The organism is Uliginosibacterium sp. H1 (assembly GCF_036017065.1).
Taxonomy (GTDB): Bacteria; Pseudomonadota; Gammaproteobacteria; order Burkholderiales; family Rhodocyclaceae; genus Uliginosibacterium.
In genome coordinates, this window is sequence record NZ_JAYXHR010000001.1 from 2,051,993 (window position 1) to 2,095,898 (window position 43,906).

General features: G+C 67.2%; 29 protein-coding genes (1 of these 29 only partly in view). 9 read left to right on the top strand and 20 right to left on the bottom strand.

Going from position 1 to position 43,906, the window contains the following annotated elements:
* The 10 genes from VVD47_RS09295 to VVD47_RS09340 all read right to left on the bottom strand — a co-directional run.
* On the bottom strand, positions 1-589 hold the 5' portion of the coding sequence (locus VVD47_RS09295) for a transporter (RefSeq protein WP_327603128.1). It extends 296 nt beyond the left edge of the window; only the first 589 of its 885 coding nucleotides appear in the window; its start codon is at positions 587-589; its stop codon lies off the left edge, out of view.
* Positions 586-3,168, bottom strand: a complete 2,583-nt coding sequence (locus tag VVD47_RS09300; RefSeq protein ID WP_327603129.1) for a fused MFS/spermidine synthase — start codon at positions 3,166-3,168, stop codon at positions 586-588. Before VVD47_RS09300 ends, VVD47_RS09295 begins: the two co-directional genes overlap by 4 nt.
* 209 nt (positions 3,169-3,377) lie before the next feature.
* Entirely contained in the window at positions 3,378-4,967 is a 1,590-nt protein-coding gene (locus tag VVD47_RS09305; protein WP_327603130.1) for an arylsulfatase, read from the bottom strand.
* A 148-nt stretch (positions 4,968-5,115) separates the two neighbouring features.
* Positions 5,116-6,102 (bottom strand): HAD family hydrolase, encoded by a 987-nt coding sequence (locus VVD47_RS09310; RefSeq protein WP_327603131.1) that lies wholly within the window; start codon positions 6,100-6,102, stop codon positions 5,116-5,118.
* Between the two features lie 277 nt (positions 6,103-6,379).
* On the bottom strand, positions 6,380-8,734 hold the full coding sequence (locus VVD47_RS09315) for an arylsulfatase (protein WP_327603132.1): 2,355 nt from the start codon (positions 8,732-8,734) through the stop codon (positions 6,380-6,382).
* A gap of 128 nt (positions 8,735-8,862) precedes the next feature.
* Positions 8,863-10,341 carry a DUF1254 domain-containing protein gene (locus tag VVD47_RS09320; RefSeq protein ID WP_327603133.1) on the bottom strand — a complete coding sequence of 493 codons (1,479 nt, stop codon included), beginning with the start codon at positions 10,339-10,341 and terminating at the stop codon, positions 8,863-8,865.
* A gap of 4 nt (positions 10,342-10,345) precedes the next feature.
* Positions 10,346-11,920, bottom strand: a complete 1,575-nt coding sequence (locus tag VVD47_RS09325; protein WP_327603134.1) for an arylsulfatase — start codon at positions 11,918-11,920, stop codon at positions 10,346-10,348.
* A 377-nt stretch (positions 11,921-12,297) separates the two neighbouring features.
* Positions 12,298-12,972 (bottom strand): response regulator transcription factor, encoded by a 675-nt coding sequence (locus VVD47_RS09330; protein ID WP_327603135.1) that lies wholly within the window; start codon positions 12,970-12,972, stop codon positions 12,298-12,300.
* On the bottom strand, positions 12,969-13,829 hold the full coding sequence (locus VVD47_RS09335) for a sensor histidine kinase (RefSeq protein WP_327603136.1): 861 nt from the start codon (positions 13,827-13,829) through the stop codon (positions 12,969-12,971). The genes VVD47_RS09330 and VVD47_RS09335 overlap by 4 nt, the downstream gene beginning before the upstream one ends.
* A gap of 383 nt (positions 13,830-14,212) precedes the next feature.
* A complete protein-coding gene (locus VVD47_RS09340) occupies positions 14,213-14,842 on the bottom strand; it encodes an ankyrin repeat domain-containing protein (protein WP_327603137.1) in 630 nt (209 codons plus the stop codon).
* Between the two features lie 193 nt (positions 14,843-15,035).
* Between VVD47_RS09340 and VVD47_RS09345 the strand changes: the two genes are divergently transcribed.
* Both VVD47_RS09345 and VVD47_RS09350 read left to right on the top strand, forming a co-directional pair.
* Complete coding sequence (locus tag VVD47_RS09345) at positions 15,036-17,414, top strand: tetratricopeptide repeat protein (protein ID WP_327603138.1); 2,379 nt, start codon at positions 15,036-15,038, stop codon at positions 17,412-17,414.
* 230 nt (positions 17,415-17,644) lie between these two features.
* Entirely contained in the window at positions 17,645-17,917 is a 273-nt protein-coding gene (locus VVD47_RS09350) for a hypothetical protein (RefSeq protein ID WP_327603139.1), read from the top strand.
* Between the two features lie 113 nt (positions 17,918-18,030).
* Here the strand turns inward: VVD47_RS09350 and VVD47_RS09355 are convergent, their stop codons facing one another.
* The 6 genes from VVD47_RS09355 to VVD47_RS09380 form a co-directional block, all read right to left on the bottom strand.
* Positions 18,031-18,558, bottom strand: a complete 528-nt coding sequence (locus tag VVD47_RS09355; RefSeq protein ID WP_327603140.1) for a hypothetical protein — start codon at positions 18,556-18,558, stop codon at positions 18,031-18,033.
* An 11-nt stretch (positions 18,559-18,569) separates the two neighbouring features.
* Positions 18,570-19,208 carry an OmpA family protein gene (locus VVD47_RS09360; RefSeq protein WP_327603141.1) on the bottom strand — a complete coding sequence of 213 codons (639 nt, stop codon included), beginning with the start codon at positions 19,206-19,208 and terminating at the stop codon, positions 18,570-18,572.
* An 8-nt stretch (positions 19,209-19,216) separates the two neighbouring features.
* The gene (locus VVD47_RS09365) at positions 19,217-20,578 is read right to left on the bottom strand and encodes a TolC family outer membrane protein (protein ID WP_327603142.1); all 1,362 of its coding nucleotides are present in this window, start codon (positions 20,576-20,578) and stop codon (positions 19,217-19,219) included.
* 73 nt (positions 20,579-20,651) lie between these two features.
* Positions 20,652-21,956 (bottom strand): HlyD family type I secretion periplasmic adaptor subunit, encoded by a 1,305-nt coding sequence (locus VVD47_RS09370; protein WP_327603143.1) that lies wholly within the window; start codon positions 21,954-21,956, stop codon positions 20,652-20,654.
* A complete protein-coding gene (locus VVD47_RS09375; protein ID WP_327603144.1) occupies positions 21,946-24,156 on the bottom strand; it encodes an ATP-binding cassette domain-containing protein in 2,211 nt (736 codons plus the stop codon). Before VVD47_RS09375 ends, VVD47_RS09370 begins: the two co-directional genes overlap by 11 nt.
* Before the next feature lie 4 nt (positions 24,157-24,160).
* On the bottom strand, positions 24,161-33,178 hold the full coding sequence (locus VVD47_RS09380) for a T1SS-143 repeat domain-containing protein (RefSeq protein WP_327603145.1): 9,018 nt from the start codon (positions 33,176-33,178) through the stop codon (positions 24,161-24,163).
* Between the two features lie 131 nt (positions 33,179-33,309).
* Between VVD47_RS09380 and VVD47_RS09385 the strand changes: the two genes are divergently transcribed.
* Entirely contained in the window at positions 33,310-33,642 is a 333-nt protein-coding gene (locus VVD47_RS09385) for a hypothetical protein (protein WP_327603146.1), read from the top strand.
* Positions 33,643-33,784: 142 nt separating this feature from the next.
* The gene (locus VVD47_RS09390) at positions 33,785-34,852 is read left to right on the top strand and encodes a calcium:proton antiporter (protein ID WP_327603147.1); all 1,068 of its coding nucleotides are present in this window, start codon (positions 33,785-33,787) and stop codon (positions 34,850-34,852) included.
* A gap of 24 nt (positions 34,853-34,876) precedes the next feature.
* On the opposite strand, the gene VVD47_RS09395 is transcribed toward VVD47_RS09390, so the two are convergent.
* The 3 genes from VVD47_RS09395 to VVD47_RS09405 form a co-directional block, all read right to left on the bottom strand.
* Positions 34,877-35,260, bottom strand: a complete 384-nt coding sequence (locus VVD47_RS09395) for a DUF1801 domain-containing protein (RefSeq protein ID WP_327603148.1) — start codon at positions 35,258-35,260, stop codon at positions 34,877-34,879.
* Between the two features lie 135 nt (positions 35,261-35,395).
* Positions 35,396-36,187 (bottom strand): DsbC family protein, encoded by a 792-nt coding sequence (locus tag VVD47_RS09400; protein ID WP_327603204.1) that lies wholly within the window; start codon positions 36,185-36,187, stop codon positions 35,396-35,398.
* 80 nt (positions 36,188-36,267) lie between these two features.
* A complete protein-coding gene (locus tag VVD47_RS09405; RefSeq protein ID WP_327603205.1) occupies positions 36,268-37,428 on the bottom strand; it encodes a UbiH/UbiF family hydroxylase in 1,161 nt (386 codons plus the stop codon).
* A 314-nt stretch (positions 37,429-37,742) separates the two neighbouring features.
* Here VVD47_RS09405 and VVD47_RS09410 point away from each other — a divergent pair, with 314 nt between their 5' ends.
* The gene (locus VVD47_RS09410; RefSeq protein ID WP_327603149.1) at positions 37,743-38,723 is read left to right on the top strand and encodes a choice-of-anchor A family protein; all 981 of its coding nucleotides are present in this window, start codon (positions 37,743-37,745) and stop codon (positions 38,721-38,723) included.
* A gap of 132 nt (positions 38,724-38,855) precedes the next feature.
* On the top strand, positions 38,856-39,746 hold the full coding sequence (locus VVD47_RS09415) for a phosphoribosylaminoimidazolesuccinocarboxamide synthase (RefSeq protein ID WP_327603150.1): 891 nt from the start codon (positions 38,856-38,858) through the stop codon (positions 39,744-39,746).
* 93 nt (positions 39,747-39,839) lie between these two features.
* On the opposite strand, the gene VVD47_RS09420 is transcribed toward VVD47_RS09415, so the two are convergent.
* Positions 39,840-40,697: an HDOD domain-containing protein gene (locus VVD47_RS09420; RefSeq protein WP_327603151.1), complete on the bottom strand. Its 858-nt coding sequence runs from the start codon at positions 40,695-40,697 to the stop codon at positions 39,840-39,842.
* A gap of 90 nt (positions 40,698-40,787) precedes the next feature.
* On the opposite strand from VVD47_RS09420, the gene VVD47_RS09425 reads away from it, so the two are divergent.
* The 3 genes from VVD47_RS09425 to pdxH all read left to right on the top strand — a co-directional run.
* On the top strand, positions 40,788-42,845 hold the full coding sequence (locus VVD47_RS09425; protein ID WP_327603152.1) for a M3 family metallopeptidase: 2,058 nt from the start codon (positions 40,788-40,790) through the stop codon (positions 42,843-42,845).
* Between the two features lie 17 nt (positions 42,846-42,862).
* A complete protein-coding gene (locus VVD47_RS09430; protein WP_327603153.1) occupies positions 42,863-43,324 on the top strand; it encodes a glutaredoxin family protein in 462 nt (153 codons plus the stop codon).
* A gap of 1 nt (position 43,325) precedes the next feature.
* On the top strand, positions 43,326-43,906 hold a 581-nt coding region (gene pdxH, locus VVD47_RS09435; RefSeq protein ID WP_327603154.1), incomplete at its 3' end, for a pyridoxamine 5'-phosphate oxidase.

Genomic DNA, 43,906 nt, shown 5'->3' on the forward strand with positions numbered 1-43,906 from the left:
TGTGGTTGGCGAGCGCGCCATAGGTCCACGGCCCGCTCTGCTTGAGCACCACGGCGGTGGGCCCGAGGCCCCACTTGCGGGCGCTCAGTTCGTCGTCGCTGCCGGTGGGCAACAGCAGTACCGGGCCAGCGCCCCAGATCAGGCCGCTCGCGGTCGGCTTGGCCGGCGAGAAGAAGAAGCTCTGCACGATGTCGCCGATGCCGCTCTGCGAGCCCGCGCCCGGCGCCACGTCCTTCTGGCTGATCACCGGCAGGATGGTGCGGGAGATGAGATTCCACTCGGCATCGAGGGTGATCGGCACTACCGGCTGGATGTTCAGCGTGGATCGGTCGCCGTCGCGCGCAGGGCCGATTTTCTGGTCGTAGTTGTACTGCAGGGGCACGCTGATCATCGCGGCCACCGGGTTGGACAGGCTCTTGGCCAGGTCCTCGTCGCTCTGCTGCGCGACGGCACCCGACGCGACGCCGGCCGCCGCGACCACCAGCGCGCAACGCGCGATGCCCGCGGCAAGCCCGCCCCGGAAGATGACCCGACCTGACACGTGTGTTCTCTCTCGAACGGACTTGCCGCCGGAACGCTGCTGGCTCATTGCTTTTCTCCTGTCTGTTTCTGTGGCGCACCCGCCACCCATTGGTAATAGGGGTTGTCGCCGTCGCGACGCATGACGTACTGCAGGGACTGCAGCCAGTTGGTGCGGTCGCCGGCGTAGGCATACAGGCCCGCCTCGTAGAAGATCAGCAGGTTGTCGCGCTCGCGTTCGATGGCCTTGGTCAGCGCCTCGTCCGCGCCGCGCAGCGGCACCGGCGTCTCCAGTTCGATCAGCCTCGGCAGCACTTCGGCAATCTCGTTGCGACGGACCCAGCCGGCGTATTCGATGCGCGGGCGGTCGTCGGTCACCGGCGCGGCATCCCCGGCATAGCGCTCCAGGCCCTTGCGATCCGTCACCCAGGTGGCCAGCAGCGCAGCGGGCGACGCGATGCCGACGGCCTGCAGGGCAGCGGCCACTTCCGGTCTTGCGAAGCGCGCGCTGATGCGTGCCGCGTCCAGCTCCAGCGGCTGCAGGGAACCCACCAGCAGCATCTCGTGCAGCTCGGTGGTCCACAGCGAGGCATGCGGAAAGACGTCGAGAAAGCTGCGCACCAGCGAGCGGGTGTCCTCGTCGTTCTGCGTGGGCAGCGGCAGCCATTGCGCCACGATGCCCTTGTCGTTGAGACGCGACGCGGCCAGGCGATAGAAGTCGCGCGAGTACAGGTTGACCACGCCGGCAGCCGAAGGCGGCGGCGGCTCCAGCGTGACGAGGTCGTAGCGCTCGTCGCTGGCCAGCAACTCTCGGCGGCCGTCGCGCAGGCGGATGTCCATGCGCGAGTCGCCCGCCACGCCGTTGTTGCCCTGGAACTGCGGCACGGCACGCAGCACCGCCGGCAGCAACTCGGCCACCACGCGCCGCTCCAGGTCCGGGTAGGACAGCAGGGCGCCGGCCGTGATGCCGGTGCCCAGGCCGATGACCAGCGCGGAGCGCGGCTCGCCGCCGTGCACGATGAGCGGCAGCAAGGCCTGCAGGCGCATGTAGCGCTGCGAGGTCATGGCGTCGCCGGAGTTCGACACGCCCTGGATGTACAGGCGGCGGAACTCGTTGCCACCGGCACTGCGTTGCGCCACCACCGCCACCGTGCCACCGCGGCTTTCCTCGTAGAACGCCAGCTCGCCCCCGCGCGAGGCGGCCAGCATGCTGGCCAGCCGGTCCGCCGGCGTCATGGCGACGCTGACCACGGCCAGCACCGCGACGGCCAGCGTGGCCACCCGCGGCAGGCTGCGCAGCTGCAAGCCGGGCAGTACCGCCGCGACACCGACGGCCGCCGCGCACAGGGCCAGCACGCCGAGCGCGTGGATGAGCCCCAGCTTCGGCAGCAACACGAAACCCACCAGCAGGCTGCCGACGATGCCGCCCAGCGTATTGAGCGCCAGCACGCTGCCGGTGTCACGCCCGGCGCGGTCGGCGTTCACCACCAGCCGCAGCGCCGCCGGGAAGGCGGCGCCCAGCAGCAGCGTGGGCAGCAGCACGATGCAGACCGCTGCGACCGCGAAGCGCGCGGACATCGCCGCCAGCGGGGAGTCCGACAGGCTGCGCACGGCGGCAGCCGCCTCGCCCTGCAGGAAAGGCAGCCATGAACCCAGTCCGGCGAACAGCAGCAGGGACAGCAGGCCCGCGCCGGCCACCAGCAGGCCGAAGACACCCCAGGGATCGCGCGCGCGGTCGGCGTAGCGCGCGTAGATCGCGCTGCCGATGACCAGCCCCGCCAGGTAGGTCGCGAGCATCACCGCGAAGGCGAAGCTGCGCGTGCTCATGAACTGCACGATGGCCTGCGACCAGATGATTTCGTAGCCCAGCGCGATGCCCCCGGCGATCGCGTAGAGACGCACCGCGCGACGGGCGGATGCCGCATCCGGCGAGGCCGCTGCCGCATCCGAGGACGTCGCCGATGACGCGGCGTCACGCACCGTCGTCTTGCCGCGCTTCGCGTTCACCGCGGTAGCAGCGGGCGCGGCAGCTACGGCCTCTGCCACGACACCAGGCTCGGCCGGCGACGGCAGCCTGCGCGCGAAGCCCCATGCCAGGCCGGCCATCAGCAGGTTGATGGCGGCGGCGACCAGGGCGCTGCCCTGCACGCCGAACGCGGGAATGAGCAGGAAGGGCACCAGCAGGGCGCCGACGATGGCCCCGGCGGTGTTGGCTGCATACAGGCCACCCCCCACCGCGCCCACGCGCTGCTGCTGCGGACGCCAGGCGCGCATCAGCGCCGGCAGGGTGCCGCCCATGAGGACGGCCGGCAGTGCGATGACCAGGAATGGCAACAGCATGGCGACGACGCCGGCCTGCGCCTCCAGTCGCGCGTAGGCCGGCGCGGCGTGCGCCAGGCCCAGCGTCAGCAGGACGCCCAGCACTGCGACACCGGCTTCCAGCACGGAGAACACGCGCATGGGCGTGGCACTGTTTTCCACGCGCCGGCCGATCCAGGCCGCGCCCAGCGCCAGCCCGGCAAAGAATCCACTGATGACGGTCGCAACCGCGTGCACATCCACGCCGACGACCAGGGACAGCTGCTTGATCCACAGCACCTGGTAGATCAGTGCCGCGGTACCGGACGAGAAAAGAAGGAATGCGATCACGGCCGGTCTGTGTGTCGGGGAGAAGTGCGCATGGGCGGTGATACGCGATGCGGCTTCCGCTGGCGCATGCGGGGGCTCGACGGCGGCGGACCGTTCATCGATGACGCGTGAAGAGTTGCTCAATCGTCAGACTCCCTGCCCCGATACCGCTTGATCCGCCAGGCACGACGGTCTCCGGAGCCGGAGACCGTCGCATGCCGTCGCTACCGCTACTTCTTCTGCGACTCCATCCTCTCGCGTACCTGCCGCTTCACGTTCTCCTCGATCTGGTCGATCGTGAAGCTCGCCGGAATCTGGCTGGGCGGATAGTCGATGAAGGTCTGCAGGAAAGCGCCTGCGCGTCGCTGTGCATCGATCAGGACGTAGGGATTCTCGGTCTCCATCTGGTGCCAGGAATTGGTCGGTCCCATGCTGGCGCGCTCATACGGGTCCATTCGCAGGTTGTAGAGGTTGGGTGCCCGCAGGCAGGTGAAGGGCTCCTTCCATATCTCCATGCCACCCGGCGCCCGCTGCTCGCAGAAGACGATCTTCCAGGACGTCGGCGTCGTGGCCCCCGGCAACAGTACGTCGTATCGCATCGCTACCAGATCGGCATCGTCGTCGAAGTAGTAGAACTCATTGCGCGCGCTCTTGTCGGTCTGCCCGGTCAGCAGCGGAAGCTGGTTGTAACCGTCGAGATGGACCTTGGCGCTCTTGCCACCGACGCTCGCGCCCTTCAGCAGGCGATCCTTGATCGTCGTATCCCCCGCCGCGGCAAGCAGGGTCGGGAACCAGTCCAGGCCGGAGAACAGCGCATTGCTGGTTTCGCCCGGCTTGACCTTGCCCGGCCAGCGGATCATCGCCGGCACGCGGAACGCGCCCTCCCAGTTGGAATCCTTCTCGCTGCGGAATGGCGTGTTGGCCGAATCCGGCCAGGTGAAGAAGTTGGGGCCGTTGTCGGTCGTGAAGATGACGATGGTGTCCTTGGTGAGGCCCGTGTCGTCCAGCGTCTTCAACAGTTTCCCGACGTTCTGGTCCATCTCCCACATGCCGTCCGCGTATTCATGGCCATTGCCGAGGCCGGCCTTGCCGCGGTACTCCTGGCGCACGTGCGTGAAGACGTGCATGCGCGTGAAGTTCATCCACAGGAAGAAGGGCTGCTTGCCGCTGGCCTGCTTCTTCAGGTACTCCACCGCGGCGCCGGTGGTCTCATCGTCGATGGTCTCCATGCGCTTGCGGTTGAGCGGACCGGTGTCCTCTACCTTGCCATCGGCGGTGGCACGAATCACCCCGCGCGGGTTGTAGAACTTCAGGAAGCCGGGGTCATTCTTGGGCCAGTAGGCCCGCTCGGGTTCCTCTTCCGCGTTGAGGTGGTAGAGGTTGCCGAAGAATTCGTCGAAGCCGTGCTTGGTCGGCAGGAAGCGATCCTGGTCACCGAGGTGGTTCTTGCCGAACTGCGCCGTCGCATAGCCTTGCGCCTTGAGTGCCTGGGCAATGGTGATGTCGCGGTCCTGAAGACCCACCGGTGCGCCCGGCAGGCCCACCTTGGACAAGCCGGTGCGGAAGGTCGACTGACCGGTGATGAAGGTGGAACGACCCGCCGTGCAGCTGTTCTCCGCGTAGTAGTCGGTGAACATCATGCCTTCCTTGGCGATGCGGTCGATGTTGGGCGTCTTGTACCCGACCAGTCCATGCGTGTAGGCGCTGATGTTGGATTGGCCTACGTCGTCACCGAAAATCACCAGGATGTTGGGTTTTCCGCCCGACTGCGCGGCAGCCTGCGGACTGAATGCGGCACAGGCGAATAGCGGAACCGCCATCGCGAGCAAACCGCGTTTGAGTCTGGATACAGATGGCATTTCGCCCTCCTGTCAGTTGCCGCAGTGCGGCGGGGTTGCAGAAACCTGCGGTACGCCGTTGCGGCGTCGTGGATGGTCGGGGTGTTGGTGGGTGTGCCGGTCGCGGCGCTCACTTGCCGCCGGGATAGATGCGCTTCCAGTCCCGCTTCATGCTGACGACGGTCCAGCCGTCGGCATTCGCCTGGTCGAGCGCCTTGTCCAGCTTGCCGATGTGGGAGGTACGGTCGTAGGCGAATTCGCGCTCGGCGTCGTCGTGGTGGACGATCAGCGCCAGGCCGCCACCGGGCCGGCCGGCCACGGTCTGCAGCATCTGCTGGTCGCCGTCGGAGTTGCCGAAGGCCAGCATCGGCCAGCGGCCGATGTTGCGATATATGCCGATGGGCTTTCCGGGGCCGTCATCGACGAAATCGATCTTCGGCTCGCGCACCAGCGTGGGCTTGCCGTCGCGCAGCTCGAACTTGATGAGCTGGCTGGAGCCGACCACCTGCTCGGGCGGAATGCCGTACACCTTCTCCGACCAGGGGCGCATGAAGTCGATGGTGCCGCCGGACACGATGTAGGTCTTGAAGCCGTGGGCGCGCAGGTACTTCAGCAACTCCAGCTGCGGCTGGTAGACCAGTTCGGTATAGGGCTTGTTGAACTTCGGGTGGCGCGCACTGGCCAGCCAGTCGCGGATGGTCTTGTCGTACTCGCCCACCGTCATGCCGCTGTTGGCGGCCGCGAGCAGCTCCAGCGCTTCCTTTTTGTGCTGGGCGAGCGCGGCGAAGTCGTTGGCCTGCAGCGCCTTGAAGGCCGGGTTGTCCTTCCACTCCGGGTGCTGGGGCGCCGCCGCCTTCACCTGGTCCAGCATGAAGACGAACTGGAAGTACAGCGGCTGCTCCGACCACAGGGTGCCGTCGTTGTCGAAGACGGCGATGCGTTCCGCCGGCGGCACGTACTTCGGCGAGCCCTTGCGGGTCACGTCGGCGACGAACTTCGTGATGGCCTGCTTGCTCGCCCCCGCATTCCAGGACGGCAGGGGATCGGCCGCCTGCGCCATGCCGGGCAGCATGCACAGGGAGAGCAGCAGCATCCCGAACCGGCACAGACGCTTCATGCCTCCCACTCCTCCCACTCCTCCCGCTGCTCCCGTTCCTCCCATTGCTCGCCTCATGCCCCGACCCTCCAGTTTTGCCGTGCCGCGAGGGTGCGCTGAAGCGAAAGAAGCCGCATCGTCCTTTGGTGCCGAGCCCTTTGCACTTTGGTGCAAGCGCCACGGACGAGCGGAATGACGAAGCCCGTCGCGACAGTGGTTCGCGACGGGCTTCGTTCAGCCTGCCGGGCGTCGCTGCGGAACCGGTCCGGTGAGCCAGGACTGGTTTCGCAGCAGCCTCTTACTTGTTCAGTTCGACGACCACTTCGCTGAGGGTGCCCTTGAACGTGAAGGGAGGGATGTAGTCGTAGGTCACGGGCGTGCCGGTGTCCGAGCCGATGTCCTGGTTCTCGGACAGCGAGTACTTGAACGGTGACGTCCTGTCGATCTTCCGCGAGGCGACGGTCTTGCCGTCGAGCAAGAGCTTGAGCGTGCCACCTTTGCCGAAGTCCTTTCCGCCCTCGTACGCAAACTCCATCCTGAGCACGCGCTCGCCGGCGGGCACGGACTCCTGGCTGGTCACCCCGTAGTTCTCGACATCGAGGAAGTTGTGCGCGGCCGCCAGCTTGCCGTCCTTGAGGTAGAAGGCCCAGCCCCCGGTATTGCCGCCCTGCGTGAAGATCACGCCGTTGGCATTGGCGTCCACCTTCACCCTGGCGGTCACCGAGAAAGACTTGTTCTTCAGGTCAGGCGCAGACGCCTCCGGCAGACCGGCCAGCGGGCCCGGGTACACATAGCGGGTGCGCCCCGCCGCCAGGTTGGGCTTGCCCGTGAACTCCGAGCTGAAGCGTTCGGCACCCCGCCAGTCCAGCGGCAAGGCCTTGTTGGCAGAGGCCTGCGCCCACCACAGGGACGTCAGCTCGGCCAGCTTTTCCGGGTTCTGTTTGGCGAGGTCCTTCGACTGGCTGAAGTCCTCGTTGAGGTTGTACAACTCCCACTTGGCGGTCAGCGGATCGAACTTGCCGCGCTCGGCCTGCCAGGGTTCGAAGGCCAGCGACGCTGCCCACCAGCCGTCCTTGTACATGCCACGGTTCACGAAGAGCTCGAAGTACTGGCTGGTACGCAGTTCGGGAGCCTTGGCGTCGTCGAATGCAGCCAGCATGCTGCGCCCCTGGATGGGGGTCTGCTCCGTGCCGTTCACGCTGCGCGGCTCCTCCACGCCTGCCGCGGCGAGGATGGTCGGTGCCACGTCGATGAGATGCGTGAATTGCGTCCTCAACTGTTCGCCCTTCTTGATGCGTGCGGGCCACTTCACGACCATCGGATTGCGCGTGCCGCCGAGGTGGCTGGCCACCTGCTTGGTCCACTGGAACGGGGTGTTCATGGCGTGCGCCCAGCCTGCAGGGAAATGGTTGAAGTGCCTTTCGGTGCCGATCTCGTCGATGCGACCCAGCATCTCCTTGTAGGTCATCTGGTAGGTATTGAAGAAGGCATTCTCGTTCAGCGTGCCGTCCATGCCACCTTCGGCCGAGGCACCGTTGTCACCCGCGATGTAGATGACCAGGGTGTTGTCGGCATCCGGCGTGGAGGCCACGTAGTCCAGCACGCGTCCCACCTCCTGGTCCACGTGGTAACCGTAGGCAGCGAACACTTCCATCATTCGCGAATAGAGCCGCTTCTGGCTGGCGTTCAGGGAGTTCCATGCAGGCAGACTGGCTGGACGCGGCGTCAGCACGGCGTTTTTGGGAATCACGCCCTTGGCTTTCTGGCGATCGAAGGTCTGCTGGCGGTAGACATCCCAGCCCTGGTCGAACTGACCCTTGAACTTGTCGATCAGCTCCTTGGGGGCCTGGTGCGGGGCATGCGTCGCAGCCGGCGCGTAGTACATGAACCAGGGCTTGTCGGGCTGGATTGCTGCGGTGGTCTTGAGCCAGTCGAGCGCACGGTCGGCGAGATCGACGCTCAGGTAATAGTCCTTGGCGGTCGGCGTTCCGAGCGGCGTCTGGTTCTGGTAGAGGTAGGGACGCAACTGATTGGTGTCACCCGCCATGAACCCGTAGAAGAAGTCGAATCCCAGTCCGTTCGGCCAGTGGTCGAAGGGGCCCATGGGGCTCGTCTCGTAGATGGGGGTGTTGTGGTTCTTGCCGACCCAGGCGGTGATGTAGCCGTTCTGCCTGAGCATCTCGGCCACGGTCGCGGTGTCTTTCGGAATGATGCCGGTATAGCCGTCGTAGCCGGTCGCAACCTCGGTGATGTTGCCGGTGCCTGCCACGTGATGGTTGCGGCCGGTGAGCAAGGCGGCACGCGAGGGCGAGCACACCGCGGTGGTGTGGAAGCGGTTGAAGAACAGCCCGTCCCTGGCGAGTTGATCCAGCTTCGGAGAAGGCACACCGCCACCAGCCACCGAGAACTGGCCGAAGCCTGCGTCGTCGAGCAGGATCAGCAACACGTTGGGCGCTCCGGCGGGAGCCTTTCGCGGCACCGGAAACTGCGCCGGATCGGAATCGAGGTAGGAGGTGCCGACGTTGCCCTGGTACTTCTGTTCGGCGTACGGCAATACAGCCTGGCCGCGTGGCGGCGGCGTGACGCTCTGCGCCGAGACGGAACACACCGGCAGGACCAACGCTGCCAGGGCCAGCAAGCGCCTGTTGAGCAAATGCAGTTTCGTGCGCCATGCGCCCGAGGCGCTCGTGAGCGATCCGGTGGTAGTACCTGGTGACATTTCCTGACTCCTGTGCGGGTTTCGATCCATCTGTTGCATGCGTGCTGTCGCCGTGTCGCGCGTCAGCCCACGAGCTCGAAATCGGCGAGCTTGAAGCTCTTGTTGTTCATGGCATCCGTCGGGCCGTAGAAGCGCATGGCCGGCATCGGGCGCTTGCCGGAGGTCGGTATCCAGTTGTTCTCCAGCCCGGCCGGCGCCTTGGGACCGACGTAGAGGGTCACGCCGCCATCCGCGTTCTTCTTCATCTTGTCGACGTCGTAGGAGGACAGCGTGGTGCGGTTGCTGTCGCTGTAGATGAAGCCCATGGTCATGCGGTCATAGACGGTCAAGGCCCAGAACTGCTTGACGGGCATGTTCGCCGGCACGTCGAGCCTGTAGGTCTTGCCCGCCTCCAGCAGTTTTCCGTCCTTGTCGGCCAGCGCCATCATGTACTGCGTGGCCGGCGTGTCGCTGAGCACCTTGGGCATGTAGGTGCACCAGAAGTACTCGGCGGCGCGCTCGGTGATGTCGATGGCGTTGTCGTAGACGAAGGTGAACCTGCGGTTCGCGTCGGTCTGCAGCAGGGAGACGTAGTGGCGGTCCGGCCAGTAGACGCGCTTGACCATCTCTGTGTCGAACCACCAGTGCATGTAGTACCAGGCATCGACGACCGCCTGGCGCATGGCGCGCTTCGCGGTCTCGTCGGGCGCGAACGGCTTGCCCTTCTCGATGCCGATGGACTTGAGCATGCCCATCATGACCTTGTCCTGCTTCCGGACAGGCTCCACGCTCATGATGGCGTGCATGTCCTGGAAGTGGCGCTCGTCGTAGAAGGGCAAGGTCGGATAGCGCTGGTCGGAAGGGTCCACGAACTTCTGCTTCGGCGGGATCTTCGCTTCCGACAGGTAGTACATGCGCAACTTCTGCGCATAGTGGAAGGCATCCTCGATGGACTTTCCCTGCGCTCGCACGGAGCGGAAGGCAAGTGCGATGCGGAAGCTCGGCGACGCGACGTGCAGGTATCCGGCCGGGACCTTTCCCTTGAAGCCCGGTGGTGTGAACAGGTACTTGCCGCCCTTGCCCTTGTCGAGACCGGCTGGCCCGACGTCGGCAATCGTGAGTTGCCAGGCATCGACGACCTGTCCGTACAGGCTGCCGTCAGCGCCCGCGGGAGGAACCTCCAGCACCACCGGCCCTTTGCGCAAGTCGGTGTACGCGCCGATGTAGGGCGTGGAGCTGTTGGCCGTGATGGCCTCCAGCTTCGGCGTGGCCGTCTGCGAGTAGGTGATGATGTCGTTGTCCTTCATTCCCAGGTCGTCGAACGCCGCACGGCGGAAGCTGTAGATGGCGATGGCCGGCATGTTCCACAGCACGGCCTCGAACGCGCGCTGGTACTTGATCTGGTAGTCGAAGTCCTTGATGGACGGGGCCGCGCCAGCAGGAGGCCGGCCCCCCAAAGGCTCTCCACCGGCCTGCGCAAACGCCGGGCCGGACCCCAGCAGGCCAAGCAGTGGTGTTCCAGCCACTGCGCTGGCGGCCGCGATGAATGTCCTGCGTTTCATGAGCTCAGTTCTCCATGGACGCCATGCCGATGCCGGCAGCGCCTTTCTGTGACGGCGGGTAGTCCTTCATGCTCTTCTCGAAGGCTTCGAGATGCGGCGCGATGATCGGAATGATCCAGCTGCGCTGCTGTTGCCAGCGGAAGTGGTCGCCGGCCTCGGGTGAGCGTTCGTAGGGATCGAGCTTGATGTCGATCACCAGGCCACCAGGGATCGGCTTGGCGGCCTCCATCCACTTGTCCTTGACGGCGGTGTGGATCTTCCAGTGGCCGACGCGTACCGCGTTCAGGTTGGTCTCGGCGAAGTAGAAGAACTCCTGCCGCTTCGACTTGCCATCGGCCCTGGTCAGCATGTCGAGCTGGTTGTAGCCGTCGAGGTGGTTCCTGAAGGTCTTTCCGCCGACGTTGAGGCCCTTCAGCAACTGGGCCTTCACGTCCGGTTTGCCCACCGCAGCCATCAGGGTCGGCAGCCAGTCTTCGGACGTCATGAACTCACCCGTCCAGGTGTCGGGCTTGATGTGGTCCGGCCAGCGGACGAGCATCGGCACGCGGAAGCCGCCATCCCAGGTGAGTCCTTTCTCGCCGCGGAACGACGCGGCACCGCCGTCCGGCCAGTGCGAGAGGTTCACCCCGTTGTCGGAGGTAAACAGCACGATGGTGTTCTTGCTCAGGCCCTCCTGGTCGATGGTGTTCAGCAGCTTTCCCACCAGCGAGTCGAGCTGCAGCAGGGCGTCCGCGTACTCGGTGTGGCCGCTCTTGCCCAGCCACTGGTTGCTGACGTGGATCTTCTGGTGCATCCGCGACGGGGTGAACCACAGGAAGAAGGGCTTGTTGGCCGCCTTCTGCTTCCTGACCCAGTCGATCGACTTGTCGGTGAAGGTGTCGTCGATGGTCTTCATGCGCTCGATGGTGAGCGGCCCTTCGTCGGTGATCTTCTGCCTGCCGACGCGGCCCCAGCGCGGCTCGTCCGTGGCGTCATCCGTGCCGGTGGCGACAGCATGGATAACGTTGCGGGGAATGCCGGGAAACTTCGGGTCCTTCGGGAAGTTGGTCATCTCGGCTACCTCCATGATGTTCAGGTGGTAGAGAAAGCCGAAGAACTCGTCGAAGCCGTGCACGGTCGGCAGGTACTCGTTGCGGTCACCGATGTGCGACTTGCCGAACATCCCCGTCGCGTACCCCTCCGCCTTGAGCAGCTGGGCCAGGGTGACGTCGCTGTCCTGTATGCCGACCCTGGCGCCGGGCTGCCCGACCGCCGTCAGGCCGGTGCGCACGGGGTACTGCCCGGTGATGAATGCCGCGCGCCCTGCCGTGCAACTGGGCTGCGCGTAGTAGTCGGAGATCATCAGCCCTTCCTTGGCGAGACGATCGATGTTGGGTGTGGTGACGGCACCAAGGCCGCGGTTGTAGGCCGACAGGTCCATGGGCGCCATGTCGTCGACCATGATGACCACGATGTTGGGTTTGTCTGCGGCCCGCGCCGGGCCCAGGGCGGCCATGCACAGGCAGAGACCCAGCAGGACATTTCTCAGGATGAGCATGATGAAACCTTGTGGTGGCTGGAAGGCAGAGGTCGCCTTCATCGCTGGATCGGGAGGCGTGCCGGAAAGCCGGCGATGCGCAAGGCGCGCAGCCGCGGAACGGGGCTGGCGAAGCGCATGGTCGGAGCGAAGCTGGCGTTGGCGTTCATGGCGTGTCCCGGCGCGTTGCCGTACCAGGAGGTGGTACGGGGATGCAGCGGGAGAATCGCGCCATCAGGCGTGCGAGCGCATCGTCCTTTGGTGCTGAGCCGCTTGCACTTTGGTGCAAGGGCGCGGGGGCGGGAGACGTCCGGGACACGGCCGGACGCTTGCGGTGGCGGCCCGTCGCGGCGCCCGGGCGGCGCGCGAGGCCAGCGTTGCGGCGGGGCCGGCACCACCGTGTGGCGCCGGCCGGGGAGGCCTGCCCGGTAGACCTACTCCTACTGGTAGTAGTCCGGCCTGCCCAGGCGCTCGGCCATGCGGACCAGGTCGGGCAGCGTGTGCGCCCCCATCTTGTCCATGACCTGCGCGCGATGGGCCTTGACGGTGCGCTCGGCCATGTCGAGCGCTTCGGCGATGTCCCGATTCAGGACACCTTCCACCACCATGCGCATGACGTCGCGCTCGCGATCGCTGAGCTGGGCGTAGCGGGCCTGCAGTTGCAGCCAGGACTGGCGCCGGCTACGCAGCTCGCTGTCGCGCACCAGGGCGGCCTCGATGACGCCGGTCAGCACGCTGCCTTCCACCGGTTTGGCGAGGAAGTCGAACGCGCCGGCCTTCATCGCAGTGGCGGTCGAGGGCACATCGCTCATACCCGACAGGAAGACCACCGGCGGCGGGTCCTGCCAGTGGGACAGCGCACGCTGCAGCTCCAGCCCGCTGGCGTCGGGAAGGTCCATGTCCAGCAGGAAGCAGCCCGGCGTCTGCTGTGCGTCCAGCAGCACCTCTGCAACCGAGGCGTAGGTGCTTACCTCGAAGCCGGCGCTGCGCAGCAGGCGCTGGATGGCGGTGCGGAACGAAGGGTCGTCGTCGACGACCCGCACCACGACCCGCGCTGGCTTGCCGGCGTTCGCGGCGGGAACGGCTGCATCGATGGTCGGGGCGGTCTGGTTCATGATGCGGCCTCCTCTGCAATGGCGAGATTCTCGGGGCGTTTCATGGCGGGCACGGGGAGCGGCTCCGCAATCTGTATGGCGAAACTGGCGCTGGTGCCGCCACCTTCACGGCGCGCGAGGCTGATGCGCCCCTGGTGCCGGTCCATGATGCTGCGGCTGATGGTGAGTCCAAGGCCGAGGCCGTCCGGCTTGGTGGTGTAGAAGGACTCGAACAGCCGGTGGCGGTCGTCGTCGTTCAGCCCCACGCCGCGATCCATCACGTCGCAGGCCATGTCGCCCCCTTCCAGCCGGGTGGTGATGACCAGTTCGCGTTGTGCGGCCGGCACCTGGGCCATGGCATCCATGGCGTTGAGCAGCAGGTTCATCAGCACCTGCTGCAACTGGGTGCGGTCGCCCAGCACCGGCACGCAATCGGGCGACAGCCGGGTGACGATGCGCACCTCGTTGCGGCGCAGGGCACCTTGCGAGAGCTGCAGGGTGCTGGTGACGAGGTCGTTGAGGGACACCGGCAGCATCTCCTGCTCCGCCTTGGCGAGCAGGCTGCGGATCTGCTTCACGATCTTGCTGGCGCGCAGGTCGTCGGCGCGGATGTCGGCCAGGATGCAGCGGACGTCGTCGATCTGCGGTGGGGATTGCTGCAGCAGCAGGTCCGCCGCCTCGGCATTGCTGAGGATGGCACCCAGCGGCTGGTTGATCTCGTGGGCGATGGAGCCGGTCAGCTCGCCCACCACGGCCAGGCGGGTGGTGTGGGCCAGGTCTGCCCGGCGCAGGGCGGCGAGTCGCTCCGCGGCTTTGCGGCGACGGCGTTCGTCCAGCCACAGCACGCAGAAGGCGCAGCAGGCCGCGAGGGAAATCATCAGCGACCCGGCGTGACCGTCAAAGAGGTGTTGCAACACGCCGCGCTACCGACAACACAGAAGATTCCGGCACGTACATGACTTCCCCCAGACGACGCTTCAGGTTGTACGTTCTTATGTTTGTCGAAGCAGATATTCACTATCCAACATGAATGCGACGTTTTCAAGATATTCCGAATAGGTTTTCCACAATCAGGCAGGCTGCACCGTGTTGTCATGCCCCAAAGGGCAGAGGCTGGCCACGGCAAGACCATGCGAGTGAGAGGGTCAAGTTCCGTCGTGTGGACCGGTAGAAGACCGGAAACACCAGAAACGCCAACGCGCGGGCGCGCAGAGCGAACAGATGGACCTACCCGTCTGCACGCATTCCGATCAGAAAGACGTCAGGGCTTCGCGCCGGCTGCACGCAGCAGCTTCGCCATGGCGGTCTGACCACGCTGCTCCGCGTGCCTGAGCGCAGAGACGCCATCGCGGTCGGGAATGCCGGGGTCGGCGCCGTGCTGCAGCAGGAGCTGCAGCACCTGCTGCTGGCGCGGGCCGCCGTCGGACAGCACGATGCATTCCATCAATGCCGTCCAGCCCAGGTTGTTCACGTGATTCACGTTAACCCGCGTGCGCTCCAGCAGGTAGCGGACCACCTCGACGTGCCCGTGCTCGGAAGCAGGAATCAGCGGCGTGCCGCCGTAGCGGTTCAGCAGGGTCGGGTCGGCCTTCGGCGCTACGACCCGCAGGATGTCCAGCAACCCCTCGGCGCCGGCGTACAGGAAGGGGTTGTCCGACATCGCGTTGCGGCGGTTCACGTCCGCGCCGTCCGCCACCAGGCGCTTCACGGCATCGACCCTGCCGGCCAGCGTCGCACGCATCACCGGCGTGTTGCCGCGATCGTCCACGGCGTCGATGGCCGCACCGTTCTCCAGCGCGCGTGCGATGGCGGGCACGCTGCCGGCCTCGGCCGCCGCCAGCAGCTCTGCATCCTCGCGCGGCCCGGCGGTTGCGCTCAGTGCCCCGCACACGGAGATGATGGCCGTTGCAATACGGCTTGCCGTCCTGGTACGCAACCTCGCACGCGTCCTTGCACGTACCCCTGCACACACCCACGCACACCACGCAAACATATAGCCTCCCGATGATCGATACGGCATGTATGTTCAATTCAACATGCCGCGCTATGATCGCCCGAACTGATCACTCCCGGGCAATCTCGTCGTGGCGACACGCAAGCGTGGCAAGAAGAACGATGCGACAGGCCAGCGCGCTCCAGCAGCCCGGCAGGTAGAACCTCCCGAGGCGTCGGCCACACAGCTTCCGCTGCAACGCTGGCTGCCCTGGGCGATCGTCGCGCTGCTGTTCATCGCCGGCATCGGCGCCTGGTGGTGGCAGGCATCCACGGCCTCCCCACCCGCACCCTCCTCCTCCACGCCCGCCACACGGACAGCCGCAGTCACGGCGACGGCTGCCGCGCAGTACGTCGGCAGCGCGCAATGCAGCAGTTGCCACCAAGCCGAGTCCGCCGCCTGGGAGACGTCGCAGCACAAGCAGGCGATGCAGCACGCGGACGCGCAGACGGTACTGGGCAACTTCGCCGACGCGCGCTTCCGCTACGCCGGCGTCGAGAGCCGCTTCACGCAACGCGACGGCAAGTACTACGTCACCACCGACGGGCCCGACGGCAAGCTGGCCGAGTACGCGGTGAAGTACACCTACGGCGTGTCGCCGCTGCAGCAGTACCTGATCGAATTCCCGGACGGCCGCCTGCAGGCCCTGTCGATCGCCTGGGATACGCGCGCCGCGAAGGACGGCGGCCAGCGCTGGTTCCACCTGTACCCGCAGGAGCGCGTGGACTTCAAGGACGAGCTGCACTGGACGAAGCGCCGGCAAAACTGGAACCACATGTGTGCCGACTGCCACTCCACCGACGTGCGCAAGGGATATGACGCTAGCACGGACCGCTTCGACACAAAGTGGAGCGAGCTCACCGTCGGTTGCGAGGCCTGCCACGGCCCCGCCTCGGCCCACATCGGCTGGGCCGGAAAAAACGAGCGCGAGCGTAGCGCCGACAAGACGGCCGGACTGGTGGTGAACTATCACGAGCGCCGCGGCGCCGGCTGGGCCATGGACCTGCAGACCGGCATCGCGAAACGCACCGTGCCGCGCAGCAGCCACGTCGAGACCGACATGTGCGCGCAATGCCACGCCCGCCGCGCGCAGCTTGCCGAAGGCTACCGGCCCGGCCAGCCCTTCACCGACCACTACCTGCCCTCGCTTCCGCTGTTCCCGCTGTACCACGTCGACGGCCAGCAGCGCGACGAGGTGTACATCTGGGGCTCCTTCCTGCAGAGCAGGATGAACGCGGCCGGCGTCACCTGCTCCGACTGCCACAACCCGCACACCGGCAAGCCGAAGGCCGAGGGCAATGCGCTGTGCGCGCAGTGCCACCTGCCCGCGAAATTCGACACGCCGGACCATCACCGTCATGCCAGCGTCAAGGCCGGCTCGCCCGGTACGCAATGCGTGGACTGCCACATGCCGCAGACCAGCTACATGGTGAACGACCCGCGCCGCGACCACAGCTTCCGCCCGCCTCGCCCGGACATCAGCGTCGCCTTCGGAACGCCGAACGCCTGCAACCAGTGCCACACCGGCAAGCCCGCGCAATGGGCAGCGGCCGCCGTGGAGAAGTGGTTCGGCAAGGAGCGGCCCGCGGCCCCCTTCGAGCTCGCTGCGGCCTTCCACGCCGCCGAGCACGGCGGCATGGCGCCGGCGGCGCAGCTGCTGGCGATCGCCAGCGATCCGGCACGCCCCGGCATCACCCGCGCGGCCGCCATCGAACGACTCGGCGCCCATCCGTCCGACGACATGCTGGCCGCCGTACAGAAGGGCCTGGGCGATGTCGACGCGATGGTGCGTCACGCCAGCCTCGGTGCGCTGGAAGCCCTGCCACCGGAACAGCGCCTGCCGCTGGCCGCGCCGCTGCTGCGCGACCCGCGCCGCATGGTGCGCATCGAAGCCGCACGCGTGCTGGGCGACACCGATCCTGCCACGCTGACCACTGCCGACCGCGACGCACTGACGCGTGCCACCGATGAACTGGAAGCCTCGCATCGCCTCAATGCCGACCAGGCCGAATCGGTGGTGGCCATTGCCGGCATCCAGCTTCGCCGCGGCCAGCCCGCGCAGGCGGAATCCACGCTGCGGCAGATCGCCACCAAGGAGCCCACATTCGTGCCGGCATGGGCCAACCTCGCCGACCTGCTGCGCAGGTTGAACCGCGAAGCCGATGCGGAAGCCGCGCTGCGCGAAGGGCTGAAACATGCCCCGGACGCCGCCGCCCTGCATCACAGCCTGGGCCTCTCGCTGGTCCGCCAGCAACGCCTGAAGGAAGCCCTGCCCGAACTGGCGGCAGCCACCCGTGCACGCGACGCCACGCCGCGCTACAGCTACGTGTATGCCGTGGCATTGCACTCCGCCGGCCGCAGCCGCGAGGCCCTGGCGATCCTCGATGCACAGTTGAAGCAGCGGCCAGGCGACAGCGAGGTGGCGCAGGCACGCGCAGCAATCGCGCGGGAAGCAGGCGGGCGCCGATAGTGGCATGCAATCGCCCTGACCTCTCCGTATCGACGCCTGCCATGGCGCCCGAAGCCGCAGCTTCGTCCAGTGGCATGCTGTCAACATTGATTCCCATGGCATTACCGCTGCGCTTTGCTATACCTACGTGGCAGTCATGTTCGACTGCGTGGAATCTCTTCAGCGGAGGTATTCAGATGATCAAGATGAAAGCCAGGCACGCACTTGCAGGAGTATTGGTCGGTACCTGCATGATTCTGTCCCCGATGACGATGGCACAGCAGATGAAGGAGATCACCGAAGCGCAGGCGAAGACTGTCAGCGCGGGCCAGACCAAGGATCAGGTGGTCAAGTCCCTGGGCAAGCCGATCAACGAACGGAAGGTGAAGGCGCGGCCCGGCAACTCGGCGCTCGTCTATGCCGCGAAGCCCCCGGCAGGCCAGAACAATGCCTACTTCGTGGTCGAGCTGGACTCCGCCGGCAAGGTGGTGAACAGCGGCATCACGGCCCAGGACACCGACTGATCGTTCCTGCTGCAATAGCGCCGGAAGCCGCCACGGCTTCCACCGCAAAAGCCCGGCACGAGCCGGGTTTTTGCATTCTGGCGGCAGCCGATGATGGCGGCTGCCCCAGCAGCTCAGTAGTCCCCGCCGGGAAATGCCGGTGGAATGACACCCAGGCGAACGTCCCACAGCTTCTCGTACGACGGCGGCAGACGCTCGTAGCGCTGGGCCAGCAGCCGCTGCTGGTTGTCGTTGCTCAGCAGGGCACGCAGGCGCTGGCGCTGTTCGTCCTGCGCAGCCTTGTCGGCGGGCTGGCGCACGTAGAGGTAGTACACGCCCGCCGCGTCGCCAGTCAGGATGGCGTCGCCCGACGAAGTGGCCGTGTGAGTGAGCGGCAGCACCAGCGGCGGCGTGTTGAAGCGCTGGCGGTAGGCCGCCATGCCGGCGTCCTGCCACGGCCCGCGACTCAGCATCACGAAGCCGGTCTCCGGCGCCGGTGGAATGGTCGCCGCGAGCGGAACGCCCGCCTCGCCCAGGACCTGTGCCAGCGGCGCGGCGGTGGTGTCGCCCACCGGCAGGGGGCCGGGCTGTTGCGCGATGCCTGTCGGCGCAGCCGTGAGGGCACTGGCGGCCAACAAGGCGGTGATGAGCTGTTTCTGCATGCGGGCCTCCGTCAGGGTTGCGCGTCGCGCGCGGCTTCGACGCTGTAGATCGTCCAGGCCGGCGCGGGGCCTTCCTCGACGTACTGCAGGCGCACGATGGTGCGGCGGGCCCGCTGCTTGAGCAGTGCCTGCATCGGCGTGTCGTCGTAGACGAAGGCCGCGATGCGCGACGGATCGACACCGCGCGACACCAGCGCATTCGTCACCGCCTGCGCGCGCCGCAGGCCCAGCGCATGGTTGTAGGCGTCCGATCCTTCCGGACTGGTGTCGCCCACCAGTCCGATGCGCGCCTGCGGATAGCGGCCGGCGAGGCGGACCGCCGCATCCAGCGCGGGCTGGTGCTCGGGCAGCAGCACGTCGCGGTTCATCGCGAACTCGAAGACGAAATCGCGCTGGCGTTCCACGCGCTGCCACTGCGCGCAGCCCTGCCGGTCGATGACCGCGGCGCCGGGCGTGGCGGCGCAACTGTCGCGCACGTTGATGACGCCGTCGCTGTCGGCATCGCGCAGGTCGTAGGCAGCCTTCGTCACGTAGGACCTCGTCTCCGGCGAGCTGCAACCGGCCATCGCGAGCAGGCAGCCGAGCAGGCACAGCCACGGACGCAGGCTGCTCGTCCGCTCGTTCATCGGTCCGCTCTTTGGTCCATTCATGGGTCTGCTCATTTCACACCTCCGGCCGTGGCCTCGGCAGGCCTGGCAGCATCCGGATCGCCCGCCTTCGCATCCGCCTCCCACTCCTGCGGATACGGCACGCGCAGGCCGTAGCCGAGGCGCCCGGTGGCGTTGAACAGGCGGTAGGCCGCCTGCACCCTGTCGTAGTGCGCGCTCAGGTAGTTGCGCCGAGCCAGGAAGACCTCGGCCTTGGCGTTGAGCAGGTCCAGCAGCGAGCGACGGCCGAGCTTGAACTGCGTGATGTAGCCACTCTCCGACAGGGTGGAGGCGTCCACCGCCGCGCGCTGGATCTGCTCCTGCTCGTTGAGGCTCTTCCACGCATTCCACGAGAAGCGCGTGCCCTCCATCAACTGGTCCTCCGCGTTGCGCTGGATCTCCTTCGCCTCGCCGTGGCGCCAGCTCGACGCGCGCTCGCGCGACACGTCGCGCCAGCCGTTGAACAAGTCGTACTCCAGCACCAGCATGATGCGGTAGTCCTCCTCCCGCCCTTCCAACCCGCCGATGTTGTGGCCGCGGTTGGCGGAGCCCTCGACGCTGACGCGCGGAAAGTAGCCGGAGCGGCTGGCGCGCACTTCCTGCGCGGCGGCACGCACGTCGGCGGCGGCCGACTGCAGTTGCGGGTGGTTATCGCGCGCCCACTGCATGGCGGTGTCGACGCTGTCGGGCAGCAGGGCCAGGTCCGGCACCGGGTCGACGAGCTGCGCAGGCGACGCGCCGACCAAGCGCAGGAAGCGTGCGTCGTTGTCGCGCGCATCGTTCTGCGCCGACACCAGCGAGGCACGGGCATTGGCCAGGCGCGCGCTGGCCTGGGCGACGTCGGTCTCGCTGGCATGGCCGGTGCGCACCAGGCCCTTCACGTCTTCCAGCACGGACAGGTGATCCTGCACGTGCTTCTCGGCCAGGCGCACCAGCTCCTGGGCCTGGCGCGCGTCCAGGTAGGTCTCGCACACCTGCAGTGCGAGGTTCTCGGCGGAGGCCTTGAGCTGCAGGCGTTCGGCCTCGGCCTCTTCCGACAGGCGCTGGCTGTTGGCCGGCGTCTCGAAGCCGTTGAACAGCATCTGGCGCACGAACAGGCTGAGGTTGTCGCGCGTGTAGTTCTCGCCGACGTACTGGCCAGAGCGGTACTTCGTGTACTCCGGCCCGACGGCGCCGCGCAGGCCGAGTTGCGGGTAGTAGTTGGAACGGGCTTCGTTGCGCATCTCGCGCATCGACTGGTAGCGCGCGTACTGCCGGCGCAGCTCCGGACTGCGGTCCACCGCGGCGGCGAAGGCCTCTTCCAGGGTCATGCCGTGGCCGGCACCGGGAAGCGCCAGCGCCACGGCCAGCAGGAGGGTTCTTGCTTGCCTCACTTGGCGATCCTTTCGCAACTTGAATCCTGGGAACGGGTCATGACGAGTGGGTTCTTCACGAATGGGCACAACGTCAAGGCTCGCGCATGGCGTTGGCGCGTGCGCGCAGCAGCGGCTTGAGCCAGTAGTCCAGCACGCTGCGCTTGCCGGCGAGGATGTCGATCTGCGCCTGCATGCCGGGTATCAGCGGACGCTCGCGCCATGTGACCGGCTGGCCTGCCGTGCGCGGACGGCTGTCGAGCTCGTCCGCCTCGGCGCTGACATGAGCGAGGAAGTAGGAGTTGCCCTTCTCGTCCACCAGCGCGTCGGGCGACAGGTGCACCAGGCGACCGCGCAGGCCACCGAAGATGACGAAGTCGTAGGCGCTGAACTTCACGATGGCCGACTGGCCGATGCGCAGGCGGCCGACATCCTTCGGCGCGATGCGCGACTCCAGCAGCAGCGCGTCGCTGCTCGGCACGATCTCCATGATGGTCTCGCCGGGACGCACCACCCCGCCGATGGAGGGCAGCGCGATGGACTTCACCGTGCCGGCCATGGACGCCATCAGGCGCGTCTGTTCCAGCTGGCTGGCGTGGCCGACGGTCACCTGCTCCACGCGCGCCAGCTTCGCCTCGGCCTCGGCCAGCTTGTTCTGCGCATCGCGGCGGAACTCGTCGAACACCAGTCGCTGCGCCTGCCGGCTTTCCACCACGGCCGACTGCAGCTTGCTGGCCTTGATCTTCTCCGCCGCCACCTGGCCGGCCACGCGCACCCGCTCGCGTTCGATCTTGCGCAACTCGGCCGCGCCCAGCGCGCCACTGCTCACCGCACCGCTGGTGAGGCGCAGCTCTTCGTCGAGCAGGCTCAGCGAGTCCTGCAGGGTCTGGATGTTCTTCTCGCTCTCGGCCAGCTCGCGCTGTTGCTGCACCACGTTCTCGCCGGCCTTGTCGGCGCGCTGCGACAGCTCCGCCATGTCGGCCTGGAAGGTGGCCATCTCGGCGGCCGGCAGCTCCGGCCGCGTGCTCGCCACATTGCCGCCGGCGATGGCGCCCAGCTCCGCCACCAGGCGGCGGCGCATGGCCTGCAGCGAGTCCTGTTCCGCCAGCGATTCGGCATGGCCGGCGCGCGCGCGGGTTTCGTCCAGGGTGACCAGCAGTTGCCCGACGCTGACACGGTCGCCCTCGCGCACATGCAGCGCGCGCAGGATGCCGCCGTCCAGGCCCTGCACCTTCTGCACCGACGACGGAGGCACCAGCTTGCCTTCGCCGATCACCACCTCGTCCACGCGCGCCAGCGCGGCCCACACCAGCCCGCACACCACCAGGGCGGAGACCAGCCACACCACCTGGCGCGCGCGCCAGGCGCGCTGCAACTGTTGCAGATAGTCAGCCGCCATGGCCGCGCTCCATTGGTTTCGTGGAGTCCTCGGCCGCGCGGATCACCACGCGTCGTTGTCGCCCTGCCTGCGCGGCCTGCTGGTTGGCCAATTGCTGCGCGAGGAACTGCTCGCGCGGCTGGTCGAGCACCAGCTTGCCCTGCTCCAGCACCAGCACGCGCTGGCAGCAGGCCAGCAGTTCCGGCCGATGGGTGGCGATGACGAAGCCGCGGTCCGCGGGCAGCGCCTGCAGCACGCTGGCGACGCGGCGCTGCATGTCCTCGTCCATCGCGCTCACCGGCTCGTCGAGCAGCAGCCAGCGTGGCCGCGGCAGCATGGCGCGCGCCAGCGCGACCAGCTGGCGCTGGCCACCGGACAGTTCGCGGCCGCCCTCGCCCACCGGCGACTGCAGGCCGTTGCCCAGGCTGGCGAGCACCCGCTCCATGCCGAGGCCGTCGAGCAGCGCGATCAAGGCCGCTTCGTCGGCCACCGGCCGGTCGCCGGTGATGTTCTGCAACACCGTGCCCCAGCACAGCTGCGGTTGCTGCGGCAGCCAGCCCAGCGCCTCGCGCAGCTGCGACAGCGGCCAGCGCTCGCGCTCCACGCCGTCGTACAGCAGGCGGCCCTGCTGGAGGTCGAACTGCGCCGCCAGCAGGCACAGCAGCGTGGACTTGCCGCTACCGGAAGCCCCCAGCACCGCGACGCGCTCGCCGGGGGCAAGGGTCAGCGACAGCGCATCCAGCGCCGGGCGCTGCTGGCCGGGATAGGCGAAGCGGGCGTCCTGCAAATGGATGCCGCCACGAAAGCGCATCTCGCTGAACGCGTGCGCCTGGTTCTCCTGCTCCAGCGCCATGATGCCGTCCAGCGTGGTGATGGCCGAGCGGGTCTGGGACCAGCGCAGCAGCAGCATGGCGAGCTGGTTCATCGACTGCGCGGCGCGGCCGCTGAGCATGACGATGGCGATCATCGCGCCCATGGTCAGCAGGCCCTCGCTCATGCGATACACGCCGGCGATCAGCAGCGCCACCGTCACCGCGTACTGCGCGAAGTTCATCAGGTGGCTGAGGTCGGTGCTGACATGGCGCTGGTGCACGCCGTGGTCCGCCATCGCCGACACCAGCCGTCGCCAGCGTTCGCCCTGCTGCGCCTCGCGGTTCTGCTGCTTGTATTCCGGCAGCATCAGCAGGGTTTCGATGAGCTGCGCCTGCCGCTGCGAAGACAGGCGCGAGGCTTCCTCCATGGCACGCGCCAGGCGCAGGTGGGCGCGCCAGGCAGCCAGCAGCAGCACTGCCAGCGCCACCAGCGGAATGACCACCAGCGGCCCTGCCAGCCACACGATGAGGACCATGAAGAGCGCGGCGAAAGGCAGGTCCACCAGCGCCACCAGCGTCGCCGAGGTCAGGAAGTCGCGGATGCTGTCCACGTCCTGCAACTGTTTGGCGAAAGCGCCGGTGGACTGCGGCCGCTGCGCCAGCTTCATGCCCAGCAGCCTGCCGTACAGCGCGCTGGAGATATCCACGTCGATCTGCCGGCCCGCCATGTCGGTGATGCGCGTGCGCGCGTCACGCAGCAGCCAGTCGAAGACCATCACGATGACGATGCCGGCGGCCATCACCCACAGCGTGTCGATGGCCTGGTTGGGCACGACCCGGTCATAGACGTTCATGGTGAACAGCGGCACCAGCATCGCCAGCAGGTTCACCACGAAGGAGGCCAGCAGCAGGTCGCGGTACCAGGGGCGGGCCTGGTCCAGCGCGCGACGCAGCCAGTGTTGCGGCTGCTCCGGCAACAGGCCGGTGCTGCGCGCATCGACCTGCGACATCGGCGTCACCAGCCAGGCATCACCATCGAGTTCTGCGAAAGGCACGCGCGCTGCCTGCACGCCGTCGCCGAACCAGCGCAGGCGGAATTCACCCTCGGCAACCGCCCCCCGCGCTTCGACCGCTTCGACGATGCCGAGCCGCCCATCCCGCTCGACCACGCAAGGCAGCAGGTTGATGTCCGGGTGTAGTTGGATGCGTTGCAGCTTCAGGCCCAGGCGCTCCGCGTACTGGACCAGACCTGCATCACCCGCAGCCGGTCGTGGCGCCGATGCACGCGCTGGCGCCGGCAGGCTGAAGTGCAGCCGCAGGTGCTCCAGCACGGCGGGCCAGGCAGCGCCCGGACGGGCCGCCGCCTGCACGGGCGGGCTGGCTTGCAGGAAGGGCTGTGGCGCGTTCATCTGCTCAGCCCGTGATCAGCGTGTGGTCCTGCAGCATCTTCTGCAGGATGTCGGCATCGTTGATCCAGCCTGCGCCGCCGTACAGTTCGTCGCGCGACACGCCGGTGAGCTCGATGGTCTGCACCACGCCGCCGCCCAGGTCGATGCTGAAGGTGGTGGTGCCGGCCACCTCCTGCAGGTCGATGATGGTGTCGAGTTGTGCGCCGGTGCTCATGCCGGCAGCGATGTCGGAGAGGTCGAGATTGTCCGCCGCCGGGTTGAAGTCGGTCACCACGTCGTTGGCCGCCGCGCCCGCGCTGCCCACGTCCGCCATGCGGAACAGGAAGCTGTCGGCGCCGAGGCCGCCGCTGAGCGTGTCGCTGCCGTCGCCACCGATCAGCAGCTCGGCGCGCGCGCTGCCGGTGAGGGTGTTGTTGCCACCCAGGCTGGACGCCATGTCGACGGTGATGGACTGCGCGGCACCACTGACGGTCTGGCCGCTCAGCGTGGAGCGCGGCTCGATCGACAGGGTGTAGCTCTCGCCTGCCACGCCGTTGGTGATGGACAGGTTGGCGACGTCGGCCTCGGCGACGATCCAGTCGGCGCCGGCGCGCGTGCCGGCGCTCAGCGTGATGGACGACGGCAGGCCGCTGATCCGCACATCGCCGGTCTCGCCGGGCGCCGGGTTGTTGGGCGTGAGGCCCAGGCCGAGCGGAACGCCCGTGGTCGCGCTGAGGATGTTGTTCCAGGCCACGTCCAGGGTCGGCGCGTCCGGCTCGGGCAGGTATTCGATGGTCAGGCTGCGGACCGCCATGTCCGCGTCGTCGGTGATGTCCACCGCCGGCTGCCCACCCACCGTGGCACGGTCGATCGATCCCACCTTGATCTGCACGTCCAGCGTGCCGAAGGCGTTGGCGCCGCCGATCAGTTCCAAGGTGGCGAGCACCGAAGTCGTGGTGATGATGGTCGCGACATAGCCGCCCGCCGTGTTGATGAAGGCGCCAGTGCGTCCGTCCGGCGTTCGGATGCCCACCAGGCCCTGCAGCGCCGTCGCGTCCGAGCTGTGGGCCACCACCACCTTCACGACGATGTTCTCGTTGTCATTGACCGTCTCCAGCGCGCGCGAGCCGACGTTGAGCGTGACGACCGAGCCTTCCTGCGCGGTCACCGACAAGGGCGTGCCGACAAACTCGGCACCGTCCGCAACCGGTCGCACCTCCACCACGAAGCTGCGTTCGTTGGTCACCACCTCCTGCGTGGACAGCTCCATCGAGGTGGCACGCAGGGTCATCGTGATGTCGCCGGAGAAATCCAGCGGTGGCCGCAGCACCAGGTCGGGCAGCTGCGCCGGGGTGAAGCTCCAGATGCTGCCGCCCTGGCCGTCCGGGCCGTTGCTGACCACCGGCTGCAGGCTGCCACCGTTGCGCCAGTACAGCGTGGCACCCTCCGGCACGCCGATCATCGACAGGGTGAGCGTCTCCGAGCCGTCGGTATCGATGTCGACCACCTGCAGGCCGGCGAGGTCGATGTCGCTGTCCTCGTCGCCGGTCTGGCGGCTGACGACGACCAGCGCGGGATCGGTGTCGGCCACGATGTCGACCGTCAGCGTGCGGGTGACCGTGCTGGTCACCGTGTCGCTCAGCGTGCCCAGCGTGATGCCGGTGGTCTGGTCGCGCACCGTCAGCTCGATGCCGATGCTGGCCGCGTTGTCGCCGCTCAGGTGCTGCGGCGGGCGGTACAGCACTTCCTTGATGCGGCTGGGGTCGTTCAGCGTGAACGTGCCATCGCCGTTGTCCACCAGCAGCCCGGCCGGGTCGACCAGGCTGCCGCCGGACAGCGACACGAAGCGTACGGAGATCACCGTCTCCAGCCCCTCGCTGGCCTGCGTGCTGTCGTCGTTCAGCAGGGCGGCGAGATCCACGTCGATGGCGGTGGGAACGTCCTCGATGATCTGCAGGTCGTTGGCGAATCCATCCACCGTATCCACCACCGGCTCGATCTCGATGGCGAGACTCTCGGTGTTGACGATGGTGTCGCCGGACGGATCGGTAGACACCTTGTGCACCAGCACGCTCATGGCGCCGGCGAAGTCTTCGTCCAGGCCGACGATGGACAGGCTGCCGATGCTGCTGGCGGCGAACACCCAGGCCACCACGGTGGTGCCGTCGCCGGCGTACTCGGTGATCACGCCGCTGCCGGCAATCGCGCCACCGTAGGGCAGGTCGGCGGCATCCACGCGGTAGCTCACCACGTCGTTGGCGTCGCCGGCGGCACCGGCGTCGAGGTGGGCGGACAGGTCGACCGGGCTGGCCTCCTGCCCGTCCGCGATCGAGTCCTGCAGCGGCGACACCGGCGTCGCCGTCCCCGACGTGCCAGGCACCTGGAAGGTGATGGTCAGGTTGCTGCTGATGATGTCGGCATCGTCGTTGCGATCCAGCACCCGCGCCGACACGGTGATGTCGACGCTGCCGGCGTGGTCGCTGACGATGGTCGCGCCCGCCAGCAACTGCACGGCGGCGTCCACTGCGCTGGCGGAGGTGAGACCGTTGGCGGGGATCAGCCAGTTGCCGTTGCCATCGTTAATGGCGCCGTTGGGATGGGTCACGAACCAGCCGTCGCTCTCGGGAATGTTGATCGCGATGTAGTCGAGGTATTCCGAACCGTCGATGTCCTCCTCGACGAAGGTGGCCGCCCCGGACAGCGAGATCGGCGAACCGTCGGTGGACACCAGCGCGCCCGGCGGCGTCTGGATGCGGGTGACGCCATCCGCCGCGGTGTCGTCCACCACGGCGCGGACATCCACGGCGAGGCTGCCGGTCACCACATGGACGTTGGTGGCGCCCGTGCCCGACGTATCGGTGATCTGGAAGCGCACGGCCACCTGGAAGTCGGCGTCCGAATCCTGCGGGGCGCGCACCGCGATGCGACCGCTGTCGAGCAGCGCATCGAAGCTGACGCCGAGGTTGCTGGCCAGTTGCTGCAGGTGGAGGCCACCGGGCGGCACCGCCGTAACCACGCCATCCACCAGCAGGCTGACCCCGGCAGGCGGCGGCAGGATCCACATATCGGTGACGGTCTCGGAGCCGTCGATATCCGCTGGGTCCGGCCTCAGCGTGAGGACGATGGCGCTGTCCTCGGCGCCGGTGCTGTCGACCACCAGCCCGTCCTGGGTGTCGTCGACCGGCAGCACCTCGATGTTCACCACCATGTCGAAGCGGTCGTTGTCGCCGTCCGGCTCGGTGTTCGTCTGCAGCAGTTCGAAGCTGATGCTCCCGCTGAAATCCGCCGGCGGCTTGACGTAGAGGTTGGCCAGTTCCGCGGCGGTCAGCGAGTAGATGGGCGTACCGTTGAAGCTGCCCAGCACCTTGAGCTGCACCGGCGTGCCGGTGCCGTCGACGAACTGCACGCCGGCCGGCGCACCGCCGATGACGAAGTCGAAGACTTCCGACGCGTCGTCGTCCTCGGTGCCGGTCACGAAGTCGAGGCGGATCAGGCTGTCCTCGTTGAAGCTGCCGCTGATCGTGCGGGTGCCGCTGTCGTACCTCCAGGCGTTGCCGGGCCCGGGGCCGACCGCGGGCTCGTCCACCACGCCGCGCAGGCTGATGCTGACCGTCTGGGTCGGCGACAGCGTTTCCGGCACCGCGGGCGCGATGCCTTCGGCCGCCGACTCGACGGCCACCGCGGCGACGTCGACGGACAGGCTCATCGTCACCGAGCTGATGTCCTCGCGCGGCTTCAGGAAGCGCTGGTCGGCCTGCACGTCGGCCTGGCTGACGCGATACACGCCGGGACTGACCAGGCCCACTTCGATGCCACCGGCATCCACCACCTGCCAGCCCGGCATCACCGTCAGCTGGAAGAGCAGGGTTTCCGATCCATCGGTGTCGGCCAGCGATCCGGTGAGGAAGCTCCGCAGGTTGATCAGCGCGTCCTCCAGTCCACTGACGCTCGCCGTGGTGAGGCTAGGCATGTCTGCCACCGGCGCGACGTTGAAGTTCACCGTCTGCGTGATGGTGGCGCTGCTGCCGGTGGAGGTTTCCGTCGCGCTGGCCTGCAGGTCGAACTGCAGGCGGCCGGCGTAGTTGGGCGTGGTCGACACCGTGAGCGCCGCCAGTTCCGCCGGGCTCAGGCTGTCGCCATTCACCAGGGTGCGGCCGCCGGTGCGCAGGATCAGCCCCGCCTCGATGTTCTGCACGCGATAGCCGAGCGCCTCGGAGCCATCGAGGTCCGCGAGCTGCGCCTGCAGGCTCAGCGCGGGGGGCGTGCCATCCTCCAGCAGGTCGTAGGCGAACACGGCCGACGAACTCCAGCTCGGCGTATCCACCACCGGCGTCACGCTGACGTCGAAGCTGTCGCTGTAGCTGCGCGGGCCACCGTTGGTGTTGATCGAGACGGTGACGTTGAAGTGCGGATCGTTGGTGGGGTCGGACGAGTTGAGCAGCGGCGTGAACACCAGGCTGCCGTTCGGCGTGACTTCGCCGGTGGCCGGGTTCACCAACACGAGGTTGGCGCCGGACAGCACCGGGTTGCCACTGCCGTCCACCGGCAGCGCCACCCCGTCGAGGGTCAGCACGCCGCCCGCCAGGGCCGCGAGGTCGAAAGTGATGGCGGTGATCTGCTCGCCGTTGTCGAGGTCGCCGGGGTTGGCGGACAGGGTCAGCGTCAGCGGCGTGTCCTCGGGCGTGACCAGCGGGCCGATGCTGATGTCGGCCTGCTCGTCGCGCACGTCCAGCGTGAAGGTGCTGACCGCGATGTCGCCGTCGCCGTCGGTGACTTCGAACTGGATCTGGTCGGTGAAGCTGCTGTTCAGCGAGGGGTTGGTGATGATGGTGGCGCGGCCATCGCTGTACACGGTGATCTGGCCGTAGGGCTGGCCGCCCTCCACCAGCGGTATGACGATCGGGTTGGTGCTGAACGGGTAGTCGACGCCGTCGTACACCAGCTTGGTCAGCTCGCCGCCATCCGCGCCGGTGCGGTCCTCGCCCAGCACGTTGGTGAGTTCCTTGTTGTTGCCTTCGGTCAGCTCGACGGTGAGGTTGCGTGCGACCGGCACGTCGTCGGTCACGTTCACCACCAGCGCGATGGTGTTGGAGACATCGCCGTCGGCGTCGCGCAGGGTAAGGTCGAAACTGATCGGCAGGTTGTTGTTGCCGTTGTTGCCCGGGGGCTGGTGATCCAGCGGCGCGCTGAGGCGGAACTCGGTCTGCCCGTTCAGCCCGACGCGCAGGCGGAACACTTCCTGCCCGCCGGCCTGCGCGATCCACCAGCCGCTGCCGTCCGCGCTGCCGGCCAGGCTGACGGCACTGCCGCCGCTGGTGAGCGCCGTCACCAGTGCCACCCCGGTCGCCACCGGCGTGTCGCTGCCGCGCGCACCGGTGGCGGTGCCGGCATCCGCGCTGGTGCCGGTACCGACGGTGTCGTGCTCGACGACCGTCAGCGATTCCGCCTGGAAGGCCGCCGGATCGCGGCCGTCATGCACGCTGATGGTGGCGGTGAGTTGGGTGACGCTGCCGTCGCTGTCGGCGAAGGACACGTCCACCGGCACGACCGCGTTGTCGGTCACCGCGCCGGTGTGGTCCAGCGGGCCCAGCACGGTGGCGGTGAGCGTGACGTTGGCGGAGGCGCCGGAACCGATGTTGATGCTGGCCGGCAGGCTCACCCGCAGCACGGTGCTGCCCGCGGCGGTCTGGGCCTGCCAGGTGGTGGCGTCCGCCTGCTGCCACACGAGGGCCTGGCCGTTCTGGGTCAGCGCGTTGCCGTTGCTGTCGCGTACGGCGTCACCCGCCGTCAGCACGAAGCTCGCCGCGACCACCGGATCCTTGCCGGCGGTGAGGGCGAAGTCCACGGTGGACGACGAGGGTTCGGCGGGGTGTGCCGCCGCGCGGGGCAACTCGGTGAGCTGCAGCACGACGTCGCTGCCGGTCGCCGCGGAGGCGTCGTCGATGGTCACCGGCAGGAAGGCCACCACCACGTCACCGTCATGGTCGCTGACGGTGTAGCGCAGGTTGAAGCTGATGGACGCCACATGCTGGCCGTCGGTGAGCTGGTCGATGGCGCGGTACAGCGTCAGCGTGTAGCCGCGCGTGGAGTCCGCACTCGTCGCCGGCTCCCCGGCGATCACCACGACGAACACCGGGTCGGCCGGGTTGCCGGTGTGTGCGGTGAGGGTCAGGCCATCGGGGCTCACCTGGTACTGCAGGGCGGTGCCCGCACTGGTCAGCGCAGGCTGGCCGCTGGCGCTGAAGCCGATGTCGGTAACGCGGTCGCTGCCAATGCCGATGTCGATGTCACCGGTCGTCTGCGTGGTGGGGCCGAGGTTGTCCTCGTCCAGGCTGGCGGCGTCGGCGCTGGCCGTCGGCAGGTTGCCGTCACCGATGAGCAGCGTGGCATTGGTCGCCGCCGGCGTGCCGTCGATGTCACTGGCCAGTGCCACCACCGGCACGGCCAGGGTGTCGGCCAGGTCGTGGTCCAGCGGCAGGAACTGGCGCAGGGTGACCTTGCCGTCGAGGTTGCCACCGCTGCCCGCCTGCGCGCTGAGCACCAGGGTGAACACCGTGTTGCCGCCCGCGCTGGCGTTCAGTGTTTTGCCATCCGGCGAGACGCTGTAGGCGAGCGCCTGCCCGGAACTGGTGAAGCCGCGCGCGGTGAGGAGATCGACCTGTGCGTCGCCGAAGCGGATGCTCGCCGGCAGCAGATCGTCCGAACCGGCGCGCACCGTGAAGGCCTGTTCGCGTGGCGTGCTCACCCCGTAGTCGCCTTCGGCCAGGGCAATCGCACCGGCCGGGAAGACGCCGGGCGAGCCGTCCAGGATGTTGACGCGCACCAGTGCGCTGTCGAAGTCGCCATCCAGGTCGCGTGCGCGGTAGTCGAACTCGACGATCTGAAGCGAGGACTGGTCCTGGTTGCGCGCGGCATCGAAGCGCCAGCGCCCGTCGGCGTAGACGGTGAGCAGGCCGACGCCGGTACTCACGACGGTCGGGGACGACGCGGACACGAGGTGCACGATGCCGCCCACGGTGATGCTGACGATGTGCAGCGGCCCTTCCTGCTGCAGGTCGTTGTCGAAGACGTTGCCGGTCACCGTCTGGGTCTCGGTGACGGCCGCCAGGTCTGCATGCGCGAAGGGCGAGCCCTCGCGGATCTGCACCGGCACCTCCACCGTGACCGTCTCCGTGGTGCCGTCGGCATCGAGCTGCGTCGCGTCGATGCGGATGCCGGTGTTGACCACCTCGCTCAGCACGCGCTGGTCCACCGGCGCATGCAGGGTGACGGTGATGGTGCCGTTGCCGTTGATCTGCGCGCTGAGCGTCAGCACGCCGCCGACGCTACCGGTGAGGCTCTGCCCGTTGCCGGCCACGCTGACGATCATCGGCGTGCCACCAGCGGTGAGCTTCTCCAGCTCCGTCTGCTGCGCGGCGAACACCAGCTCGTCGTAGCCGGTGATCGTCACCGTGCTGGAGGCGGAGTCGGTCGGCGTGCTGGCCAGTGCGTCCTCCGACAGGCGGACCTGGGTCGGCCGGTCGAGCGACGGCGGCGCGTCGGTGGCGAGGTTGCCCGCCACGTCGCTGACGCTCGCCAGCAGCGACCAGGACGCGGAAGGCGACAGGCCGGTGATCGCCACGTTGGTGGACCAGCCTCCGCCCGCCTGCACCAGCGTCGTGAAACTGGCCGTGTTGCCGTTGCTGTCGGAGAAGCGCAGGGTCACCGTCTGGCCGGCCTCCACCTCGGTGGTGCTGCCGCGCACCTGCACGCTCTGGCCGGTGCGCAGGGCATCGATGTCCAGCGCGGCGAGGTCGGTCAGGATGTCGATGGTCGCCAGCGTGTCCTTCACCGCGCTGGCGACAGTGCTGGCCGGGTTGCCGGCCACATCCACGACACTCGCGCTCGCCGACAGGTTGCCGTCGTTGAAGCCCTGCAGGTCGAGCGCCGCCGTCTGGTAGCTGCCATCGGCCCGCACGATCGCCGTCGTGTTGATGGTGTGCACGCCTTCGGTCACCGCGATGCTGACGACCTGCCCCGCCTCCACCTGGGTCACCTGCCCGCTCAGCGTCACGGTGGCGACTTCGGATGTGCCGTAAGGCGGTGCCCCGTCGAACTGGAGGTCGATCAGGGCAATCGTGTCCTTGACGATCGTGAAGGTGCGCTCGGCGACGTTGCCGGGTACGTCCGTGCTGACGGCAAAGATCTGGATGCTTCCGTCGGCCAGCGCGGAGAGGTCGATGTCGTCGATCTCGTAGCTGCCATCGGCAGCCAGTGTCGTGCTGACCGCCAGCGTGTTGCCCATGCCGTCGCGGAACACCAGCTCGATGGTACGGCCGGCGCCGATCTCGGCGGTACTGTCCCGCAGGTCGACGTCCAGTACCTCCACCGCGTTGAGCAGGGTGCCGCCGTTCAGCACCAGATCGTCGTTGATGATCGCCAGCGTATCGACGACCGTGTCGTCGCTCGCGGCAATCGAGTTGCCGTAGAAATCGGTGACCGTCGCCACCACCTTGAGCGGCCCCTGCGCCAGCGCCGACAGATCGAGGTCCTGCAGCACGAAGCGGTTGCCGATCACGCGCGTCGTGACGCTGACGCTGGTGCCGAGCGCATCGGTCAGGGTGACGGCGACCTTCTGGTCGTCGAAGAGATTCTGCGAAGTCCCGTAGATATCGACGACGGGCACTTCGAACATGTTGATGTAGCCGTCGCCGCGGTCATCGATGTCCACCGCGACATCGGCATCCGGGCTCAGCGGCGGAATGATCTTGCGTTCGTCACCGCTGTCGATGGCGGTATCGTCGGCCGTGTCCCGGCGTCCCACGGTGCGGAAGCCCGACTCGGGCAGTATCTCGGGGCCCACCCGCGTGATGCCGGCGAAGAAGGTGGCGATGCTGGTGGACGAGGTGTTCGCCAGCGGAACCTGGGACTGGCTCATACGGTCTGCATCGACGAAGACGATCTGGTCGCGCGGGATGCCGAGGGTGGACAAATCCACCTCGACCAGCGTGCCGTCGTCACGCAGCAGCCAGTACTTCCCGTCGATGACCAGAATGTATGTCATGGCAAAAGCTCGATGCGGCAGTCCCCGGACGAATGAACGAAGAATGGCACTGCAGCCCGCCGGCAACACTGGCCTATGGTGCAAGGGCACTTGCACCTTGGTGCAACAGCGCCTGCACGAAGGTGCAGGGCATGGCCGGCATCGCCCGCTATCCTGAAGATCCGGCGCCATCGCGGGCCGTCCTGCCGTGCCTTTCCACACCACCTGTCCCGCCTGACCCGACGATGAAGCTCCTGCTGCCTGCCACCTGCATCGTGTTACTGACTGCCTGCGCGGCCCCGTCCCCGCAAGCGAACACGCCCGCCCCCGGTGCCGACCGCGATGCGCAGGGCTGCATCGCCTCGGCCGGCTATGCCTGGTGTGCCCGCACCAGGCAGTGCGAACGGCCTTGGGAACTGGCGCAGGCCAGGGCCTTCCCCAACACTGCTCAGGCCTTCGCTGCGTTCTGCCAGGCGACGCCGTGACACAGGGCGGGCGCGACGCGCAGGCGATGCACGCTCGCGCCCCGCATGCCCTATGCTCCTGTGCTGGACAGGCGTCGCACGAGAACAGGCAACGCACGAATCCCGTGGCACGAACCCCGTAACCTCGCAGGAGTACCCCTTGATGCTTTCCTGGACATCCCTCGTCCCCGCCGCTGCGCTGGCACTGCTGGTGCTGGCCAGCGCAGTGGGGGCGGAGTCCACCTTCATCGTGTTGCTGTGCGCAGCAGGCCTCGGCGGCGCGGTGATTGCCGCGGTCCATCACGCCGAGGTGATCGCCCATCGCATCGGCGAACCGTTCGGCACGCTCGTGCTGGCGCTCGCGGTGACGGTGATTGAGGCCTCGCTCATCCTGTCGATGATGCTGGCCGGCGGTGCCGACACCGCGGTGCTGCCGCGCGACACCATGTACGCCGCCGTCATGATCATCTGCAACGGCGTGGTGGGCATGTGCCTGCTGGCCGGTGGCATCGCTCACCGCGAGCAGAACTTCCGCGTCGAAGGCAGCGGCTCGGGGCTGGCCGCGCTGATGGTGATGGTGACGCTGACGCTGGTGATGCCGAGCTTCACGACGAGCAGCGACAACGGCACGTACAACGAGGCACAACTGTGGTTCGTGGCGGTGTCGTCAGCGTCGCTGTGGGCGATCTTCGTGTTCATCCAGACGGTGCGGCACCGCGACTACTTCCTGCCCGTCGCCGCCTCCAACCCCGAGGAACACGCCCCACCGCCGGGTGTGAAGCAGGCCTGGGCCAGCTTCGGCCTGCTGATGGTGTCGCTGGTGGCCGTCGTCGGCCTGGCCAAGATGCTGTCGCCGACCATCGAGCACCTGGTGGAAGTGGCCGGTGCGCCGCGCACCGTGATCGGTATCGCGATCGCACTGCTGGTGCTGATGCCGGAGACCGTCGCCGCCGCGCGCGCGGCGCGCGCCGACCGCCTGCAGACCAGCCTCAACCTCGCCATCGGCTCGGCCCTGGCGAGCATCGGGCTGACCGTGCCGGTGGTGGTCATCGCGGTGGTGCTGTTCGACCTGCCGCTGGTGCTCGGCCTGGAGCCCACCGAGATCGCGTTGCTGGCGCTGACCTTCGTGGTCAGCGCCGTGACGCTGGGCAGCGGCCGCACGCAGATCATGCAGGGGGCGGTGCACCTGGTGCTGTTCGCCGCCTTCCTGTTCCTGGCGATCGTGCCCTGAGCCGGCAGAGGCTGGCGCGGCCGATCAGGCGATGGCCGTCGGATCGCCCAGCGTGCGGTTGAGTTCGACGGCGGCGCGCACCAGGCGCTCGACGACATCGCGCGCCAGCGGCGTGTCCTGGTTCAGCTCCAGCGTGGCCATCTGGTACTTGCCGCCGGGCCTGAGGCGCGGCTCGATGTCGCGCAGGCGCTGGCCGCGCCAGAAGCCGAACAGCACGCGTTGCTCCTCGGCCCGCAAGAGCAGCACCGGCCCGCCGGCGAGATACACGAGGTGGCCCCATTTGACGACCTCCTGCAGCGGCGCCGTGGCCAGTACGCAGGCGCGCAACGCACGGACGTACTCGCCCTGCCAGCCGGTCAGTTCATCGGCGTAGGCGTCCGGCGAAGCGGGTGGCGGAATCTTCTGCATGGCCTGTCTCCCTGGTCTCCCGAAAAAGCAGAAGGCGCCCCTTGGAGCGCCTTGCTGATCGTCTGCGGGTGGGTCGCCAGCTTACCGCGACCCGCCGGCAGTCTGCCCGCTGCTTACTCGCTGCTTACTCGTTGCTTACTTTTTCGTCGCCTTGGGCTTGTTGGCTTCGGCGTCGTTCATCATGCGGTCCAGCTCGGTGGGCGGCACGTAACCGCCGATGCGGCTGCCATCGGCGAGGTACATGGTGGGCGTGCCGCTGACGCGCAGCTTGCGGCCCAGTTCGCTGTTCTTGGCGATCGGGTCGCTGCATTCCGCCTTCGGCGGTGCCTTGCCGTCGACCATCCAGTCGTTCCAGGCCTTGGCGCGGTTCGGCGCACACCAGATGTTCTTGGACTTGTCGTTCGAGTCCGGCGACAGGATCGGCACCATGAAGGTGTAGATCGTGGCGTCATTGACTTCGGTGAGGTCCTTCGCGAGCTTCTTGCAGTAGCCGCAGTTCGGGTCCTCGAAGGTGGCCAGCACCCGCTTGCCGTTGCCGCGCACCTGCTTGATGGCCTGCGTCAGCGGCAGGTCGGCGAAGTTGATGCGGTTGATCTCGTTGATGCGCGCCTGCGTCACGTTGCTGCGGGTCTTGATGTCGTACAGCGTGCCGACAATGAAGAATGAACCGGCAGGGTCGGTGTACAGCACTTCACCGGAGGCCAGCACCACCTCGTAGACACCGTACGTGGTCTTGTTGACCTGGGTGATCTCCACGCCCTGCGGCAGCATGCCGCTGACCGCCTGACGCACCGTGGCTTCGGGCGAACCCTCCTTCACCACGTCCTTGGCGGCCGCCTTCTTGGGGTCGGCCTTCACGTCGGCTGCAAAAGCCGCGCCCTGCAGCATCGTCACACCCAGGCAGGCCACCAGGGCGTGCCGCATCATCGCGTTCAAGTTCTGTCTCCGTTCATCTGCAAAGCGCCTGCCTGCGGCAGGCATGTTTCTACTTCTATCAGCCTTGTGTTTCACATCAAACCGGCGGCGTAACGCACCATCGCGGCACGCAACACCGGCAGTCTGCCTGCCACGCTCATGCCGAGGTTGCGCAGCACGCCCAGCGGCGCCATGTCCTGCTCGAACAGCTTCTGCATCCCGTCCGTCACGGTCTGCACGAGCATGACTTCCTCGGCCCGTTTGCGCACGTAGCGGCGCAGCACCGCCACGTCGCCCACGTCACGGACGGCAGGCAGGCCCAGCAATTCGTCCGCCAGCACGCGGGCATCCTGGAAACCCAGGTTGATGCCATGACCGGACAGGGGATGGATGGCATGCGCGGCATCGCCGATCAGTGCCAGCCGCGGTGCCACCGGCTCCCTGACGCGCATCCAGCGCAAGGGAAACGCCGCAGGGGGTGTCAGCAGGCTGAGCGGGCCCAGCGTGTCATTGCCGGCTGCCGCCACCGCCCTGCTCAAGGCCTCGGGGGACATCGCCAGCAAGTCCTGTGCATGCGACTCAGGCGTCGACCAGACAATCGAGATGCGGTTCCCGGGCAGGGGCAGCCAGGCGAGCACCCCGTCACGGCGGAACCACTGCCAGGCCGTTCCGAAATGCGGCCTGGCGGTTTCGAAGTTGGCCACGACACCTTGCTGGGCATAGGGGCGGGTCTCGGCAGCGATGCCGGCCTGTTCACGCACCCAGGAATTGACGCCGTCGGCACCGACGAGCAGGCGCGTCACGACTTCGCGACCATCGGCGAGCTGCAGCCGCACTGCGTCCGCTTCCTGGACGAGCGACTGCAACTGGGCGGGGCATACGACGCTGACGTTGGGCTGGCGACGCGCGGTTTCCCACAGCTCGCTGGCCAGCCGGCCGCTCTCGGCCATCCAGGCCAGTGCCTCCATGCCGCAGTCGTAGGCCGAGAAGTCGATGTGCCCCCCCGCGTCGCCGTGCACGTCCATGCGCTCGATGGCTTGCAGGCGCGTCGCGTCCAGCAGGTCCCACACGCCGCAACGGCGCAGGAAATCGACATTGGCCGGGGCAATGGCGTAGACCCGCGCGTCCCAGCCAGCCGCCGCGACCGGTGCCGCGCGTTCCAGCAAGGCCACCTTGTAGCGACTCCCGCGCAGGGCGCAGGCCAGGCTGGCGCCGGCCAGCCCGGCACCGACGATGGCGATGTCGACCTGCATGGAGGCCCTGTTATTTGCGGCGTTCATCGTGGCGCTCATGGTGGCGTTCACCTGCCTCTGTTGCATGGGTTGGATCGGTTCGACCGGAATTGTGCCTCAGCCCACGCTTCAGCCCGCCGTGGCAGGCCATGAATGCGACGTCAGCGGTTTTTACAGATTCGTTATTTTTGTGCGAACAGGACAGGAAAAGCTTTATTCGGATCATGCACTTATTACTTTCGGCCTGTTTCCTGCTCTGGGGACTCTCAAAAGATTCCTGTCGCATCAGATACATAGCGACAAAACAAGATTCAGATTGTGTCCCGGAGGACAACATGCAGTTCAACAAGCGCGGCCTGGTTGCCGCGATGCTTGCCCTGGCGGCAGGCAGTGCCCACGCCGTGGTGGTCGATCTCGGCGTGGCCGGTCAGTTCAATGCCTTCATCTACAACGATCTGACGGTCCAGAACTGGACGCACGCGGAAGGCGCGGTGGCCGTCGGCGGCAACGCCAACATCGGTGCGGGCTGGGGTGGTGCCACCCATGACTCGGCAACCGTCAACGGCCAGCAATGGGGCCTGGTGGTGGGCGGCAACCTGAGCGTGGCCGGTAGCGGCCAGATTTCCCAGGGCAAGACCTACGTCGGTGGCAGCCTCAACCCGAACCCGCTGCCGAACAACTTCAACACCGCGGGCGGCCTGCAGCATGGCGGCGCGGCGCCTATCGACTTCGCCGCGGTGCAAAGCCAGCTGACCACGCTGTCCGGCACGCTGCAGGCGGAAGCGGCGACCGGCTCCGTGCAGACGGCAGGTAGCCGCACGCGCCTGATGGGCACCGGCGGCGCCTTCGAAGTGTTCAACCTGGATGGCGACCTGCTGACCAATGCCGCCGAGTTCGAGCTCTACAACATTGCCGCCGGCGCGACGCTGGTGCTGAACATCGGGGCGGGCGCCGACAAGGCGCTGTCCTATGTCGGCTGGGACTGGTCGAACTTCTTCGTCGGCAACACCGGCGTCAAGAAGGACTGGAACACCGTCAGCACCCTGGTCAATTTCTACGACGCCGAGAACCTGTTCTTCCAGAGCAACGGCCTGCACTTCAACATCTTGGCGCCGAACGCCCAGGTCGGCGGCCAGTGGGGTCATATCGAGGGCACCGTCGTCGCCGAGAGCTGGAACGCCGCCACCGAGCTGCGCGTCGGCACGCCGCCGTTCTATTCGTCCTCGTCCTCCAGCGGCGGCAGCGTTCCGGCTCCCGCCCCCCTGCTCCTGGTCGGCGCCGCACTGTGCGCGCTGGGCCTGGCACGCCGTCGCTGAGCCCACGCCCGTAGCAGTCGGGCCAGCCAGACCCCGGATGGGCACCACCCACCGGGGTTTTTGTTTTCCGCGGACACATCCGGCCCGGTAAAATCCCGCGCTTCGTTTCAGTTCTTGCCGGAGCACCGCCTCATGAGTCAGCCCATGTACCAGTCCGAGATCCGCAGCCTGCCCTTGTTGGGGCGCGGCAAAGTGCGCGACATCTACGCGGTGGATGAGGACAAGCTGCTGATCGTGACCAGCGACCGGCTGTCCGCCTTCGACGTCGTCCTCGACGACCCCATCCCGCGCAAGGGTGAGGTGCTCAGCGCGACGGCGATGTTCTGGTTCGACCGCCTCTCGCACATCCTGCCCAACCAGCTGACCGGCATCGCGCCGGAGGACGTGGTGGCACCGGAGGAGCGCAGCCAGGTGGCCGGCCGCGCACTGGTGGTGAAGCGCCTGAAGCCGCTGCCGATCGAGGCGGTGGTGCGTGGCTATGTCATCGGCGGTGGCTGGAAGGACTACCAGGCCACCGGCGCGATCTGCGGCATCGCCCTGCCGCCGGGCCTGCAGCAGGCGGCCAAGCTGGAGAAGCCGATCTTCACGCCATCGACCAAGGCCGAACAGGGCACCCACGACGAGAACATCGACTTCGCGAAATGCGAAGCGCTGATCGGCCCGGCACTGGCGGCGCAGGTACGCGACACGGCGATCCGGCTGTACACCGAGGCGCGCGACTATGCCGCCACCCGCGGCATCATCATCGCCGACACCAAGTTCGAGTTCGGACTCGACGAACAGGGCACCCTGCACCTGATCGACGAGGCGCTGACCCCGGATTCCTCGCGCTTCTGGCCGGCCGACAGCTATCGTGAAGGCATTTCGCCCCCCTCCTTCGACAAGCAGTTCGTGCGCGACTACCTGGAGACCCTGGACTGGGACAAGACCGCGCCGGCGCCGCGCCTGCCGGCCGAGGTCCTGGACAAGACCAGCGCGAAGTACGTCGAGGCGTATGAACGGCTGACCGGCAGGAAGCTCTGAAAAACCGGCGGCCCATCGAGCCACGCAATCGACGAAGTCCCTAAACGAAAAAGCCCGGCAGATCGCCGGGCTTTTTGTTGTGCGCTCCGCTCCTCAGGCCGACAACATCGCCAGCGCGTTGGTGCGCTGCGCGCGCGCCTCGTCGAGCAGCTGTTTCACGATGTCCGGATCAGCGCCCTCGAATGCGCTCTGGCGCAGCGTCATCTGCAGCTCCAGCGATACGGTGGTGAAGGGATTGGGAATGCCGGCCGCGCTGTTCGCCAGGAAGATCACATCGGACAACGTCGACGGCGGCCATCCACCGCCGAACACGTCCTGCGTGCCCAGCGCATCCACGATCTTGTCCGGCGAGCCGAGTGCCTTCAGCACCCCCTGGCCCACCTGCTTGTGCCAGAACAGGATGAATTCCGACAGCTCGCTGTCCTCCTGCAACAACTCGGGGAATTCATGCACGCGCGACAGCAGGTAGAACTGGCCGATGTCGTGCACCATGCCGGCCAGCAACGCGGTATCCGGCGGCACGTTGTCCACCTGCAGCGCGATGGCATAGGACAGCGAGGCCACGTCCAGGGTATGGCGCCACAACTGCTCCGCCAGGCGCCACACCGGCGCGAACTCCTGCGCGCTTGCCAGCTGGTCGCCAATCACCGCGAAGGCCAGCACACGGGCGTTGTTCACCCCCACCCGCATCAGCGCGCGCCGCACGTCCACCACCTCCACCCCGGACGGGTTGAAGAACGTGGAATTGGCCATACGTAGCAACTTGACCGAGAGCAAAGGTTCCAGCCCGATCACCTTGGCGACCGACTCGACGCTGGCATCATCCGCGTCGAGCGCGCGGCGGACTTTTACCGCCGCCTGCATGCTGGTGGGAAATACGAACTCGCCCGTGGAAAGCTCGCGCTGGATGGTTTCCGAGAACGCGGCGCCACGGTCGCTGGTCGAACTCATGCTGTCTCCCTATGCTGGTGATTGCTCGTGCCGATAGGGCTTTTTCGGCACAATCGGTGCCTGACTTCAGTGTTGTTGGAAAACTTCCCCATGGCAAACCCGCTCGTCAATCTTCCCGTCCTGCCTCCCTTCGACCAGTTGCAGCCTGGGGACGTCGCACCGGGCATCGGCCAGTTGCTGGCGGAAGCCCGCGCCACGCTGGCGAAGCTGGAATCCGATGCCATCCCCGCCACCTGGGACGATTTCGTGCAACCGCTGATCGACAGCGGAGAGCGGCTGGGGCGCGCCTGGGGCGTCGTCGGCCACCTGCACGGCGTGATGGACACGCCCCCCTGGCGCGAGGCCTACAACGCCATGCTGCCCGAAGTCACCCGCTACTGGGCCGAGCTCGGACAGAACCTGAAACTGTTCACCAAGTATCGCGCCCTGCGCGACAGCGCCGGCTACGCGAGCCTGGACCTCGTGCGCCAGCGCATCGTCGACAACGCGGTGCGTGACTTCCGCCTCTCCGGTGCCGAGCTGCCGGACGACCAGAAGCCACGCTTCCAGGCGATCCAGGAAGAACTCGCAGCACTGTCCGCCAGGTTTTCCGAGAACGTGCTGGACGCCACCAACGCGTGGACCGAGCACGTCACCGACGAAGCACTGCTCGCCGGCCTGCCGCCGGATGCGATCGATGCAGCACGCGCCGCCGCGGAGCGCGCCGGCAAACCGGGCTGGCTGTTCACGCTGCACTTCCCGAGCTATTTCCCCGTGCTGCAGTACGCCGACAACCGCGACCTGCGCGCGCGCCTGTACCGCGCCAACGTGACCCGTGCCTCCGAGTTCTCCGCGGAACAAGGCCATCCCGAGTGGGACAACACCCCGCTGATCGACCGGATCCTGGCGCTGCGTGCCGAGGAAGCCAACCTGCTCGGCTATGCCAACTACGCAGAGGTCTCACTGGTGCCGAAGATGGCCGAGTCGCCCGCGCAGGTACTCGAATTCCTGCGTGACCTGGCTCGCCGGGCCAAGCCTTTCGCCGAGCGCGACGTGCAGGAACTGAAGGCCTTCGCAGCCACGGAGCTGGGCCTGTCCCAGCTCGAATCCTGGGACTACGCCTACGCCTCCGAGAAACTGCGCCAGGCGCGCTACGCCTTCTCCGAACACGAAGTGCGCCAGTACTTTCCGGAGCACAAGGCGCTCGGTGGCCTGTTCGGTGTCGTCGAACGCCTGTATGGCGTTCGCATCCAGCCTGACAGCGCGCCGACCTGGCACCCGGACGTGCGCTTCTTCCGCATCGAGCGTGACGGCGCTCTGGTAGGCCAGTTCTATCTCGACCTGTACGCCCGTGACACGAAGCGCGGGGGCGCCTGGATGGACGAAGCCGCCTGCCGGCGACGCATTGCCCAAGGCACGCAGACCCCGGTCGCGTACCTCGTCTGCAACTTCTCCGCACCGGTCGGCGGCAAGCCCGCCACCTTCACCCACGATGAAGTGCAAACGCTGTTCCACGAAGCCGGCCACGGCCTGCATCACCTGCTGACCCGCGTCGACGAGTTGCCGGTCGCAGGGATCCGCGGCGTGGAATGGGATGCGGTCGAACTGCCCAGTCAGTTCATGGAGAATTTCTGTTGGGAATGGGATGTCCTGCAGGACATGACGGCGCACGCCGAAACGGGCGCACCCCTGCCACGCGAGCTGTTCGACAAGATGCTCGCAGCGAAGAACTTCCAGAGCGGCATGCAGACCGTCCGGCAGATCGAGTTTTCCATCTTCGACCTGCGCGCGCACCATGACTTCCAGCCGGGCGGCGACAAGACGATGCAGGCCCTGCTCAGCGAAGTGCGGGCCGAAGTGGCCGTCGTGGTTCCGCCGGACTGGAACCGCTTCCCGCAAAGCTTCAGCCACATCTTCGCGGGCGGCTACGCCGCCGGCTACTACAGCTACAAGTGGGCCGAAGTGCTCTCAGCCGACGCCTATGCCGCCTTCGAGGAAGCAGCGGGCGAACGCGGCAGCACGCTGGATCGCCAGACGGGTGAGCGCTTCTTGCGCGAGGTGTTGTCGGTTGGCGGTTCGCGTCCGGCACTGACCTCGTTCAAGGCCTTCCGCGGCCGCGAGCCACAGGTGGATGCGCTGCTGCGACATAGCGGCATGGTGCCCGCGTAACAGCCAAAGGAAACTGCATGAAACGCTGGATGATCTGCCTTCTCACCGTCACCGTGCCGCTCACGGCCGGGGCACAGGTATATCGCTGGGTCGACAAGGACGGCAAGGTCACTTACTCGGATACGCCTCCGCCCACCGGCGCCGTGCAGACACCCAAGCTCAGCGGCAACCAGGTTGAAGTCGACAAGATGAGCTTCGAGACGAAGCGCGCTGTCGCCAATGCGCCAGTCACGCTGTTCAGCGCCGAGAACTGCAAGGAGCTCTGCGAACGCGCTCGCAAGCTGCTCACCGATCGCAAGGTGCCGTTCTCCGAAACGGCGGTCAAAACACCGGACGAAGCTGCAGCAGCCGCCAAGCGCCTGGGTGGCGACGTCCAGGTCCCCTCGATGATGGTCGGTAGCAAGCCCTTGATCGGTTTCGAATCCGGCCAATGGACCGCCGCGCTGGATGCGGCTGGCTACCCCCCCTCGGGCCGCTGACATGGCTGATCTGGATCTTGCAAAGCTCCGCATGGAGTACGCGCGCAACACGCTGGATGAGGCCGACGTCGCCGCCGAGCCGGTCCAGCAATTCGACCGCTGGTTCAAGGAAGCCGTGGCAGCACAGTTGCGCGAACCCTACGCGATGACGCTGGCGACCGCCGATACGGATGGACAGCCCAGCCTGCGCATCATGCTGATGCGCGACTATTCCGAACGAGGCGTCAGTTTCTTCACCAACTATCTCAGTCGCAAAGGTCGGGAGCTGACCGAAAACCCACAAGCGAGCCTGCTGTTTTTCTGGGCCGAGCTCGAACGGCAGGTGCGAATCAGTGGAAAGGTCAGCAAGCTGGGCGCCGAAGAGTCGTCCGCGTATTTCGCTCAACGCCCCGCTGCCAGCCGTATTGGCGCCTGGGTGTCAGAACAGAGTCAGGTCATCGCCAACCGCGAGGTCCTGGTGGAACGGGAAGCACGCTTCAAACACGAGTTTGGCGACGCGGCGCCACGCCCTGATCATTGGGGTGGTTTCTGCGTGTCGCTGGAGGAGGTTGAGTTCTGGCAGGGTCGCGCGAGTCGGTTGCA

Bases quoted from the DNA above. Each gene is read 5' to 3' on its own strand.
- VVD47_RS09390 (WP_327603147.1), top strand. From the start codon at position 33,785: ATGCTTTCCTGGACATCCCTCGTCCCCGCCGCTGCGCTGGCACTGCTG.
- VVD47_RS09350 (WP_327603139.1), top strand. From the start codon at position 17,645: ATGATTCTGTCCCCGATGACGATGGCACAGCAGATGAAGGAGATCACC.
- VVD47_RS09425 (WP_327603152.1), top strand. From the start codon at position 40,788: ATGGCAAACCCGCTCGTCAATCTTCCCGTCCTGCCTCCCTTCGACCAG.
- VVD47_RS09385 (WP_327603146.1), top strand. From the start codon at position 33,310: ATGGCCGGCATCGCCCGCTATCCTGAAGATCCGGCGCCATCGCGGGCC.
- VVD47_RS09405 (WP_327603205.1), bottom strand. From the start codon at position 37,428: ATGCAGGTCGACATCGCCATCGTCGGTGCCGGGCTGGCCGGCGCCAGC.
- VVD47_RS09320 (WP_327603133.1), bottom strand. From the start codon at position 10,341: ATGAAACGCAGGACATTCATCGCGGCCGCCAGCGCAGTGGCTGGAACA.
- VVD47_RS09420 (WP_327603151.1), bottom strand. From the start codon at position 40,697: ATGAGTTCGACCAGCGACCGTGGCGCCGCGTTCTCGGAAACCATCCAG.
- VVD47_RS09400 (WP_327603204.1), bottom strand. From the start codon at position 36,187: ATGATGCGGCACGCCCTGGTGGCCTGCCTGGGTGTGACGATGCTGCAG.
- VVD47_RS09410 (WP_327603149.1), top strand. From the start codon at position 37,743: ATGCAGTTCAACAAGCGCGGCCTGGTTGCCGCGATGCTTGCCCTGGCG.
- VVD47_RS09325 (WP_327603134.1), bottom strand. From the start codon at position 11,920: ATGAAGGCGACCTCTGCCTTCCAGCCACCACAAGGTTTCATCATGCTC.
- VVD47_RS09335 (WP_327603136.1), bottom strand. From the start codon at position 13,829: ATGATTTCCCTCGCGGCCTGCTGCGCCTTCTGCGTGCTGTGGCTGGAC.
- VVD47_RS09330 (WP_327603135.1), bottom strand. From the start codon at position 12,972: ATGAACCAGACCGCCCCGACCATCGATGCAGCCGTTCCCGCCGCGAAC.
- VVD47_RS09355 (WP_327603140.1), bottom strand. From the start codon at position 18,558: ATGCAGAAACAGCTCATCACCGCCTTGTTGGCCGCCAGTGCCCTCACG.
- VVD47_RS09375 (WP_327603144.1), bottom strand. From the start codon at position 24,156: ATGAACGCGCCACAGCCCTTCCTGCAAGCCAGCCCGCCCGTGCAGGCG.
- VVD47_RS09415 (WP_327603150.1), top strand. From the start codon at position 38,856: ATGAGTCAGCCCATGTACCAGTCCGAGATCCGCAGCCTGCCCTTGTTG.
- VVD47_RS09370 (WP_327603143.1), bottom strand. From the start codon at position 21,956: ATGGCGGCTGACTATCTGCAACAGTTGCAGCGCGCCTGGCGCGCGCGC.
- VVD47_RS09430 (WP_327603153.1), top strand. From the start codon at position 42,863: ATGAAACGCTGGATGATCTGCCTTCTCACCGTCACCGTGCCGCTCACG.
- VVD47_RS09305 (WP_327603130.1), bottom strand. From the start codon at position 4,967: ATGGCGGTTCCGCTATTCGCCTGTGCCGCATTCAGTCCGCAGGCTGCC.
- VVD47_RS09395 (WP_327603148.1), bottom strand. From the start codon at position 35,260: ATGCAGAAGATTCCGCCACCCGCTTCGCCGGACGCCTACGCCGATGAA.
- VVD47_RS09360 (WP_327603141.1), bottom strand. From the start codon at position 19,208: ATGAATGGACCAAAGAGCGGACCGATGAACGAGCGGACGAGCAGCCTG.
- VVD47_RS09380 (WP_327603145.1), bottom strand. From the start codon at position 33,178: ATGACATACATTCTGGTCATCGACGGGAAGTACTGGCTGCTGCGTGAC.
- VVD47_RS09310 (WP_327603131.1), bottom strand. From the start codon at position 6,102: ATGAAGCGTCTGTGCCGGTTCGGGATGCTGCTGCTCTCCCTGTGCATG.